Origin of the sequence: Autumnicola patrickiae (assembly GCF_031846525.1) — a bacterium.
GTDB classification, from domain to species: domain Bacteria; phylum Bacteroidota; class Bacteroidia; order Flavobacteriales; family Flavobacteriaceae; genus Autumnicola; species Autumnicola patrickiae.
The window spans coordinates 1-57,671 of record NZ_JAVRHM010000018.1 but is presented as its reverse complement, the minus strand read 5'-3'; the positions used below and the strand labels follow the sequence as shown (position 1 = coordinate 57,671).

Here is a 57,671-nt window from a genome sequence, read left to right as displayed (position 1 = left end):
TATCGGCCTTTAATATTTATGTAGTGCAAAGAATTTCGATTTTAGCTATATGTAGGTTAAAACTTACATTTATTTCATAAAACCTATAATATCGGATATAAAAAGTATTTTTAACCTTAGATTTACACCTTTTGTCGTATTTTGTATAAATTTGCCGCTCAAGTGTTTAGCAAATTGTGTATGGGCAAAATTACTCCTGTGGTAAAAGCTGTAGGAATATTTATTTTTCTTGCTGTTTTTGCAGTTTTCCTTTTACCGGCATCCAATTCCACTCCGCGTAAAGTTTCTGATTATAATTTAAATCAGACAGGAACATTCTTGCCTGAAAACAAGATTGCCGATCCCGTAATTACCACTTCAAATTTGCAAAATCCATCCTGCAGCGATGCTTCCGATGGAAGCATAAGCATTAGCATTGCAAATGGCGTTGAACCATACTCTTATTCCTGGACCGGGCCGGGAAGTTTTTCCCGCATAACACAAAATATCGATGATCTTTCCCCCGGAAGCTATTCTGTAACGGTAACCGATGCTGAAAATGCTTCTTCTACCAAAAATTTTACCTTAGAAGTTGAAGACAACATCGCACCCACTGTTCTGACTCAGAATATTACTGTGGAACTCGATCAAAACGGTAACGCAACAATTTCAGCTGAAGATATCGACAATAATTCTACCGATAATTGCCAAATTCAGAGTCGGTCTTTACCTATTACAAGTTTTGACTGTAGTGATGTTGGCAGCAATTCCGTAGAACTAACCGTGACAGACGTTAATGGGAATTCAGCGAAAAAAACTGCAACGGTTACTGTTGAAGACAACATCGCTCCCACTGTTCTAACTCAAAATATTATTGTTGAACTTGATCAAAACGGCAACGCAACAATTTCAGCTGAAGATATCGACAATAATTCTACCGATAATTGCCAAATTCAGAGCCGCTCTTTAAATATTACAAATTTCGACTGTAATGATGTTGGAAGTAATTCCGTAGAACTAACCGTGACAGATGTTAACGGAAATTCAGCTAAAAAAACTGCTACGGTTACGGTTGAAGACAATATCGCTCCCACTATTCTGACTCAGAATATCACTGTAGAACTCGATCAAAACGGCAACGCAGCAATTTCAGCCGAAGATATTGACAATAATTCTGCCGATAATTGCCAAATTCAGAGCCGCTCTTTAAATATTACAAATTTCGACTGTAGTGATGTTGGCAGCAATTCCGTAGAACTAACCGTGACAGATGTTAATGGAAATTCAGCGAAAAAATCTGCTACGGTTACGGTTGAAGACAATATCGCTCCCACTATTCTGACTCAGAATATCACTGTTGAACTCGATCAAAACGGCAACGCAACAATTTCAGCCGAAGATATTGACAATAATTCTACCGATAATTGCCAAATTCAGAGCCGCTCTTTAAGTATTACAGATTTCGACTGTAATGATGTTGGAAGTAATTCCGTAGAACTAACCGTAACAGATGTTAATGGGAATTCAGCTAAAAAAACTGCAACGGTTACTGTTGAAGACAATATTGATCCAGAAATACCAGAATTGCCGGACCTTACCTGGAGCTGTTCAGAAGAAATTGTGGATTTTCCTACCACCACCGATAATTGCGACGCTGAAATTACCGGAACTACAACAGATCCTTTGCAGTTTGATACCTACGGCGAATATAATATAACCTGGACGTTCACAGATGCTTCGGAAAATAAAGTCACCGCAGTTCAAAAAATCCTCATTCCCGAACCTACTGTAAATCCGGTAGACGATATTGTGGTTTGTAATGGTGAAACCATTTCAGCTATAGGTTTTAACGGGAGTACGGTGGACGGAACCACTTACCAATGGACGAGCAACAACAGCAGTATTGGCACTTCAGCCAGCGGAAGCAATCAGATTCCCGCTTTTGAAGGGATAAATAATACCAGCGAAATTGCTACTGCGACTATTAATGTTACTCCGGTGGCAAATAATTGCGAAGGCGAAAGTACCAGCTTCACAATCACTGTTAATCCCACGCCTACTATTGCAACCCCTGCAGATATTGTGGTTTGCGACGGCGAGCAAATTAGCGGAGTTACTTTCTCCGTAATCGCGGTGACCGGCACCACGATTAGCTGGAGTAATGACAATACAAATATTGGTCTTGGGACATCGGGCAACGGAAACATTCCTGCTTTTACAGCGACAAACACTACTGACGAAAGTATTTTTTCGACCATTAGCGTCACGCCCAGAGCAAACGGTTGCGACGGAATTGTAGAAACATTTACAATTGAAGTAAAACCCAATCCCACCGTGATTGCTCCCGAACCACAGATCTATTGCACCGGAACTACCGCCGATGCCATTTCCCTCACCGGCTCTCCTGAAGGTGTTACCTATGCAATCACCGGCGGCGCGCAAATCGGACTATCAAACAGAAGTGCAGCTTTAGAAATTCCTTCTTTTACCCCTGTAAATAATACAAACAGCCCTGTAACTGCAGAAATTACGATCACGCCAAAAGCCAACGGCTGTACCGGAGATTCTGTAAGTTATTCGATTACCGTTAACCCTACCCCGAATGTGAGCATCTCCCCTTCTACCCAGGCAATTTGTTCTGAAGGAACAACTAACATTTCTTTATCCGGAAATGTTTCAGGAACGGATTATAACTGGACAGTCTCCGAAATTTCCCCGGCAGGAAGCGTTACAGGAGCTGAAGACGGGAGTGGCGACAGCATCTCACAGACGTTAATAAACAATACCACAAGTCCGGCAACAGTAAAATACAGAGTAGTTCCTACCGCCAACGATTGCTCCGGAACGCCAATTACCGTAACAGTAACAGTAAACCCAAAGCCAATACTGGAAATCACAAATCCGGAGGCCGTATGTTCCCCTGCTGAAGTGGATTTAACAGCTCCGGAAGTTACTGCAGGTTCTACCTCAGGATTAAATTTCTCCTATTGGACAAATGAAACTGCAACCACCTCTTTAAGCAATCCTGAAACAGCGGGGCCGGGAACTTACTACATAAAAGCTACTACAGGCAGCGGATGTTCTGTAATCGAGCCGGTAACAGTTACTGAAAATCCTACACCAACTCTAACCAGCCCCACACAGGTTCCTGGTTTCTGTTCAGAAACTGCCTTTATTTATGAATTCACAAGTGATGTTCCCGGAACGGAATTTTACTGGAGCAGGGACGAAATAAATGGAATTTCCACCCCTGCAAATAATTCGAATGGAAATATAGGTGAGGTACTCGTAAACACAACCACAAATCCTATTGAGGTGGTTTACGAAGTCACCTTGGTGAGTCCGGAAGGTTGTGTAAGCACTACAGAAATCACTACCACAGTAACCCCAACTCCGCTTCTTACCAGTAGTCTTTCTCCACCTTCGGTTTGTAGTGGTATTGAATTTCAGTACACCCCCACAAGTGAAACCGGCGGAACTGTTTTTAGCTGGTCCCGTGAAGAAGTTTCAGGAATTAGTAATTCCGCTGCCACAGGAACAGGAGCTATAAACGAAGTTCTGGAGAATACCACCAACCAGACTTTGGGTGTAACCTATAAATATACCCTTAGTTCCAATAACTGTGAAAATCCTAAAGTCTTTAATGTGACTGTTCCGGTAACTCCTTCCCCCGACACTGAAGTTTTTGTTTCTAAGGATGGAGGTAACCAGTTTCCTGATCAAATAGAAATTTGCCCGGGTGAGAATGTGGATTTGTTTTCCTCCACTTCCTTTCCCACTACTTCCTCGTTGCCTTTAGAACTTCTAAACGGAAATTTTAACAATGGCCGCCAGGGCTGGACTACCCAACCTGGTAGTGAAAGCAGGAGATGGAATTTAGCACCTAATGGTACGACCGCTTATAGGTACGAATGTCAACCCTGGGAAGTATGGTGGTATAACTGCAACGATCAAAACATAAACTTCCACTCTAATGACAACAGCCAGTTTTTTCTGGTTAATAGTAATGCAAACTCCGGAGATTTCAATGATGTTCAATTGATAAGTCCCGGTTTTAGTACAGAAGGTTACAGCTCACTGGAATTAACATTCTGGCACCACTACAGGGACGGATCAAACAGCCGATACAGCTACAGGGACGTTGGATATCTAGAATATTCTATTAATAATGGTCGTTGGAGGGAATTGGACAATTACACTTCAAATGAAGGAACTGCAGGTAATTTTGCCCAAAGAACTTATTCTGTAAATCAATTAACAGGTTACAGCAACGTTAGAATCAGATTCCGATATGATAATGCCGACAGCGACTGGTACTGGGCCATAGACAATGTAAGTATTACCGGGGATGGAAGTGTTGCCCCTACTGTTGCATGGACTGCAGACACGAGCGACTGGACCTCTACTGACCAAAATCCGGAGAACCTCACTCCTTCCGAAACTACAGTATATACTGCCACTTATACAGATCCCGGGACAGGTTGCCCTGGCAGTGCTTCAGTCAAAGTAATTGTAAGAGATCAACTGCAGCCACGTATAGAAGCGAATTATTGTGCGTTTGATGGCATAGAAGGTAAAGAAAATACCATTCTTCTTTCTGTGGAAGGAGTTGACAATGTCGTGGATTATGATTGGTCCGGACAGGGGATTCAGTTTAATGATAATGATGCAGATAATGATCCTTCAACTGTTGAAATAAATTTGGCCACGACTTATACCGTTATGGTGACAGACAGCTTTGGTTGTTCTGCCTCGGCTTCGATAACCCCTTCGGAAAATTTGATTGAAAATGGTGATTTCGAGCAGGGAAGGACAAATGATTACAACACGATCTATAGTTATGTAAACGACCAGCCGAACACCAGAGGCGAAATGTATCCTGAAGGTACCTATGCTATCGGGCCTGATGCCCATAATTATCACAACGATTTTTACGGGTTGGGCCATGGCGGCAGCGGTAATTTTATGATTGTTAACGGGGACAGATCTATAGGAAATGTTGTTTGGCAGTCTAATGAGATTCAAATCACTCCAGATACCGAATATTATTTTAGTGCCTGGACCACTAATGTGAATCCTGCCAGTCCGGCGAGGTTAAGACTGCAGGTGCTAATTCCCGGAAGTTCCAATCCTGCTGAAGAAAGCACCCTGGGAGATTTAACTAATGTACCTGTGGGAACCTGGATCAATTTCTATAATCCGGAACTATGGAATTCAGGTTCAAATACCGATGTTATTTTGAGGATTATTAATGAAAATCCCACTGCGGGAGGTAACGATTTTGGAATTGACGATATCTCATTTTCAGCATTTAAATCCATTGACTTTGAATTCTCTCCGGAAAATAACGGCCCTTTATGTGAAGGTGACGAATTACAGTTATTTGCCAACCTCGAAGGCGGACGGGAACCCATAACCTATAACTGGACCGGTCCCAACAATTTCTCTTCGGAAGAAGAAAATCCGGTAATTCCTGATGTCACCCCTGAAAATGCCGGAATTTACGAACTAACGGTGACAGATTTTTACGGCTGTGCTCCGCGAACTTTGAGCACAGAAGTTCTAATCTCCCCGCAAACAATTGTAAATGCAGGTGAGGATAAAATAGTTTGTGCAGAAAGTCCGGAAATACAGCTAAACGGATTAATTGAAGGTTCTGTAAGTACAGGTACATGGACCGGTGGAAATGGTAGTTTTCATCCTGATGCCACCGCTTTAGATGCTATTTACACCCCTTCTACTGAAGAAATTGCAAACGGAAATCTGTCTCTGATTTTGACTTCAGACGATCCGGAGATTTGTGCACCTACTCAGGATACCATTGCTATTACGATAAACCCAACACCGGTTATTGAGGAGATTATAGTAACAAATCCTTTGTGTTTCGAAGGATCTGATGCCTCTGTTAAAGTAAGTATCAGTAACGGGACTGCACCGTATACGATCGAATGGAGTGATGGACAAACAGGAGAAATAGCTTCAAGATTAACAGCACTGCAGGAAGAAGATAACTTTTTTGTGACTGTGACAGATGCCAACGGCTGCTCTGTAACTTCAGAAAATATTATTATAGCAGAACCTGGCCCGCTGGAAATTGTATCCTTTTCGGCCACAGACGTCACCTGCTATGGCGGGAACGACGCCACTGCTTCAATCGAAATTCAAGGTGGTATTCTTGAAGGAACAACACCTAATTACAGCTATCAGTTGCTAAACAGCGAGGGAGATGTGGTTTCTTCCGAAGAAACTTCAGAAAACACGCTCACGGTAACAGAACTTTTCGCCGGAAGCTATACGTTCCTGGTAAATTCCAATGCGAGTTGTGCTGCGCTTACTCAAAACATAACAATCATTCAACCTCCGGAAATTATTGTAGATGCAGGAGAAGTAAATATGCCAGAACAATGCGGAATTACCAATATAGCGCTAAATGCTGCACCTGTAGATGCTGAACTTGGTTCAGGAATGTGGAGTATTGTCTCGGGCGAAGGTGGAAGTTTTGAAGATGCTTCCCTTCCCAATACGGTTTTTAGCGGAGAATCAAATACTTCTTACGAACTGCAATGGACGGTTACGCCCGCCACCGGTTGTGAGGATCTTGAGCAAACGATAATTGTACAATTCCCGGAGACCTGTAGTCAACTCGATTTTGATGGAGTAGACGATTATGTAGATTTTAGGAACAGCAATAATTTTAATCAGTCGGCTTTTACCCTGGAGGCCTGGGTTAAACCTTCTTCTTTAAACAGAACCCGCACAATAATTTCGAAACGCGATCCGGAAAATTTAAATATCGGTTACGATTTAATCCTTAAAAACGGCTCTCCTTCCTTTGGCGTTGGTAATAAAAGTGCGGTGTCTGCTTTCAGACTGAACACCAACAGGTGGTTTCATATTGCCGGTGTTTATACTCCCGGTTCAGAATTAAAATTATATGTAGATGGCGTGCAAATACAAACCAACAATAACGCAATCCCTTCTGAAAGTGGTGACCTGCAAACTTCCTTTTTAATTGGAGCGGCACCTGCTTCCAGCACTGGTACGGCTACTACAGATCATTTCCACGGCTGGATTGAAGAAGTACGGGTCTGGAACAAAGTAATTTCTGAAGAGCAAATCCGGTTTATGATGAATCAGCGTCTGGAGAAAGTCGGCAACGACGGCCTTCAGGGTTCAGTTTTAAAAGATAAAGTAGCCATTCCCGGAAATCTTAACTGGAGTGATCTTTCAGGATATTATCAATTACTGGCAGACCCCGACCTTTTTATAAACGGAAGAACAGAAGACCTCTCGAATAATTCCATTCACGGAGATCTGAAAAACATTCAAAGCCTCCAGCAAAACACAGCGCCATTACCATATATATCGAACAAAAACGGAGAATGGTTTAACAACACAACCTGGTTACATTCTGACGTTTGGGAACCGCCAAACAGCACCGGAATTGATCCGACGAGCAAAATCGACTGGAATATTGTACAACTTAAGCACAATTTGGAAAATCCGTCCACCACAAACAATGCGAATAGCATCACCGTCCTTGCTCTTCTTTCTGATAGCGGAACCTTAGATATGCAGGGCGATCATGGTGCAGGAAATAATGGAAACGGAATCGGCACCGGAAATGCCCTCACCGTTACACATTATTTAAAACTTGATGGGAATATCCACCTTAACGGGGAATCCCAACTTATCCAAACCGAAGGTAGTATGCTGGACGCCTCAAGCAGTGGATATATTCAAAAAGACCAGCAAGGAACGAAGAACAGCTATAATTATAATTACTGGAGTTCTCCTGTAAGTACAACCGGAGCTTCCAACAACTCCGGGTTTACCATTGCTTCTGTGCTTAGAGATGGGAGCGATGCAGGCAATCCCAAAGAAATTACCTTTGGAAGTAGCCATACTTTTGCTGAGGGAAATTATTCCGGAAATCTGAGAATTAGCTCTTATTGGTTAAATATATTTCATGGTACAGCCGATGTTTATGGCGCGTGGAATTCGATAAATGCTGATACACCTCTTGAGGCGGCGACCGGTTATACAATGAAGGGACCTTCAGGATCGGCCAGTATTTCTGAACTTCAGAATTATGTTTTCCAGGGAAAACCCAATAATGGAACTATAAGAACAACAATTTCAGACTATGAAAACCGGCTGGTAGGAAATCCTTATCCCTCTGCCATAAGCGCAAGGGAGTTAATTCTGGATAACCTTCGGGATGTAAATGGCGGCCGGAACAATAGAAATGTATTTAACGGAACGCTATACTTCTGGGATCATTTTGGGGAGGAAAACACTCACGTACTGGCAGAATATGTTGGTGGATATGCTGCATATAATCTTACCGGCGGAGTTCCCGGAGTCTCCAATGACCGGCGGATAAATAATAGTGGTAACCGTGGTGGTTCAAAAAGACCAAAAACTGCAATTCCTGCCGGCCAGGGCTTCTTCTTAAATACTATTCTGGATCAAACTGTAGCGCAGGATATCACGGTGCATGGCGGGGATGTTTTGTTTAAGAATAGTCAGCGTTTGTACGGAAGAAAACATCCTTCTAACGGCAATTCCCAGTTTTTAAGACCATTATATCCACAGAAGGAATTAAAATCCAGTGATCCTGAAGATGACAGGCCAAAAATCAGATTAAACTTTCAATCTCCAAAAGGCTACTATCGTCAGATTTTGGTAGCTGCAGATCCATTGGCTACAAACGGATTCGATCTTGGCTACGACGCACCAATGATGGATTATAATGCCGAAGATATGTTCTGGATGATCCATGGTGGAGAATTTGTAATACAGGCTGTGGCAGATTTTGGTCTTGAACAGATTCTTCCGTTAGGCCTTGTAACTGCTGAAGAAGGTGAATTTAAAATTGAAATTGCAGAACTTGAAAATATTCCTGAAGAAATGGAAATTTACCTCTTAAATACTGAAGATAGCACCTATCACGATATAAGGGAAAGTGAATACAAAGCCAGTATAGAAGCAGGATATTATCCTGAAAAATATCAACTTGTATTTCAGAAAAAAGAACAGGTTGAAGAAGAAATTCCCGAAGAGGATGAAAATCCCGGGGAGGAACTTCCTGAAGAAGGTAATGATAATCCCAGCGATGAAGATCCCGAGGAACATCCAAAAGATGACAATAATAAAGATCTGCCTGGAATTTCAGTAGAATATATCCTGGACAGCAAGCAACTGGTAATTTACAATCCGCGGGCAGAAGAAATCCAGGAAGTAAGGATATTTACACTTAACGGCAGGCAAATTGAAACTTTTACTGAAGCTTCAAGAGAAAGAGAAATCTATCTATCCATCATAAGGCCTGTAAGTACCGCGGTTTATATTGTAAAAATCCATACCAGCGACAAGGTTTACAACAAAAAAATCATTGTAAAAAATTAGACATCCGTCGGAATGGAGGTCGAAAGTTGCCATTTTGGAGGCACCTCTAAAATGGCAATTTTCAGTATAATATATTGCACTGCATCAGGTAAGTTTTTTCTTTAGGAATGAGCTAAAATTTTCAATATCAGCCTATAAAAAGCGCTTTTAATCGTAAATATTAACATTTAATCGGTTTTATGCGTACCTTTGCCGATCGGCATCTAATCAATTTGCGCATGGGTAAAATTACTTCGAGGCTTAATGCCTTTATTTTACTGGTCTTTCTATTTCTTTCTGCAGGAATGTTTTCTTCTGCAGAGGGGGAAACTTATGTCGCAATATCAATAAATACCACTTTACAAGATGTTAGTTGCGTTGGCGGTTCTGATGGCACCATTGACATTACAGTTTCCGGAGGGTCTGGTGGATTTAATTTCAGTTGGACTGGCCCTAATGGATATACGAGTAACAGTGAAGATATTTCAGGATTAAGTGCGGGAACATATAATTTAACCGTAACCGATAATACCAATCCTACACCACAGGAAAGCAGCACTTCTGTAGCTATTTCTGAAAGCGACAACACAAATCCCACTATTACTGCTCCTGAAGATGTTAGTACAAGTACAGATACAGGTGATTGTATTGCGACCGGTGTAAACCTTGGCACCCCTACCACAGCCGACAATTGTGAAGTTGTAGATCTTCAGAACGACGCCCCTTCCTATTTTGAAGTTGGAACCACAATAATTACATGGACAGTAGAAGATTCTGCCGGTAATACGGCCAAAGCCACTCAAAAAGTGACAGTATCAGATACTGAAAAACCTACAATATCAGCAAAACCAGATATTATCGTTACTAACATAAGCGGGACCTGTGAAGCAAATGTTTCGATTGTTTCGGCTTCAGCAACAGATAATTGTGCTGTTCTGGACCCTACAGGAACAAGATCTGACGGAAGAAGCCTTACAGAAAGTTACCCGGTTGGAACAACAATTATCACCTGGGCAGTAACCGATGATTATAATAATACTGCAGATCCTGTAGAGCAGATCGTTACTGTTATTGACAATGAAGCACCGCAACTTCCCGAAGTAGCCAATGTGCATTGGGGTTGCGAATACACTCTTACCGTACCCGTAGCAACCGATAATTGCTCCGGAGAAATTACCGGAACAACTACCAGCCAAACTACCTTTTCTACAGCCGGCACTTATACCGTCGAATGGCAATTTGAAGATGAAGACGGTAATACCTCAAATCTTAATCAGCAGGTTGTTATCGATCCTTTAGAAGTAGAAATTAGCAGCATTGAAGTGGACTGTTACGGATCAAGCTCGGGTTCTGCGGAAGCTGAAGCCTCGGGAGGCACAGCACCTTATTCCTACACCTGGACCAGCCTTGGATCGGGAGCATCAAAGTCGGGGTTGGCGGCCGGCACTTACACCGTAAGCGTGGAAGATGCAAACGGTTGTGTCACCACAGAATCAGTAACGATTTCTCAACCCGACGACCTCGTTATGCAAGCTGCGGCCGTTAATCCTGTAAGCTGTAATGGCGGTAACGACGGAAATATTACGGCAGGAAATGTTTCAGGAGGAAATTCTGGTTACCAATATTCGATTGACGGAACTAACTTTGGAACTTCAAATACCTTCAGCAACCTTTCCGCAGGAACTTATACTATAACCGTAAGAGATTCAAAAGGATGCGAGGATCAAAAAACGGCAATTATCGAACAGCCTGATGTGCTCACAATGACTGCCCCCGAAATTACTCCCGTAAGTTGCAACGGAGGGAATGACGGAAGCATTTCTGCAGGCAATGTTTCAGGAGGAAATTCCGGTTACCAATATTCGATTGACGGAACTAATTTTGGAACCTCAAATACTTTTAGCAACCTTTCCGCAGGAACATATACGATTACCGTAAGAGATGCCAAAGGATGCGAGGTGCAAAAAACGGCAATTATCGATCAACCGGACGTGCTCACCATGGCTGATCCCGAAATTGTGCCGGTAAGCTGTAACGGCGAAGCGGATGGAAGTATAACTGCAGGTGCTGTTTCAGGTGGAAATTCAGGTTATCAATACGCTATTGACGGAACTGATTTTGGAACTGCAAATACGTTTAGCAACCTTTCCGCAGGAACTTATACAGTTACTGTGAGAGATGCCAAAGGGTGCGAGGTGCAAAAAACGGCAATTATCATCCAGCCGGATGTGCTTACAATGGCTGATCCCAATATTAACCACGTGAGTTGTAATGGAGGGGACGACGGAAGTATTTCTGCAGGAAATGTTTCAGGAGGAAATTCAGGTTATACCTATTCCCTCGACGGAATTAATTTTGGAACTGCAAATACGTTCAGCAATCTTTCCGCAGGAACATATACAGTTACTGTAAGAGATGCTAAAGGATGTGAAGCAATAGCAAGTGCAACTATTACTGAGCCGGAACCATTACTAATGAATCCGCCCCAAGTACAGCCCGTTACCTGCTCCGGCGCCTCTGATGGTATCGTTACCGCCGGAGAAGTTTCAGGTGGAACCGGAACTTATCAGTACATGATAACCGGTACCAGTTATCAGGATATAAATTCTTTTTCTAATCTTGAACCTGGCTCCTATACGATTTCTGTAAGAGATGAAAACGCTTGTGTAACCGAAGCAGAATTTACAGTTACAGAACCTTCAGAACTTGATATGACTACCCCTACTTCTACTGAAGCTACCTGTTTTGGCGGAAGTGATGGAACTGTAACTGCCGGAACAGTCACGGGAGGTACAGGTCAATATTATTACTCCATAGACAATATTAATTTCAGCACAGACAAAACTTTTAGCGGGCTATCTGCCGGCACGCACACCATTTTTGTAAAAGATGATGAAAACTGCGCGCTCCAAACCATTGTAAATGTTTCTGAACCAGCAGAATTAAATGCCGCTTTATCTAAAACAGACGTAAATTGCTTTAATGGTGCTGACGGTACGATTACTTTTTCAACTCCTACAGGTGGGCACGGAAGTTATGAATACAGTGTAGATGGTGTAACCTGGCAGGCAGCGAATACATTTACAGGTCTGGCAGCAGGCACATATGCAGTTTCCATTAGAGATCAGGATTATCCTTCCTGCCAGGTGATCCTGAACGAAAGCTTTTCAATTCTTCAACCAGAAGCTCCATTAACGGTAGAAACCACTTCCACCCGTACCACGACTTACGGAACTTCCACAGGAACAGTTAGTGCAAGCCCGGCGGGAGGTGCTACAGGATATACTTATGAATGGCGCCGGACTGGTGCAAATGAAGTACTGCAGATCACACAAACTGCCACAAATTTACCCGCAGGAGTTTATGAAGTTACCGTGACAGACAGGAACGGATGTCAGGTAACAGCGGAAGCTACAATTATCGACATTATTCGTGCTCCAATTATACCAACATCGATTTGCGAAACTGATGAAGACCTTATCAGGACTTCTTATTTTGAAGTTGAAGATCGACAAGCCAGAGGAGGCGTGGGTCCTTATACTTACGAATGGAATTTTGGGGCAGATGCCACTCCGCAAACTGCCACGGGACCGGGTTCCCACCGGGTAACTTATCCTGAAAAAGGGAATAAAACAATTACAGTGACTGTTACAGACAGTACCGGAGAGAGTATAACAAACACATACGTACAATACGTAGGAGAATGTTATGTAGACGATTGTGGGTCTAACGACTTTAGCGGTGGCGATTTCTTTGTTGGTGACGAAAATGGAAACAGGATAACTTCCAGCAATTGTGGAAGCACCACCTCAAAATATATCTATGTCGACTTATCATCAGCTCCTACAAGGTACAGCCTATACATAGAATATATCTACACCCTTGAAAAAACAGACGGCACTATTACAACCATCCAGGAAGGAGGTGAATTTTACTGCAAAGAGGCCATCCCCGATGTTGCCAGGACCATTGCAATAAATGACTGGGAATGTGGTGATCTTATTACCATAGACAACGTTTATCTTACCTTTAGTAATAACAAGAAGTGGAAATGCGGACAGGGACCTGATCCAAAATGTTTTTCTACCAATGACGGTGAAATGGTTAGCACTCCGCTATACGCCACAGCAACACCAAATGAAATTCCTTGTTTTGAAGGCATGCAGGGAATTATAAAAGTAAGGGCTTCAGGTGGAACCCCGGCCTATGATTACAGTCTGGAGGGAGAAAACGGACCTTTCCAATCTTCCAGAGAATTTACAGGACTGGCCGCAGGAACATATTCTGTATGGGTTAGGGACAGTAAAGGGGAAATATTCAAAACCACTCCAATTACCATTACCCAGCCGGACACGCCTCTAACTGCGGAAGTAACGACCAATGAACCTGTTTGTTTTGGGGAAAGTGCAATTGCCTATGTTCATCCAGAGGGAGGCACACCTTTTACAGATGCTGAAGGAAATCTTTACTATGAATTTCTTTGGAATGATAGTGAACAACAAACAGATTCTTCAGCTACCAATCTCGCCCCTGGAGAATATACTGTTACTGTTATTGATGCCAATGGTTGCCAGGTTCTTGAAAATGTAACTATTTCTCAACCTTCCGAATTATCAGAACCAATGGCAGGGGAAGATCAGGTGATGGGCTGCGGATTCGACACTACCACACTTGAAGCAAATACTCCGGAAGTTGGAGTTGGAACCTGGAGTATAGCATCTGGTGATGCGGGCGTGATCGAAGATCCTTCAAATCCTGCCTCAGGTTTTTCAGGTACTGCCGGAACATATATCCTTAGATGGACAATTACCCACGAAGATGGTTCCTGCGCAAGATATGATGAAGTTGAAATTAAACTTGAAAATGACTGCAGTACATTGGATTTTGATGGAGTTGATGATTATATTGATTTTGGTAAAAATTACAGTTTAAGCTCGGGCGCATTCACTATTGAAGCATGGATATTGCCAAAATCTATTCAGGGCACGCGAACTATAATGTCCAAAAGGAACGCCAACAATTTGCCTTCAGGAGGGTTTGATTTAATTATAAACAACGGCGCACCCACCTTTAGATGGGCAGGGAATGCTGTTTCCACTTCGCACAAAATTAATACAGACCGCTGGTACCATTTAGCAGTTATTTATCAAAATTCAAAAGTCACTCTTTATGTTGATGGGATTCCGGTAGGAAATCGTACAGCCACAAATCCTATAGACCTGGATGTTCCTTTCCTCATTGGGGCGATGCACAATCCTGATGATCCTGATATTCCGAAGAATTATTACAAAGGTTCTATAGAAGAAGTACGCCTATGGAAAAGCGCCCTTACAGAAGAACAGCTAAGGTTTATGATGAATCAGCGGCTGGAATTAAACGGAACAAACACCAGAGGACAGGTTCTGCCAATTGATGTTCCGGGAGAACTTGCCTGGAGCGAACTTTCAGGCTACTATCATTTAGTGGTGGAGGAAATCGAAAATGGTTTTACAACAGACCGGGCAACGAACCGCGTAGATGGGCGACTAAGAAACATTACCACCGAACAGGAGAATTCTGCACCGCTTCCATATTATTCAGTACAAGACGGTGCCTGGAGATCTGATATAACTTGGGCACGACCAGATGTTTGGGATCCGCCTAACAGTAAAGGAATAAACGGAAACTTTATTAACTGGAACATTGCAGAAATTTCACACCAAATAAATTCCGATTTACAGGATATACATTTGCTTGGATTAATTTCTAAAGAAGGAACACCACAACGGGAAAACAGTACGCTGGACATGCAGGGTTCTGTAAACAATACTACAGGAAACGGATTAACAATTAGTCACTATCTGGAACTAAACGGGATAATAGACCTTAACGGGGAATCTCAACTTATCCAGAGTGAAGGCAGTATTCTTGCACCAACGAGCAGCGGTTATATTGAACGGGAGCAACAAGGGACTGCCAGCAGTTACAACTATAACTACTGGAGTTCTCCTGTTGTACCACAGGGTGACGCAAATAATTCGGGTTATACCGTTGCCGAAATCATGCTGGATGGTTCTCCAACCGGATCTTTTGGACAAACAATAAATTTTGGCAATCCACATACTCATGCCGATGGAGCTTACGCCAGTCCGCGTAAAGTCAGTAATTACTGGATCAATGCTTTCCGTGCCCGTACAGCAGATGCCTATAGTGCGTGGGAGCAAATAGGTAGTAATGCATTTCTGAAAGTTGGTGAGGGTTATACCATGAAGGGAACTTCAGGTGAAGCCAATCTTACCACTTTACAGAATTATGTATTTAAAGGCAAACCCAATAATGGCACAATTTCCCTGTCTATAGGAAGTAATCAAAATTATCTGATAGGAAACCCCTACCCTTCTGCTTTGAGCGTGAGTGAATTCTTTCTAGACAACCTGAAAGATATCAATGGTGGGAGAAATGATAAAAACGCCTTTAACGGCGCCTTATATTTCTGGGATCATTTCTCCGGAAAAACCCATGTTTTATCTGAATATGTAGGAGGTTATGCCGTACTTAACCTGGTGGGTGCCGTGGCAGCAATAGCTACAGATGAGCGTATTGATGCCACAGGAGACAGAAGTACCCGAAGACCGGGAGATTTTATTCCTGTAGGGCAGGGCTTTTTTATTAATACCGAAATAAATTCCTCCGTAGGTGGTGAACTTTCGGGAAGTGGTGGGGTTGTAAGATTCAAAAATAATCAAAGACGATTTAGAAAAGAAGGTTCCAATTCACAGTTCCTTAAGCCGGAAATAAGAGAGAAATCAGCAGAAACTGAAGAAAATAAGTCCCGAATCAGATTAAATTTCCAATCTCCCTTGGGATACCATAGGCAAATACTTCTTGGAGTCGACAAAAATACCTCTAACGGATTTGATTTAGGTTACGATGCACTGCTTAACGATTATAATCTTGAAGACATGTTCTGGCTTATTGATGGCTGGGAATATGTAATCCAGGGAGTAGGCCATGTTAATCCCGAGCAGGTACTGCCAATAGGGTTGCGGATCGAAAAGCAGGGAGAATTCAAAATCTTAATTGATGAACTGGAGAATATTTCTGAAAGTGTGGAAATTTACATCAGGGATAAATCTACAGAAACTTATCACGATCTTAGAAATTCTGAATTTGTTTTACAAATTGAACCGGGGGATTATTACGAACGTTTTGAAGTAGTGTTTCAAAAACCTGAAATTCCAGAAGAAGAAAATCCTGAAGAAGAGCTTCCTGAGGAAGGACAAAATCCAGGTGAATCTCCCGAAGAGCCAATTCCCGGTAATGGTGAGACTCCTGAAGAAGCAGAAAATCCAGACTCTGAAAATCCAAAAGAAAATCCGGAGGATGAAAATGGTGAAAATTCATCTACAATTTCTGTAGAGTATCTAATGGACGAGAAGCAACTGGTAATTCATAATCCCGGTGCCCAACAAATCCTTGAGGTACGGATTTTCACCCTCAATGGACAACAACTTGAGACTTTTACTGAAGCTACCACAGAAAAAGAGGTCTATCTCACTTTAATGCGGCCTGTTAGCACTTCTGTTTATGTGGTGAAGGTCCATACTGCTGAAAATATATACAACAAAAAAATCATTGTAGATAAATAAGTTGTTCCCGAGATAAAAAAGATCGAAAATTGTCTTTTTGGAGGTGCCTCTAAAATGGCAATTATCAGCCTTTATATTTTATCGGAAGGTGTACCACTTTTTTCGTTTCATAGAAATCTTCTTCGAAATAATTTGTGAGATTGTAAATCTTTGCGGTTTGATAATCTTTAAGTTCTTCAGAAAGATCGCCGCCTTTAAGATAAAGAATTCCGTTTTTAAGTTCGTGATTACTTTTTTTAGCAATTTTACCTTTTGTCCAGTGAACAAAAGTAGGCATGGCAGCCACTGCCCTACTCACGATAAAGTCGAATTGGCCTTTTATCTCTTCTACCCTCGCATTGGTGGTTTTTACGTTTTGAAGCTGCAGACCTTCAGAAACCTCTTCTACCACTTTTATTTTTTTTCCGATAGAATCCACGAGATGAAACTGGGCTTCAGGAAAAAGTATTGCCAGCGGTATGCCGGGAAATCCTCCTCCCGTCCCAACATCCAGGATTTTAGTATCTGCATTAAATTGTTGCACCTTAGCTATACCTAAAGAATGTAGTACATGTCTTAGATAAAGCTCATCTATATCTTTGCGACTTACTACATTAATTTTAAGGTTCCAGTCCTTATAAAGTTCTTCAAGTTTTCTGAATTTTGTTTGTTGATCTTCAGATAAATCGGGAAAATATTTAAGTATTAGTTCCAATTTTTTTACTTTTTGGCAAAAGTAGCAATTTGCGGCCTAAAAGTTGCACTTTTAATTCATTCACACTATTTAATATTTTACCTTTGAACATTAAAGCACAAGCAATGGAAACTACCCAAAATACTAATATTCGATTTTCAAGGGTCGATTCGGCAAAATTCTTCAGGACTCTTAATAAGCGGGTAAATTCCTACTTCAAAGAAAATGATCTTAAAAAAACAGGTAACTGGAAGCTTCACATTAAGGCTATAGTAATGTTTTCATTATTCCTGACACCATACTTCCTCATCCTCACCCTCGATATCTCCCAATGGTGGATGTTGCTTTTAACAGTCGTAATGGGGGCCGGAATGGCCGGTGTTGGGATGAATATCATGCACGATGGTAACCACGGGTCTTATTCTTCAAAAAATTGGGTAAATAAATTTATGGGAGGCACCATATATGTTCTTGCAGGGAATGTGTACAACTGGCAGGTTCAGCACAACGTCCTGCACCACACCTATACAAATATCCACGGCCATGATGAAGACCTGGATGCCGGAAGAATTATTCGATTTTCAGCACATGCCCCCTGGCTTAAAATACACAGATTTCAGCATTATTATTCTGTTTTTCTCTATGGATTACTGACTTTTAACTGGGCACTAACCACAGATTTTAAACAGACTAAAAGATATTTAAAGAAAAAATTATCCTACGGAAAATTGCCAAATCCGGTAACACAATGGAGCATAATTGCTATTACAAAACTAATTTATGTAGCGATATGGATCGTTATTCCCATGCTCTTCTTATCTGTAGCCTGGTGGAAGATTCTTATTGGCTTTTTTGTGATGCATTATACCGCAGGACTTATTTTGAGCGTAGTGTTCCAACTTGCCCATGTAGTAAAGCAAACAGATATGCCACTACCAGACGATACAGGATCTATGAAAAATACCTGGGCAATACACCAGTTATTCACTACTGTAAACTTTTCTACTAAAAACAGAATTGTAAACTGGTTTACCGGCGGACTGAACCATCAGGTAGAACACCATATTTTCCCCAACATCAGTCATATTCACTATTCTAATATTTCCAAGATTGTAAAGCAAACCGCACAGGAGTGCAACCTGCCTTACAACGAATACAAAACCACACGCGCAGCTATAAAAGCCCATTTTCAATTTTTAAAAGAGATGGGTTCAAAACCTGCAATTTCAAGTTAAACAACCTTTTTTAATCAACTAAAATGCAAGAAAAATTATCAAACAGGATTAACAATTTAGCAACGTCCCAAACTTTGGCAATGGCGGCAAAAGCGCGTGAACTAAAAGCTGAAGGAAAGGACATTATAGGATTAAGTTTAGGGGAACCCGATTTTAATACTCCCGATTTCATTAAAGATGCTGCCATTCAGGCAATTAATGATAATTACAATTCCTATTCTCCCGTAGATGGTTATGCTGAACTAAAAGATGCCATTATTACCAAGTTTAAGAGAGACAATGATTTAACTTATAACCACTCTCAAATTGTCGTTTCTACAGGAGCCAAGCAATCGCTTGCTAATGTTGCAATGGTGCTTTTAAACGAAGGAGACGAAGTGATCTTACCCTGCCCTTATTGGGTTAGCTATGCTGAAATAGTGAAGCTGGCAGATGGTGTTCCGGTTGAGGTTCCCACATCTGTAGAAACCAATTTTAAAATGACTCCGGAGCAACTTGAAAAAGCAATTACACCAAAAACTAAGATGATTTGGTACAGCTCTCCCTGTAATCCAAGTGGAATGGTTTACAGCAAAGAAGAGCTTAGAGCTTTAGCAGATGTATTGGCTAAACACCCTGATATTCTAATTTTAAGTGATGAAATTTACGAACATATTAATTTTGTAGGTGGACATGCATCTATGGCTCAGTTTGAGGATATGTATGAGCGCGTTATCACCGTTAACGGTGTTTCTAAAGCCTTTGCCATGACTGGCTGGCGTATTGGATACATTGGTGCTCCTGCATGGATTGCCCGTGCGTGCAACAAAATCCAGGGACAGATCACCAGCGGAGCAAACTGTATAGCACAAAGAGCCGTAATTACTGCTCTTGAAGCTCCTGTGAGCAAGATAAGCCACATGGTGGACACCTTTAAAAAGAGGCGAAAACTTATAATAGATTTACTAAATGATATAGAAGGTTTTGTTACAACAGAACCGGAAGGTGCTTTCTATGTTTTTCCTAATGTTTCTGAATTCTTCGGAAAAACCCTTAAAGGACATAAAATAGAGAACGCAACAGACTTCTCTATGTTTCTGCTAGAAGAAGCCCTTGTAGCTACAGTTACCGGAGATGCATTTGGTAATCCAGATTGTATAAGAATTTCTTATGCTGCAAGCGAGTCCCAGATTGAAGAAGCTTTAAAAAGAATAAAAGTTGCTGTTTCTGAAGCATAGAAATCAAGATTTTGATGTTTCAAAATTTAAACCTCACAGTAGTCCTCCGGGATCTGTGAGGTTTTTTTATTCATTTTTCTGATTAGACGCTATTGAACAGACATTCAGTTCACCTCCTCCTGCACGGTTCATAAACCTTGCAGATAATTTTAAGGCAATGCCCGAAAAATGGCCAATATCGGCTTCTAATAAAACATCCGAATGAAGGACAGGAGCGGCTAAAGTGTGGCGCAGATAGTCCCCCTAGTCAAAAAAACCTTATTAAAAAACGTTTTGGGATTAGGATGATGATTATTAGAAGGAGTTTTTTACCCTTCAGACTTTATCAGCTGTGGCTGACAAAGGCATTTCGGTAGTGTCCGGTTAGTCCCTGTTAGTCCTGCAAAATCTTTTTTAGATCTTTTCACTCTTTAACTCTTTAACTTTTTAACTCAACATTTACCTGTTTCTCCAGAAAAAAGGAGTGAGAATTATAAGAACTGTAAAAAGTTCAAGCCTACCTATCAGCATTAAGAAAGCACACCACCACTTTCCAAAGTCAGGCAGCATATCAAAATTGTTTACAGGACTTAGGCCACCAAAGGCGGGGCCAATATTTCCCAAGGAAGAAGCTGCACCTCCAATTGCAGTTTCAAAGTCCAGATCCAGGGAAGCCAGAACAACTGCGCCTATTATAAAAGAAAGCATGTAGAGGATAAAAAATCCTAGAATGTTGAATACAATTTCCTTACTAATAGATTTCTTATTGAAGCGGACCGGAAGAATAGCATTTGGATGTAAGGTTCTTTTAAATTCAATGACGCCGTTCTTTATCATAATAATATGCCGCATTACCTTAACACCACCCGCGGTAGAACCGGCAGAGCCCCCCAGAAAGAATAAACCAAAAAATAGAATGGTGAGAAATGGCGTCCACATAGTATAATCGGCAGAGACGAAACCTGTTGTGGTAATAATAGCCAAAACCTGAAAAAGAGAATGTCTGAAAGCGCTCTCGGCCTCTCCCCAAACCATAGGATGATCTATAGAAGATAGCCCCACATCGGCCTGAAAATAGATAATCACTGAAGCAATTAAGGTAAAAGATGCAATAAAATAAAAATACCACTTGAACTCATCGTCATGCAGCACTTTCTGAATTTTTCCTTTAAAACTAAAATAGCTCAAAACAAAGTTACTCCCGGCAAGAAACATGAAAATTATAACGATATACTGAATTATTGGATCATTATTCCAATAAGCCAGACTCGCATTTTTCGTAGAAAAACCTCCTGTAGACAAGGTACTGAGAGCATGGTTAGCCGCATCAAACAGGCTCATTCCCGCCACTTTAAGCAAGATAGTTTCAGCTATTGTATAACTAACGTATATTAACCAAAGTCGTTTGGCTGTATCAGTAATTCGTGGTTTCAGTTTATCTGCACTCGGGCCGGGTGCTTCCGCAGCAAAGAGCTGCATTCCTCCAATTCCTAACAGAGGCAAAATAGCAATAGCCAAAACAATGATTCCCATACCGCCTATCCAATGCGTGAGACTACGCCAAAACAGTATTCCTTTAGGCACTACTTCTATATCATTTAAAATTGAAGCACCAGTAGTGGTATATCCCGACATGGTTTCAAAAAAGGCATTGGTAAACCTGGGAATTGACTCGCTTATTACGTAAGGGAGTGTTCCGCTTAAAGCCATAAAAATCCAGCCGAAGGTAACGATAATGTATCCCTCACGTTTTTTCATATTCTTATCATGCCCACGGGTAGAAAACATTAAAAGGGTTCCTATAAAGAGGGTAATTAATGCAGCCATAGAAATTTCCATGGTTACACCATCTTCATAGAACCAGCTCACAAGAACCGCGGTTAACATAAAGCCTCCATTGCAGATTAGCAAAAGGCCCATGATGTGCATTATAATCTGAAAATTTAACCTTGGCATTACAAGAACAATTTTTCGACCTTACCTATGGAACGGGGAAGGCAGCAAACTACTATGCGATCTCCCGATTTAATAAGAAACTCACCCAAAGCAATAATTCCTTCTCCGTTTCTTATTATTCCACCAATGATTGCTGAACGTGGAAATTCAATATCTTTTATCTTTTTATCAGATACTTCTGAATTTGGTTTCACGATGAACTCAAGCAATTCGGCATTCATATTATTGAGTTTTGTCATAGCGACTACTTCTCCTTTTCTAATATACCTGAAAATGTTGTTTGCAGCCAAAAGCTTCTTATTAATAAGTGTATCTATTCCAATAGAATGGCTTAGCTGAAAATAGTCCATGTTTTCAACAAGGGAAATTGTTTTCTTAACACTCTTGGACTTAGCCACCAGACAAGACATAATATTCGTTTCCGAATTTCCTGTGACGGCAATAAAAGCATCCATATCGTGAATGTTCTCTTCTTCCAGTAACTCTACATTCCTGCCGTCTCCATGAATAATGAGGGTATTTGGAAGTTCATCGGCAAGGTCATAAGCTTTTTCCTTATTGTGCTCTACGAGTTTCACATGAAAATTGTTACGACAAAGATCCATAGCTGTTTTACGGCCAATCTTACTTCCTCCCAGGATCATAACATTTTTTATTTCCTGTTTTACTTTTCCGGTAAGTTTATAAAGTTCCTCCACGCCATTTTTGACGGTGATAAAATAAACCTGATCCCCGTCTTTAAACTGAGTATCGCCTCTGGGAATCAATGTATATTGTGTACCTATTCTCTGAATTGCAATAGGCACAAAATTAAGTTGAGGAAAAATTTCGGCAGCTTCTTTTACAGTTTTTCCTACAAAAAGTGCATTTCTTGAAAGGTTTAAGCCAATCATTGTCAGAGCCCCTTCTTCAAATTCATAGCTATCATTAAACGCCGACTGGTTTAGCAAAAGCTCTATTTCCCTTGCGGCAAGAGCCTCTGGTGAGATTAACTCGTCAATACCAAACTTCACAAAACCAATTTCTTCTTTATTATCTAGAAATTCGGTATTGGATATTCGGGCAATGGTTCTTTTTGCGCCTAACTGCTTCGCAAGAACACATACGGTAATGTTTGTCGCTTCACTTGAAGTAACTGCAATCACCATATCGGAATATTTAACCTGTGAGTCCTTTAAAATGCTAATTGAAGTGGCATCACCTTTAATAGTCCTGATATCCAGATGCGTATCAGCATACTGTAAATGGTCCCGGCTAGTGTCGATAAGCGTAATGTCCTGAGATTCAAATGAGAGTAATTTTGCCAAATGGAATCCTACTTCACCCGCTCCAGCGATAACTATTTTCATATAACAGCTTGAAATTGTAAGAAACAACAAAGGTAACTTATTATCATGAAATTCAATATTTTGAATGTTAAGAACAAATTCTCTCTTAAAATGATACAATTATACCATAACATGTATCTTTGAAAAAAAATTAAAGATGAGTAAGAAAATTACTCCATATAAAGGTTCTGAATTAAGAAAGAAACAGGTAGAGAAGATGTTTGATAAGATATCAGGCAACTATGACGGACTTAACCGGGTTATTTCCCTTGGAACCGATGAAAAATGGCGGCGCAAAGTGGTGGCTCTTGTCAAATCCCGGAAGCCGAAAAGCATTCTGGATATTGCTACTGGCACAGGCGATCTTGCTATAAAAATGGTGGATTCCGAAGCTGATAAAATTGTAGGTTTAGATCTTTCGGAAGGTATGCTGGATGTAGGACGAAAGAAAATACGAAAGCAAAACCTGGAAGGAAGAATAGAAATGATACAAGGAGACTCTGAAGCCCTTCCTTTTGAAGACAATTCCTTTGACGCAATAACAGTTGCTTTTGGAGTAAGAAATTTTGAAAACCTGGAAAAAGGTTTAAGAGAAATTTTTAGAGTTTTGAGGCCCGGCGGAATTTTTGTAATTCTGGAAACTTCAGTTCCAACAAAATTCCCATTTAAACAGGGTTATACACTATATTCTAATCTGGTTCTACCCCTGGTTGGAAAAATCTTTTCTAAAGATCAGGAAGCCTATTCCTATCTCAGCAAAAGCGCTGCCAGTTTTCCCTATGGAGCGGCATTCAACAATATTTTAAAGAAAACGGGGTTTACTAACATAGAAGATAAACCACAAACTTTTGGTGTTGCCACTATCTATGTGGCTTCAAAATAATATTATGAAAAGAATTCTTGTCATCTCCTTTTTCCTACTCTGCTCCCAGTTTTCTAATGCTCAAATTTTTGGAGACCAGATCCTGAACAACGAAAATTTTGATGCCCAACGCTTATCCTGGGGATATTTTCTCGGGTTTAACAGCTATGATTTTCATTTTGATTATCAGGAATATGACCCCAATCCCGTAACAGGACAGGATTTTAGGGTAGAGTCCAGAATTGGCTTTAATGTTGGATTAATAGGGAATTTAAAATTGGGAAGCAACCTGGATTTACGACTTGAACCGGGAGTAAGCTTTAATACCAGGGGATTCCAGGCTCTTAAAGCCGATGCGAGTACATTTCGGGAAGTTAATTCGACCTATGTACATATTCCTTTACTGCTAAAGTTTTCTACAGACAGGCTGAATAACTTCAAACCTTTTGTGGTGGGGGGATTATCTACCTCCATTAACCTTTCCAGTAACGAAAATAATCCTGATGGATACAATGAAGGACAATTCCGCATGAAGACTAACACTTATTATTATGAAATTGGTTTTGGAATAGATCTTTATCTACAATATTTTAAGCTTAGTCCCAGCATTAGAGGTGTGTTTGCAATTAATGATGAGTTGGTGCAAGATGAAATTCCCGGAGAATTATTTACAGGAAATGTAGATAAAATGACCTCCAGAGCAATATTCTTGAATTTTACTTTCCAGTAATATCACCCTCTTTTAAATTCGCTTAAAATAATTGCTGTAGCAGTTGCGACATTAAGGCTTTCTGTTGAAGACGACTTGCCAAACTGTGGTATACCTATCCGCTGGGTAACATATTTCTCTACTTCTGTAGAAATACCATTTGCTTCATTGCCCATCACCAGAATTCCTTTACCAGGTAAACTGGTTCTATAAATATTTTCCGCCTCCATAAAAGTTCCCAGGATAGGAAGAGATTCGGGACGACCCAAAAAATATTCGGTTAAATCCATATACGCCATTGAAACTCTTGCTATGGACCCCATTGTAGCCTGTACCACTTTGAGATTATAACAGTCCACTGTATCTTTTGAACATACAATTTTGTCAATCCCAAACCAATCACACAATCTGATAATCGTCCCAAGATTACCGGGATCCCGCACTCCATCTAAGACAAGAATTAATTTATCATAATCAGGAACGAAAACTTCCGGGATTTTAAAAATACCAAGTGCAGTTTGAGGTGTTTTTAAAAAGCTCATCTTTTTCAGATCTGCAGATCCTACTTCTACAAACTTTTCTTCAGGAGCATTAAAAATATGCTCTTCAGAAAAAAGTAGATGAAGTTCTGTTTCAGAAGACAGCAGTTCTGAAATTGTTTTTTTTCCTTCGGCTACAAAAAGGCCGCTGGTCCTACGATTCTTTTTTTGCGCCAGGCTTTTAATTAACTTTAATTGGTTTTTACTAACCATACAAAAGATGTATTTTTGAAGCATTAATTAGCGCTATTTGAAACGCATCCTCGCAAAAATATCATTATTTATTCTAACCATAGCTCTATTTGCCTCCTGTAACGCTGTAAAACGTCTGGAGTCTGAGGAATCCTTACTTACAAAGAATGATATTTTCTTAAATGGAGAAAGGATTAACGAAAGTAGGATTTACAATCAGCTTTATCAAACACCCAATTCCAAACTTCTAGGGTTTCCTTTACAACTGCACTTCTACAACCTTGCCCGCCCCAACATTGACAGTATTTTAAGCGACAAATTTCTTCAGAATGATCAAAGAAGGGAAAGATTGGAAGGACTGCTTTCCCGAAAACAACTTGATAGTTATATTAAATCCAGAATAGATTTTAATCAATGGATCAAAAGAACAGGGGAAGCACCAGTAATAGTGAATCAGGAAGATACTGAAAGATCTGTAAACCGGCTGGAATCCTGGTATTGGAATAATGGCTGGTTTAACGTGGAAACAGAATATGAAATTATACCTTCAGAAAAAAAAGAGAAAAGAGCCAAAGTTGAATATTATGTAGAAACCAGCACTCCTTATACAATAGATTCTATTAAAACAGATATTGATTCTGAAGTATTAGATTCGATTTACGAAAGGTATAAGGATGAATCATTAATAATTCCCGGCACACAGTATCGAACATTAGACTTTAATGCGGAAAGGGACAGGCTCACAAACCTTTTCCGAAATAATGGAGTTTACAATTTTGATCAGGAATATATAACATTTGATGCAGATACTATCAATACAGACTACAAGGTTAATACTACTATAATTATCCCCAACCGACTGGGGCCTAATGAGGATTCTACTTACCGCGTCCCTTTTAAAGTGCACGAAATAAGCAAAGTGAATGTATTTACAGATTATAAATACGCTAATCGTAATGAATCTGTAACAGATAGCGCCCAGGTGGAAAATTTCACCATCTACAGTTTTGATGAAATGGAATATAAGCCTGAAGCAATTATTGATGCTATCTTTATAAGACCCGGAAGAACCTTTAGTGATATTGCAAGAACCCGTACTTACAATCGTCTAAATTCCCTCCGGAACTTCAAGTATCCTAATATCCAGTACACGCAAGATCCGGAAGATACGACAAACACAGATTTAATTGCCAATATCTTTCTAACCCCTCAGCCAAAGTACTCCCTCGGGTTCGATTTTGATGTGTCTCAAAGTAATATTCAAAAATTTGGGATAGGCTTTGGAGGCTCTTTGTTAATCAGAAATATTTTTGGCGGTGCTGAAAACCTTGAAATTTCAGGAAGGGGAAGTGTAGGATCTTCTACAGATGCAGCCGCCAGCAAAGATGATGACCGGTTTTTTGACATTTCAGAAATTGGAGCAGACCTTAAGCTTACTTTTCCAAGGATCTCCCTTCCTTTTGAAACAGAAAGATTTATTCCCAGGTATATGTCGCCATTTACCTCTCTCAGCCTGGGTGTAAGTACTCAAAACAATATTGGACTGGACAAACAAAATCTTTCCTCTATTCTTAACTATAGATGGACTCCCTCGCGCCAGCTTACAAACCGGGTGGACTTGGTGAACCTGCAATACGTAAGAAACCTGAACACTGATAATTACTTCAATGTCTATCAGAATTCTTATAGCGAGTTAAATAATATTGTACAATCTGCAAACGTAGTTACCAGCCCCGATTATCTAAATAACAACGGACGCCTGATAATTCCGCAAGGCGCCGAGAGTTTTATTGAATCTGTTAATGATGATGACAATACCACGAGCGGCCTTACCCCTGGCCAACGGCAAAATGTAATCAATATAAGGGAACGAAAAAATAGGTTGACAGAGAATAATTTAATCCTGGCATCAAATTACACTTACCTATGGAACACCAAGGAAAACCTCTATGATGAAGAATTTACAAGGTTCCGCTTCAAGATAGAAGTTGCAGGAAATTTGTTATCTGCTGTTTCAGAAGTTGCAGGATTTGAAGAAAATCAGAACGGAAATAAAGAAATTCTGGGAGTTGCTTTCTCTCAATATGTAAAACCGGAAATAGATTTTATTAAACACTGGGACCTGGGAAGCAAAAACATCTTTGCACTTCGTGCTTTTGGTGGTATTGCTATTCCCTATGGTAATGCCAACAGTATTCCCTTTACCAGAAGTTTCTTTGCAGGAGGACCTAATGATAACCGTGCGTGGCAGGCATACGATTTAGGTCCTGGTAGCAGTGGTGGACGTAACGAATTTAATGAAGCGAATATGAAGCTCGCATTAAATCTTGAATATCGCTACAATCTCTTTGGTGCGCTCAATAGTGCCTTTTTTATCGATATTGGTAATATTTGGAACGTGCTTGATATTGTTGAAGACGAAGCTTCTACATTCACCTCTTTTTCAGACTTTAAAAATACTGCCGTGGGAAGTGGAATAGGATTAAGGTACGACTTTAATTTTTTTGTATTACGTTTTGATGTTGGTTTCAAAACCTACGATCCTGCCAAGCCTATCGGGCATAAATGGTTTCAGGAATACAATTTTAACCACGCCGTTTACAATGTGGGGATCAATTATCCTTTCTAAGCCAACAAATTTTCTTATTTTTGTTATCCTAATTAACTAAAATTATGAGTCATAACATTAAACCCGGCGTAGCCACAGGAAAAGAAGTACAGGAAATATTTAAATATGCAAAGGAAAAGGGCTTCGCTCTACCTGCAGTAAACGTAATTGGCTCCAGTAGCGCAAATGCTGTAATGGAAACAGCTGCAGAATTAAATTCTCCTGTTATCATTCAATTCTCTAATGGTGGTGCGCAATTTAACGCAGGTAAAGGTCTTTCTAATGAAAATGAAAAAGCTGCAATTGCCGGTGGCGTTGCAGGTGCTCAACATATACATGCATTAGCAGAAGCTTATGGTGCTACAGTGATCCTTCATACAGACCACTGTGCCAAAAAACTTCTTCCGTGGATCGACGGATTATTAGATGCCAGTGAAAAACATTTTGAACAGTTTGGAAAACCACTCTACAGTTCTCATATGATCGATCTTTCTGAAGAACCGATCGAAGAAAATATCGAGCTTTGTAAGAAGTATCTTGAGAGAATGAGCAAGATGGGGATGACATTGGAAATTGAACTTGGAGTAACAGGAGGTGAAGAAGATGGTGTAGATAATACAGATATCGATTCCTCAAAATTATATACGCAACCTGAAGAAGTAGCATACGCCTACGAAGAGTTAAGCAAAGTAAGCGAACAATTCACTATCGCTGCTGCCTTTGGTAATGTCCACGGAGTATACAAACCAGGAAACGTAAAACTAACGCCTATCATCCTTAAAAATTCCCAGGAATTCGTTTCCAAGAAATACGGACTAAAAGAAAATCATATTGATTTTGTTTTTCATGGTGGAAGTGGTTCTACTGTTGAAGAAATTCGTGAAGGAATTGGATACGGAGTTATTAAAATGAATATTGATACAGATCTTCAGTATGCTTATCTTGAAGGAATCCGTGATTATATGAGCAGCAAAAAAGATTATCTTTCTGCACAAATTGGAAACCCTGAAGGTTCTGATGTTCCAAATAAGAAACATTATGATCCAAGAAAATGGGTACGTGAAGGAGAAGTTACCTTTAAGGCCCGTCTAAAAAAAGCCTTTGAAGACCTAAATAACGTAAATACTTTATAACTGAATTTTCATAGAATAGCTGAAGTAAACAGAAATGCTTCAGCTATTTTTTTGATTAATTTTTTCCGGTGGATCGATGTAGTTCCGGAGAAATAAAAATTAATTGCTATGGCCTGGTTTAAGAGAACACAAAAAGGGATTCAAACTCCTACAGAAGAGAAGAAAGATGTACCCAAAGGTTTATGGTATAAGTCGCCAACGGGAAAAATTGTAGATGCAGAACAACTGGAAAGCAATTTTTATGTGAGTCCGGAAGATGGTTATCACGTAAGAATTGGAAGCAACGAATATTTCAAGATTCTCTTTGATGATAATGAATTTGAAGAACTTGATAAGAATATGACTTCCAAAGACCCTCTGGAATTTACAGACACCAAGAAATATACTGAAAGATTAAAAGCTGCCCAGGATAAAACAGGGCTTAAGGACGCTGTTCGAACTGCTGTTGGAAAATCAAAAGGTAAAGACCTGGTGATTGCCTGTATGGATTTTCAATTTATTGGGGGTTCTATGGGATCTGTGGTTGGGGAAAAAATTGCCCGTGCTGCAGAATATTCGTTAAATAACAGGGTTCCTTTTATGATGATTTCAAAATCTGGAGGTGCCAGAATGATGGAAGCTGCACTATCCTTAATGCAAATGGCCAAGACTTCAGTAAGGCTGGCTCAACTTGCAGATGCCGGAATCCCGTATATTTCACTGGCCACAGATCCTACCACAGGTGGTACCACAGCATCTTTTGCCATGTTGGGAGATATAAATATTTCTGAGCCTGGAGCATTAATTGGCTTTGCAGGACCAAGAGTGGTAAAAGATACTACAGGAAAAGACCTACCAAAAGATTTTCAGACTGCAGAATTCTTAAAGGAACATGGTTTTCTTGATTTTATTGTAAAACGTTCCGAACTTAAAAACCAGGTAAACCTTTATCTGGATTTAATTGGTAACCAACCAGTGCGAGTATAAAAATAAATTATCACCCTCAGTAGGTTTTATTTCATAAAGTAGTATATTTGCCGCCTGGTAGAAAAACTGCCAATACATAAAAATCATTAAAATTAATATTGGAATGTATTTAAGCAAAGAGAGTAAAGAAGAAATCTTCGAAAAACACGGTCAGAATAAAAATGACACGGGTTCTGCAGAAGGTCAGATTGCATTGTTCACTTACAGAATTGCTCACCTTTCTGAGCATTTGAAGAAAAATCGTAAAGATTATAATTCAGAGCGCTCACTGGTTATGCTGGTTGGTAAAAGAAGAAGTTTACTTGATTACTTAATGAAGAAGGATATCATGAGATACCGAGCCATCATTAAAGAATTAGGATTAAGAAAATAAATTTCAAGGGGGCTTTATGCCCCCTTTTTTATATCTTTAAAAGTAGTTTTTGCTTTTAGATTTAAAAATTGTCACCTCGAGCATCGTCGAGAGGTAGTTTTTCATTGGTCTATCATACTTCACACACAACAACACACACCGGCCGTCCGGAAAAGGCGGAGACCATTGTTTAACAAAATATCCGGAACTGTTCCGGTTTAGAATTCAAAAAATTATGATTCCACAAACATTTAAAGAGGTTATCGATTTAGGAGATGGCAGAACCATCTCTCTCGAAACCGGAAAATTAGCAAAACAGGCCCACGGGTCGGTTGAGCTAAGAATGGGAAACGCAGTACTTCTTTGTACCGTAGTATCTTCCCACACACCAACAACTATGGATTTTTTCCCGTTAACATTAGATTATCGTGAAAAATTCGCAGCCGCAGGACGTTATCCTGGTGGCTTTTTTAAAAGAGAAGCTCGACCAAGTACAGAAGAGATTCTGGTAATGAGATTGGTGGATAGGGTTCTGAGACCACTATTCCCTTCAGATTATAAATTTGAGACTCAGGTGATGATTCAGCTAATGTCTCATGATGAAGAGGTGATGCCAGATGCTTTGGCCGGTTTGGCTGCATCTGCCGCTATTCAGTTATCTGATATTCCTTTTGAAACCCCTATTTCTGAAGCAAGAGTTGCCCGTATTAACGGTGAATTTGTTATCAACCCAAGCCGATCACAATTGGCAGAATCAGACATCGACATGATAGTTGGTGCTTCTGCAGATTCTGTGATGATGGTAGAAGGTGAAATGAAGGAGTGCAGCGAAGAAGAAATGGCAGAAGCTATTAAATTTGCTCACGAAGCTATCAAAACACAGATTGAAGCACAGGTGAGACTGGCTGAAGCTTTCGGAAAAAAAGAACCACGTGAGTACGAAACTGCAAGAGAAGACGAAAGTATTCAGCAGAAAGTTCACGATGCTGCATATCAGAAAATATATGATACTGCCAAAGCAGCTAAAGCTAAACATGACCGTAGCGCTGCATTTTCAGAAATAAAAGAAGAAGTAAAAGCACTCTTTTCTGAAGAAGAGCAGGAAGAAAACGGAGCTCTTATTTCTAAATATTACAAAGCCACTCATAAAGCCGCTATCCGAGATTTAACTTTAAAAGAAGGAATTCGTTTAGATGGAAGAAAGACTGATGAAATTCGTCCTATCTGGACTGAAGTTGATTATCTCCCTTCTACACATGGTTCGGCTATTTTCACAAGGGGAGAAACTCAGGCGCTGGCAACGGTAACTTTGGGGACTTCAAGAGAAGCAAACCAGGTAGACCTTCCAACCCACCAGGGCGAAGAAACTTTCTACCTACACTATAACTTCCCTCCTTTTTCCACAGGAGAAGCATATCCTTTAAGAGGAACTTCAAGAAGGGAAATAGGACACGGAAATTTAGCACAGCGTGCGCTTAAAAACATGATTCCTGCAGATTGCCCTTACACAGTAAGAGTAGTTTCTGAAGTTTTAGAATCTAACGGTTCTTCTTCTATGGCAACGGTATGTGCCGGAACAATGGCACTTATGGATGCCGGAATTAATCTTAAAAAGCCGGTTTCAGGAATCGCAATGGGATTAATTTCCCAGGGAGATGACTACGCCGTACTTTCTGACATCTTAGGAGATGAGGATGCTTTAGGTGATATGGACTTTAAAGTAACCGGTACAGCAGACGGAATTACTGCCTGCCAGATGGATATTAAAGTTAAAGGTCTTTCTTATGAAATTTTGGTAAAAGCTTTAAAACAAGCAAGAGCCGGAAGATTACATATTCTTGATAAACTTGCTGAAAGTATTTCTGAACCAAGCCAGAGTGTTAAAGCTCACGCCCCAAAAATTATTACCAGAACGATACCTGGTGAATTCATTGGTGCATTAATTGGACCTGGAGGAAAAGTTATTCAGGAACTTCAGAAATCTACCGGAACCGAGATCGTCATTAACGAAGTAGACGAGCAGGGAGTTGTTGAAATTCTTGGAACCAACCAGGAAGGAATAGATAAAGTACTTGCAAAAATAGACTCTATCCTATTTAAGCCTGAAAAAGGTAGTGTTTACGAAGTAAAAGTGATCAAAATCCTTGATTTTGGTGCAGTTGTAGAATATGTTGATGCTCCGGGTAACGAAGTTTTATTACATATTTCTGAACTAGCATGGGATCGTACGGACAACGTTACTGATGTTGTAAACCTTGGCGACGTGATAGACGTTAAGTATTTTGGAGTTGATCCTAAGACCAGAAAGGAAAAAGTATCGCGTAAAGCTTTACTGGACAAACCTGAAGGATACCAGGCAAGACCACCAAGAGATAACGACCGTAACGACAGAGGTCGTGACAACAGAGGATCTCGTGACAATCGTGGACGTGATGACCGCAGCAGAGGAAGAGATCGCAAGAATGATGATTAATTCCTTCTGAATTATATATTGCAAATGCCTCTGGAGAAATTCAGGGGCATTTTTTTTGATCTCACGCAAAAATATTGGAATTCTAGATTTTGAATGACCTACCAAAAATGGCAAATATCGATCTGCTTTTAAGAGCTAGTTTTAATGACACTCCGAAAATGACAGTTATCGTCTTTAAAGCCCAGAGCCAAAGGCTATTTTTTTTGACTCCTTATAATCCAGGGATCTAAGTGTTGTTCTGACAAATTGTAATTGGCAGATTACTTTCAATAAGGAAAACAACTTTTTTTGTTTCTTCAGAAAATGGATTCCGCTAACCAAAATATGATCTCTATCATTTTTTAAGGCACAAGATCTTATTATTTTAATTGATGCTAACTGCTAAACCTTTTTAATATGAAACGTCTTTTAGTCCTATGCCTGCTTTTGCCAATTATATCCTGTGTAGATAAGAATAAAAATGAAACCGCCAAAGGCAATTTTGATGAGGAGGAGTATCAACTTTTGACAGATGCAAAAACTTTTTTTGATCCCCTGTCTACTGTAGAAATGCAAGAACCTGATCCCAATGCAGTACAATTGGGTAAACATTTATATTATGACAAGCGCTTGTCGGGAGAGGGAAATATCAGCTGTAATTCTTGCCACAACCTCAAGACCTATGGGGTGGATAATGAACGGTTTTCTCCCGGAGATGTCGAAGGAACATTCGGAAACCGAAATTCACCAACGGTGCTTTATGCTGCTTTGCACAAAATGCAGTTCTGGGATGGTCGTGCCGAAACTGTAGAAGAACAGGCCGCGGGTCCCATTTTAAATCCTATAGAACATAACATTAAAGAGGAACAACAACTTGTAAAACGTTTGGAAGAAGTTGAATTATACCAGGAGCTGTTTTCTAAAGCTTACGGGGAGGAAGGAATTACTTTTGAAAATATACTTAACGCAATTGGAGCTTTTGAAAGGACGCTAATGCCGGAAAGTCGTTTTGACAAATATTTAGAAGGGGATGAATCTGCACTTGAAGAAAAGGAAAAACGAGGACTCCGCGGTTTTATTGATGCCGGTTGCGTTACCTGCCATAGCGGGGTCGCTATGGGCGGACAGATGTTTCAAAAATTTGGATTATATGAAGACTATTGGAAACATACAAAATCGGAAACAATTGATTTGGGACTATATGAAATTAGCGAAAATGAAATGGATAAGTATTTCTTTAAGGTCCCGGGATTAAGGAATATCGAGCACACTCACCCCTACTTTCATGATGGCTCTGTAGAAGATCTAAATAAAGCTGTGGAAATAATGGCAGAGCTCCAAACAGCCAATGATCTGTCTGAAAAGGAAATCGATGAAATTATAGCTTTTATGAAGAGCCTTTCTGCCGATGTTCCCGAAGAGGTGAAACAATCTCCTTTTGAATAAATGTAAGACGGAATTTAAATGTACTCGTAAAATGGCAATTATTAACCCGCAAGATCTTATTGTTCGGAAAAAGAACTAAGATCCCTGCGTTAAAAAAGAGTCAGAATCAAGCTAGAAATTAAGAAATATTCTGATTTTTAAATTATAAAATTTAAATGCCAATTATCGACCTCTAAAATTTAATTTAAATTTTAAATGACGCTCCAAATTTGGCAATTATCATCATTACATCTGAAAGGCAGAGCCTCCTTTAATCCTCTGATAATTTAAACTTTTAGTAACTGAGAAATTCATAACTAAGAACAGCAACAAAATTCAAACAATAAACAAAAACAAATTTTGAACGATGTCTTAAAATGTCAATTATCGACATGCAGTGCGTAACTTACAACTCCATGATTGATATCCATTATTTTATTTTTTGCGTTAGGGATTGGAGTGGAAAGCCCGCAGCGACTGGAAGGAGTGAGGACTTGAAGCGGAAAGCCCGGCCCGAAGGGCAACGTCCATAAAAAAGTTTTAAGGTTTTTTGTAACATTTCGACTACTCCTTACGTATAAACTAATACAAGAGCTATTCACATTATAAATCCAAGGAGAAGATAGATGAGACAACTTAAGATTACGAAGCAGGTAACTAACCGGGAAACTGCTTCGCTGGATAAGTATTTGCAAGAAATTGGTAAGGTTGATTTAATTACTGCCGACGAAGAGGTAGAATTGGCTCAGCGAATTAAAGCGGGTGATGACCGTGCTTTGGAAAAATTGACTAAAGCGAATTTACGTTTTGTGGTTTCGGTTGCAAAACAGTATCAAAATCAGGGATTAACACTTCCCGATTTAATTAACGAAGGAAATTTGGGACTTATTAAAGCTGCGAAACGTTTTGATGAAACACGTGGTTTTAAATTTATTTCGTACGCCGTATGGTGGATTCGCCAGTCCATTTTACAGGCTTTGGCAGAGCAGTCGCGTATTGTGCGTTTGCCGCTAAACAAGATTGGTTCTATTAACAAGATCAACAAAACTTTTGCTTTTCTTGAGCAGTCTCACGAGCGTCCACCTAGTGCTGAAGAGATCGCAAAGGAACTGGACATGACGATTAATGACGTTAAGGAATCTATGAAGAATTCCGGACGTCACGTATCTATGGACGCGCCTTTAGTTGAAGGGGAGGATTCTAACCTGTACGATGTACTTCGTAGTGGTGAGTCGCCAAACCCAGACAGAGAGTTGCTACATGAGTCGCTTAGAACTGAAATTGAGCGTGCTTTGGAAACTTTGACTCCGCGTGAGGCTGATGTGATTCGTCTTTACTTTGGATTGGGAGACCAACATCCAATGACGCTTGAAGAAATTGGCGAGACTTTTGATCTAACACGTGAAAGGGTTAGACAGATTAAGGAAAAAGCTATTAGAAGATTGAAACATACTTCCAGAAGTAAGATTTTAAAAACTTACTTAGGATAAAATATTTAAGATGACAACAGTTTAGCTGCGGAGTGATGACCGTGGCAGAAATAACTGTTCGTTTTTTGATTGATGAATGACCCCGGAGTGATGACCGGGGTTTTTTTATGCCCGCAGCTCATTAGGCCACAACGTTACAGAAACTAAATTTTTGTTAATCATTCCTGCACCGCTTCATTAATTCTATAATTCTGCGTAATTTATCTTTAAAAAATTAATGGGAAAACAGCAAAAAGTTTTGGTCGCAGGAGCGTCTGGCTCATTGGGACTGGAAATAGTGAAGATTCTTAATGCACAGGGCCGGCCTGTGCGCGCCCTTACAAGTTCTGATGAAGGAGAAGAAAAATTAATTCCGTATACGAATGACATTTGGAAAGCCGATGCCAGCAACAGCGAGGAAGTTGCTAATATTACTGAAGGTGTGGGTACTGTAATTTCGGCTTTGGGAAATAGCGTTAGCCTCTTTACACCTAATGAGAAATCTTTTTATAAAATTGATTTTGAATCTAATCAAAATATCCTGCGTGATGCCGAAAAGAATGGCGTAAAAAGGTTTGTCTATACCTCTATAAAAGGAGCCGATGTAGAAAAAGATTTTGCTGTAGCCCGCTCCCATAAATTATTTGAGCAGGCGCTGCAGGGCTCAGATCTTGACCATACTATTATACGTCCTGTTGGATTCTTTTCTGGCCTTAATGACCTTATTATTATGGCAAAAAGAAAGGTTATTCCCATAATTGGGGATGGTAGTGCAAAAACTAATAGTATACATCATGCAGATCTCGCTAAAGTTATTTGCAGCTATGTAGATGAAGGGCCTGACGTAATTGAGGTAGGTGGTCCAAAAATCCATACCCGCCTGGAAATGGCAGAGATGATCCAGGATACCATAGGCGGCCAGATCGTAAAAGTACCAGAAGTGATAGCAGACATAGGTTTAAAGCTGCCCAATTTTTTCGAAGATATCCACGAGAAACTGGACTATTTTAAATATGTTACTACCACAGATATGCTTGGTGAAAAAAACGGTGATATAAACTTTAAAGAATATTTAGCTAATCTAGATAAAAATCAATTGCCTTAATGTCTCAACAATATGATGCAATTATAGTAGGAAGTGGATCTAACGGATTGGCTGCGGCCATTCATCTTCAGCAGAAAGGTTTAAAAACTGCCATTTTTGAACAGGCCTCTTCCCCAGGGGGTTCCACCAGAACCGAGGAAGTAACATTGCCAGGGTTTAAACACGATATTGGCTCTGCAATTTTGCCTATGGGCGTGGCCTCTCCATTTTTCAGAGAATTACCTCTTGAAGAGCACGGTCTGGAATGGATCTATCCTGATATTCCATATTCCCACCCTTTTGCCGATGGCACGGCGCTGGCCTGTTATAAAGATATAGACCAAACAGCAGCACAATTGTACAAAGATGAAAATGCTTATAAAAAGCTCTTTAAACCCATTGTAGAGAAATGGCCTCAACTGGAGAATAATCTACTTGGGCCCTTGTCCTTTCCAGATCACCCTGTTGAATTGGTGAAATTTGGACTAAAAGCTCTACCATCGGCAAAAATGCTGGTGAACCATTATTTTAAAGAGGACAAAAGCAAAGTCTTTTTTTACGGATCTGCCGCACATTCCACCTTACCGCTGCATACAATAGCTTCAGCTTCATTTGGACTGGTATTAAGCACCATGGCTCATAAATTCGGTTGGCCATTTCCAAAAGGTGGCGCAGGAAAATTTGTTGAAGCCCTTCTCTCCTACTATAAATCTTTGGGAGGGGAACTTTTTCTAAATAAAAAGGTGGAGGACGTAAACGAGCTTCCCAAAGCAAAGGCATATCTTTTTGATGTCACCCCTGAACAACTTTTAAAAATAAAAGGAACCAATTTCCCTTCGCTATACCGCAAAAGAATGAAAAATTACAACTACGGTGCCGGTGTTTTTAAAATTGACTGGGCCTTAAGTGAACCGATTCCCTTTACAAACGAAAAATGCCGAAAATCGGGTACTGTGCATCTTGGTTTCACTAAAGAAGAGATGGAAGAATCTGAAGATTCCATCCATAATAACCGGCTAAGCGATACTCCCTACGTTCTCGTTGCGCAACACTCTATTTTCGACGACACCCGCGCTCCGCAAGGCAAACATACGGCCTGGGCATATTGCCATGTTCAGAACGGAAGTACACAAGACTTTACGAAACAAATAGAAGACCAGATTGAAAGGGCTGCCCCGGGATTTAAAAATTGTATTCTCTCTAAAACCACGATGAATACACACCAACTGGAAGTGTTTAATCCAAATATTGTTGGTGGTGACATTAATGGTGGAAAACAGGATATTACCCAACTTTTCACAAGGCCAATAGCTAAAATCTCACCATATTCCACACCCAATCCCAATGTATATATCTGCTCCTCTTCTACACCTCCGGGAGGTGGCGTACATGGAATGTGTGGCTACAATGCAGCAAAAAAAGTAATTAAAGATCATTTTAAGGATTTAAGCTAAAAATAATCTGGATAATGTTTAAGCCTGAGCTTTGAACATTTCTTAAAATTTCTATTTTTGGAGAAATTCTAAAATCTCTTTATGCGCTTTGCCATTAGTTACGTAAGTACCGTTAACCCAAAACTTTCGAAAATTGAAATCCAGGAAGCTTTAGACTTTAGTAAGAACTGGAACAACGACCATAATATTACTGGTATTCTTCTATATTCCCAGGGCAACTTTTTCCAGGTATTGGAGGGCGAGGAACAATTACTAAAATCCCTTTTTAGCAGAATAAAGGCTGACGAACGTCATAAAGATGTTATAACCCTTTTTAAAAGAGAAATTCCTAATGTTAAGTTTGATGGTTACGAAGCCGATTTTATTTCGGTAGATGAACGGCATAATTTTTCACAAATGGAATCTTACCTGAGCCATGTGGACAATTTAAATCCTGCCATACAAAGTTCTGTAAAGTACATCTTAAAAAACTTTACAGAAGGCATCAAATAAGTATTATCTTGTTATTTTTGCTTTTATTCTTATAAGCATATTTATGACAACGAAACTTATTGCCCCTTCCCTACTTGCTGCAGATTTTGGTAATCTCCAGCGGGATATAGAAATGGTGAATTCGAGTGAGGCAGATTGGTTTCATATCGATATTATGGACGGGGTTTTTGTTCCGAATATTTCCTACGGAATGCCAGTCCTGGAAGCAATTAAAAAGCATGCAAAGAAGACCCTGGATGTACACCTTATGATCGTTGATCCCGACAGGTACATTAAAGACTTTGCAAAGTTGGGCGCTGATAATCTTACTGTGCACCTGGAAGCCTGTACACACCTGCACAGAACGCTACAGGTAATAAAAGCTGAAGGAATGAAAGCCGGCGTTGCGATAAATCCCCACACTAATATAGATTTACTGAAAGATGTTATAAATGATATCGACTTAGTACTTATTATGAGTGTAAATCCCGGATTTGGAGGCCAAAGCTTTATAGAAAACACCTATAAAAAAATCAGGCAACTGAAGGAGCTGATTGTCACTCATAATGCTGATACGCTTATCGAAATTGATGGCGGTGTTTCAGATAAAAATGCTGCCGAACTTTGTAAAGCCGGCGCCGATGTTCTAGTGGCAGGAAGTTTTGTCTTTAAAGCAGAAAATCAGTTGGAAACTATTCAAAATCTAAGACAACTTGCAAATTCCTGATAAACCTTACGACATTGTTATAATTGGAGCCGGCCCTATAGGCATAGCCTGTGCGCTGGAAGCAGAGAAAAAGAACCTCTCTTACGTGATCCTGGAAAAGGGATGTCTCGTTAACTCCCTTTATTACTATCCCACCAATATGACCTTCTTTTCTACTTCAGAAAAGCTGGAACTTGATAATATTCCATTTATAAGTACAAATCCAAAACCGAGAAAAGCAGAAGCATTAGAATACTATCGCAGGATTGCTACTTCCAATCAGTTAAACATCAATCTCTTTGAAAAGGTAACTTCCGTAGAGAAAAAGGAAAAGAAAAATATAATTGTGGAGACGGAAAAAGCTGCTTATAACACTCGAAATGTTATTGTGGCTACGGGTTTCTACGATATTCCGAATTATATAAATATTCCGGGAGAGGATTTGCCTAAAGTTTTTCACTACTATGGCGACCCACACTACTATGCAACAAGAAAAACCGTGGTGGTTGGAGCCAGTAACTCTGCTGTAGATGCTGCTTTGGAAATCTATAGAAAAGGAGGAGAAGTGACAATGATCGTAAGGAAACCCGAAATTGGAAGGCGGGTTAAATACTGGGTAAGGCCAGATATTGATAATCGTATAAATGAAGGTAGTATTAAAGCCCACTTTAATGCCACTCTAACAGAAATTAGAGAAGATGAAGTGGTTATTGAAACACCTCAGGGAACCGAAGTTCTTGAAAACGACTTTGTGCTGTTAATGACCGGTTATCGACCTAATTTCGATTTTCTTCAGGATATGGGAATTGAATTATCTGATGATGGTAAGCGAATCCCGAAGTATAATCCACAGACAATGGAAACAAATATTCCTGATATTTACCTTGCCGGCGTGGTTTGCGGTGGTATAGAAACCCACAAATGGTTTATAGAAAATTCCAGGGTTCATGCAAAAATGATATTGGAAAATATTGCTACAAAAAGTTAGGCATCACCTTAAAAAGATGATGCCTTAAATTTGGCAATTATCGGCAATAATTATGTAAAAGGAGTAAAATCCCTTGGCTCATGCTGTACGGTTACCCATTGCAGCCGTGTAAATTCTTCCAGGACAAAATCTCCGTTAAAACGTCCTAGTCCGGAGCCTCTTTCGCCTCCAAAAGGAGCGTTTGGTTCGTCATTTACGGTTTGGTCGTTCACGTGGATCATTCCGGTTTCCACTTTTCGTGCAAAAGCTACTCCGCGGGCGATATTTCTGGTAAATACTGCTCCACTTAAACCGTGCGGTTTGGAATTTGCAATTTTAAGCGCTTCTTCTTCCGAAGAAACTCTTATAACAGGTGCCACTGGTCCAAAAATCTCATTATCGGCTATTGGCATATCATCCTTTACATTATCTAAAATTGTTGGTTCAAGAACATTACCTTTGGCTTTACCGCCAATTCTAAGAATCGCCCCGTCACTGGTACTGTCATTCACATCTTTTAAAATTCGTTCTACCTGGTCGTGATCTATTAATGGTCCAACAGTAGTCTCTTTATCTGAAGGATCTCCAAACTTTAACTGTTTGGTCTTTTCAACAAACTTCTCTACAAATTCATCTGCAATTTTGAAGTCGACAACAATTCGGTTTATTGACATACAAATCTGACCCTGATGCATAAATTTTCCGAAGACAGCGGCATCTACAGCATCGTCTATATTAGCATCGTCCAGCACTACAAATACATTATTACCACCAAGTTCCAGAGATGTCTTTTTAATGGCTTCCCCGGCAAGTTTTCCAATATTCTTCCCGACAGGAGTAGAACCGGTAAAGGAAATAAGCTTGGAGTCGGGATGAGAGACAAAGTGATCGCCTATAGAAGATCCTTTTCCAATCACGACATTAAAAACACCTTTGGGAAGACCTGCTTCTTCGAAAATTTTAGCTGCAAGGATTGCACCCGTTACAGGAGTATCTGAAGATGGTTTTAAAACAATAGCATTTCCAGTGGCCAGAGCCGGTGCAATGGAACGCATAGAGAGGTTCAAAGGAAAATTCCACGGACTAATAATTCCTATTACACCCAATGGTTTTCTATAAGCACGACTTTCTTTTCCCGGAGTAATTGAATCGAATATGAAACCGTGCATTCTGGTGGGGAAAGATGCAGCTTCCTTCATGATGCCCAGAGTAATTTTTATTTCCGTTTCTGCTTTTACACGGGTGCTCCCGGCTTCTTTTATAAGCCATTCTACAATTTCCTCTTTTCGCTGGGTAAGTATTTGTATTGCTTTTTGAATAACTTCTGCTCTTTCCTGCGGAAGGGCTTTGCCCCACTCTTCCCCTGCTTTCTTTGCCGCAACATGAGCAGCATCTACATCATCTGCATTTGCTCCCTTGATCGTATTGATCTCGGAATTGTCATACGGATTGATGTTTTTAATAGTAGCGTCATCATTACCATTCTGCCAATTTCCACCGATGAACTGTTGATTAAGATTCGTGTACTTTTCCATAAATTTTTATTTATAAAGTATGGAAAAGCAGAAGAAATAGCAGTTAAGAAACTGGTAATTTAATGTTTTTTAGCAATAGTTGAAAGCCCTCCTTCATAGAAACACCTGAAAGGAGATCAGCAGCTTAACTGTTACATTAGCACTACATCGGAATCATTAGTGGGTTTACTTGCGCTTAAAAGTTTGCCGTAAAATTCAAGATCGCATTGCATACCTTTATAAGAATCCTCCAGCCATTCCACTACCTGGGTATCGGGAATAGTATGTACATAAATATCTGGGTATATGGATGTTGGGGAAGAGCGGTTGATTCCCACTTCCAACACTCCTTTTTCCTTATTATAATGAACAAATTTCGCCAGAAAATTATGTTTAATCAGTTCCACGATATCCTGAGAAAGTTCCTTTCCGGAAGCGCAATCGTTAATTCGCTGCTTTACCAATTCCTGTAATGAGGATTTAATCTCCCCGGTTTTAATGTATGAAACCATAATATTGAAGTTGTTAAAATAATGAACAAAAAAAGGTATACCGTTTAAATAATTAAAAACCAATAGATATTTCCTCTAATGTAGACAAAAAAATGAGGTAAGAAATCTATCTACACAATTTTAAAATGTTAATTATCAAATACTTAATTTCAATAATGATCAAACAACAGGAAATAGGACATTCGCTTTTTACAAATAGCCTTATTATTAAATCTTTAATGTTACCTTATTTATAAATATCACTGAAATAAAAAAGCGGCCCTTTTTAAAAAGCCGCTTTTGAAAAGTGTACAAAATAGGTGTTAATGCATTAATACAACTTCAGAATTTCTTTCAAAATCATTCCTGTTCAAAAGTCTTCCGTAGAATTCAAAATCTGAATCCTGAACTCCGCAGGAGCTTATAATTTTTTCTTCGGCATCGTCAAGCTTGTACTTGTAAACCTTAATCTTAGGATAAGCTGTCTCAGAATTTTCATTTCTATCTTCTATACCAATCTCGATATTTCTTTCAGATTTATTATAGATCACATATTTCGCCAGGAAATTGTGTTCTAAAAGTTTTATAAAATCCTGAGATAATTTACTACTGTTCCTGCATTCTTGCAGATACTGCTTTATAAGAACCCGCAGCGAAGTTTTAATTTCATTTTTATTTAAGTATGAAGCCATGATAATAGATTTATTGGTTAATATGATAAATATATTCTTTAAGCTCTTATCTTAAATATTTTTTAGTCAGGTTTAACTTGAAACCTTAAAAGAAAGGTAACAAAAAGCAGCATGAATTCCTTTACAATATTGATATACAATAAATTGCAAATACTGATTTTAAATATCGAAAACTTTTTTTTAACGAAGATTAAAATTAAAAGGATTAATAATTGTTTTAAATGAACTAACATCTAAGACAAATTATGTTGTGTATGGCGTGCTATACCAAGATATTTTAGGTAAATTATAAAAGATGTTATTTTATTCTAAAGGAAATTTCCCCGAACTATCTTTAAAGGAAAAATTATGCAAAGCCTGACTAAGAAGAATTATAAAAACGAATTTGTAGCAAATTTTAAAGGAGACCAAAGCGGTGATCTCTCTCCCCGGCAAACTCCTGGTGTTCTTTATAGCAAAGCTATCCCTACCCCTGTACCTGAGCCTAAACTATTGGCCTGGACAGAAGATCTTGCTCAGGATTTAGGAATTTTAAAACCAGATAAAGAAGACGTTGAAATCCTTGCCGGAAATAAAATAACAGAATCAATGCTTCCCTATGCAGCTTGTTATGCCGGACACCAGTTTGGGAACTGGGCCGGACAATTGGGAGATGGAAGGGCAATTACATTGGGAGAATGGGAGAATAAAGGAAAAACCTGGGAACTTCAGCTTAAAGGAGCCGGACCTACACCTTATTCAAGAAGAGCAGATGGCAGGGCGGTCTTACGATCTTCGGTTAGGGAATATCTTATGAGCGAAGCAATGCATCACCTGGGGGTGCCCACGACCAGAGCTTTAAGCCTTGTTTCTTCCGGAGAAGAAATCCTGAGGGATATGTTCTATAACGGCAATCCGGAATATGAACCCGGAGCGATAGTTATGCGTACATCTTCAACTTTCCTGCGGTTTGGAAATTACGAGATTTTAGCTGCCAGGCATGAAATTAATAACCTTCAAAAGCTGGTGAATTGGACCATTGATAAGTTTTACCCTCACATCTCGGGAGAAAACAAAATTATTCGCTGGTACAAAGAAGTTATAGAAAGAACAGCCAGTCTTATGGTAGAATGGCAAAGAGTAGGATTTGTGCACGGGGTAATGAACACTGATAATATGTCTATTCTGGGGCAGACCATAGATTATGGACCTTTTTCCTTTATGGATGATTACAACCCCGGCTTTACGCCCAATACTACAGATCTACCCGGCCGCCGCTATGCCTTTGGCAATCAGCCTTCGGTTGGATACTGGAACATTGGCAAATTAGGAAACGCGCTCCTTCCTCTTTTCGACAAATCTGATGAGCTTGAAGATGCCATGCATGTCTATGAAGAGACCTTCTGGGGGAAATATTATGAGATGATGGCAAATAAACTGGGACTTGATAAGGTGGAAAAAGAAGATCAGGCGTTAGTTGCTCAATTTGAAAAAATTCTTTCCACTATTAATCCAGATATGACTATTTTTTACCAGCTACTCACTAACCTTCCTAAAGATCTTTCTAATGAAGAATCTATTCTGAATTATTTTGAAGAGAGTTTTTATGAAATTCCGAAGGGAAAAGAAAAGGCATCTTTTCTTGAATTAATTAAGAAATATCAGGACAGGTTGGAACAGAATTCTATATCAGAGAAAGAGTCACTGGGGAAAATGGAAAAAGCAAATCCGCGTTTTGTGCTTCGGAATTACCTGTTACACCAGGCTATCGAAGAACTGGAAGATGGAAAATCTGGTCTTTTTGAAAAATTAAGAACAGCACTGAAGGATCCATACTCTAAAAATCACGATGAATTCTTCAGGAAAAGACCAGACTGGGCTTCTGAAAAAGCGGGTTGTTCCATGTTGTCATGTAGCTCATAATTTTATTTTCTGAAGAACTCTTCAGGTAGAAATTTTTCCTAAAAGTTTATTTGGAAAACCGGAAGCTTTATTTTTTATGCTTCCGCAGAAGAAATATCGATATTTGCCAAAATAGGGAACGCTTCGGAGTTAAAAAAATGCCTTAATTCCTCATCTCACATAGACAAGAATTCCTCCAATGCAGTTTGAAAAATTATTTGTAATTGTATAAAGTGAACTTCTGGATAGACACATCTTCCACAAAAGAGCGTATATGCCTGCCCTGATGCGTTTGGTCGCCATTTAAATGTTGGAAAACCTTCCACTCGCCGTCTTTAAAAGAGCCTAACTCGGTTTTTAAGATACCTACGTTACCCTCACCTTCATTTAAATTCCTCATTTTTAGTGAAACACCAAAACCTGCAAAGTAAAATTCATTTTCCCCTGTCTGAATAATTAAAGCTCCGGCTGGCTCCCATTCTTCGGAAGCTGCATCGGGTTCCCAACCTAAATTAAAGGTATGTTCGGCTGTAAATTCATAGTCTCCCAGTACAAATTTTGCTTCATTTACTTCTTTATCTAATAATACCCCTTCTATTTTATTCTGCCCTCTATATTTATTTAACAGCGGTTTAATTTGATGTACAATATTATAAACTTCAGCTAACTTCTCTTCCTTTGGAGTAAAAGATGTACCGGGAATTTGCTCAATTGCAAAAGGAGAAAAACCCAGTGCCTCATAATTACCAATCGCGTATAATGCTTTGGCTGCAACGCTGTTATCAAATGTATGCTCCGGCACGAACAGGGGATTATCCTGCCTTACATACAAATCGCTCCAATGTTTAAACCGCGGATTATAAAAGTCTGGCGAATAGAAATCAATATCCGGAGAAGCTGCTCTCCACACGTCAAGAATGTGCGGCAAAGGACCCGCACTAGGATAGTCTCCAGGTTTAACATCGGGTCGATTAAGTGCCGCGTTTACAAATGTTGGCAATCCATATTCATCTTTCCCTGCAGCAGAAATTTTGTTAGTGTACTGCGCAAAATAATAAGCCATAAAAATTTCATCTGTGTGTAAGCCTTCACCAAAAACTTCTGCCCAGGTTCCCGACGTTTTAAATCCATTATTCTGCCATATTTCACGAAATTCAGGATTTAAATTATTTCTATTTTCTTTAAGGTATTGAATAAAATCTTCAGGTACTTCTTCATTAAATTTCTGGTTTGCCAGTCGACTATGATCTCTTGCAGAAGGTAGCATTCCTATTTCATTTTCCGGCTGCATTAAAACTACGGTCTGATGATTGGCATCGAATTTTTTGATATGCCGAAGCAGATGCTTATATGCATTAATTTCTACTTCTAAAGTCTCTTCAGCAAATGGCGTGAGGATTTCCTGGCTTTCCCCAACATCACTTTTTGCACGCGGAAACCGCTCCTGATTCAATTTCACCCAAGCCGGTGCATGACTGGACATACTATTTTTCCAGGCCCCAAACCAAAGAAATACTAATTTAAAATCGTGTTTTCTTGCTTCACTTATCAAATCCTGCACTAACTGATAATTAAATTTATCCTCTTCTGGTTCGAATAATTCCCAATAAACCGGTAGCAAAACAGTATTAAGATTTAATGCTTTCAGCCTTGGCCAAACAGCTTCCATAGATTCCATAGTGGTAGCAGTAGAATTACCCAATTCCCCTCCCAACATTAAGAATGGTTCTCCATTTACAACCAGCTGATGTCTATTTCCCACCTTCTGTAAATGCGGAATTTGTTCCTGTGCAAATAAATTTTGAAATGGAAGTAATAAAGCGATTATCAGCAGGGAAATAATTCTTTTCATATTGATTTTAAAATGTTTATTCTCTGAATTAATGCTTCTAATATAAGTATAATTCTCCTAAGAAATTTTGAAGCTGAAAATTTAAAGTAAAGGTCCAAAAATGAAATATCTATCATTCTTATGAGCTTTGGAAGCTTCCCCTTCTTTTAATCTCCTTCTCGTGATGGAAAAAGAAGATAACCTTATAATCAGAAGGTGAAGTTCAGACACAAAAATCCCTCCTTAATTAAAATTAAAAATTTCTCTTTTTCCTCCTGTTTTTTTAACCAAATCCCATTTTTAGTGCTAATTGTTTGTCAATTATGGTTAAATACTTTGTGGGTCATGTATCTAAAACGTAACTTGATAATAGAAGTAAGCCAAAGATAATGAGCATATTACATGCTATTCAAGAAGGAGCCTAAAAGTTTTGGAAGAAACCTACTATAAATATGAAAGAGAAAAATTTAAAAAACGTGAATAAAAAGGAGAATCCTGAAAAGGACAAAATTTCTGTGGTAGAGGAGAAACTTTCTGTAGATAAAATGAAAGTAAAAACCGGAGAAGTAAAGCTCACCAAAAAAATAGTAGAAGAAGATATTCCTCAAAATTTGACAGGTTTTGAAGAAGAAGTCGAAGTAGATGTAAAGAAGATTGGACAGATTGTGGATAAGCCTGGTGAAGCTGTAAGAACAAAAGGAGACACGACAATTTATTCAGTATACCGCGAGCAATATGTAAAACAAACGATCCTTGAAGAGGAGGTTTGGGTAACAAAAAAACGTAAAGAAAAAACTTTTAGAAGTTCAGAGAAGCTTAGACGAGAAGTGATTAACATTGAACGCAGCGGAAAAGAACCAAAAAAAGATGAATAATCAATTAACACGAATGCTTTAAATATTAACTAATCAAAATCAAAAATTATGGCAGACTTAGATGTAGAAAAAAAGAAGAATAATGACTGGTGGAAATGGCTTTTAGGAATTCTAGCCGCCATTGTAATAATTTGGATAATTGTCGAAAGCACAGATAGTGATGAGGTAGACGACATGGATGATATGGAAAACCGAATAGACACTACCACAACAACCTCATTAGAGGATGCTTCGGTAGCAAAATACGGCGACTACAGTGCTAAAGCTTAAACACACTGGTTTTTATAAACCAAGAATTGAATTATTAATTTTAAAACTAAAAAGTCATGAATAAGAGAAGAATAAACCATTTAAAGGAACTCAATAAAAGTGATTACAAAATAGCAGATGACCAACCGAATATTAATAACTGGACAATTTATGATTCCGCAGGAAAGAAAGTTGGAAAAGTAAAAGACATGCTTTTTGACGAACAAGCTCATAAAGTAAGATACATCATCACCAACCTTAAAAACGGAGAAGTTTATAGTGATGATCGAAATGTGCTAATTCCAATTGGTCGGGCACAGCTTAATACTTCCAAGGAAAGAATAATGGTTCCAAACGTTAACCAGAATCATCTGTCTACAGTTCCACAATACAGAAATACAGACACTATGACCCAGGAAGACGAGGTTGCTATCCGCAACGCCTATAGTACAGGAGGAACAACAGCAACCGCCGATACGTACGACAGAGAAACTTTCTACAGCGACGATGCTTTTGATGAAGAAAAATTCTATAATCCTGAAGCTGGACATACACGTGATAATTTAAACCACCGGGACGAAAAAGTAGATGTTATTGAAGAGGATGTTGAAGTTGGCAAGAAAGAGGTTCAAACCGGAGGCGCAAAAGTATCCAGCCGTATAGTAGAACGTCCCGTAGAGGAACGTATCAAGCTTAAGGAAGAGGATGTTAAGGTTAAACGAAATCCTGTAGACAGACCAGCAGACAGCGCAGATCTTAAAGGTAAACAGGGAAAAACCATAACAGAAACAGAAACTAAAGAGGTTCCGGTTGTAAATAAGGAAGCTCGTGTAGTTGAAGAGGTATCCCTTGAAAAAGATGTAAATAAAAAGGAAGAGGTTATTGAAGATACTGTCAAAGAAACCAAAGTTGATGTCGATAAAAACATCCACAGAAATGATAAAGACAGAACAGCCAATACCACAGAGAGGGACAGACTTGATAAAGACAAGAATAAAAATAGAAATATCTAATGTCAGATATTGTCTTGAAAAAGTAAAAACCGGTCGATTTAAATTCGACCGGTTTTTTATTTAAAACTTTATGAAATTTAGAGGAATACTCCGAATTATAACAACGACGCACGCAATTGATGCTTAGACGGAAGTTAGATAATAGATTAATTAGGGTTTAAAATTATTACCCAATATTGCTAAAGAAAATTTGTCTACAAGTAAAGGGATACACTTCTAGAAAAAACTTTATTTCAAATGATAGATAATTCGATGCACATAAACTCCCGGTTTATATAATTTAGAAATAGGATAAAAAAAATCCGCAGCTTCCACTGCGGATTTGCAATTTAAAAGTGACCCCGGCAGGATTCACCGATGTCTCAAATAGCCTATAAATACTGATAATTTTTTTCTATGTTGACGATTTGTGAACCAGAATTTTGATAACATTTGTATCGTCTTGTATAAAGGTAAGAATATTCAAGTAATTATCTACTTGTAAAAGAAACAATTGCAGATTTTTGGTTTATAATCTCCAGTTATAAAAGGTCGCCTCGCTAATGCCCATTTTTTAAGGCATACTTCCGATATATGTGTACCTGTATCTACCTATTTGAAGCTGCCTAGACTTTTGATTGTTCACGCTGTTGCGCCTCTAAAGACTCAGTAAGTAACGATATTTTATTTTCAATTATAGCTATTGACTTTTCTGGCTTTGGCTCTCTGTCATCGAAGCCGTAAATATTAAGTGAACAGCGGGTACAATAAGTTATATCCATGTCGTTAACTTTTCCGCATTCACATTCCCAAGCTTCCTTATCTTTAGAGGATAAAAGCTGCTTCTTAGTTGTTAGAGAACCTCTTTTAGGAAAAGCACTCTGTATCAGCTGAATCAATTCCTTGTAGTTTCTAGCATCCTCATTTGAGTAGTATGGGCGATCGTAAGTGCCGACATTCATTCCTCTTTTCTTTACTTCGAGATCATCGTCCTGAAGCATGATTTTCACTCGGTCAAAATTTAAAAGAAGCTCCTCTTTTATTATACTCCGTAGGTAGAAATCGACCTTAGGAGTGATTTCTTTATTTCTTAAGGCACTGTAGATAAGATCTATTTGATCATCAATATCTAAAGCTTTTATGTAGATAGTCGTATTTTCTCTAAAGTACTCTAATGATTCTGTCGTGTGGTGACTAGGATTATCTAGAATTTCCCCTAGCTTCCTCAATATGAACGGAAAAAAGTCTTTTATTCTATATTGAATAAGAAACTCCCATACTTCAGAATCATATTTTAGTTGGCCATGGTCTGCCTTCTCTTTTAAAATTTTGAATCGACTTAAGCGTTGAATGTTTTCGTTGTCGACTCGGTTTAATTCCTTTGAAGATCCATTTGATGACTGAAAAGGTTCTATTTTATCTTTTGTTTCCTTTATTACAACAGCAGTACCAATAGCTGTTATCATAAACATGGATTTACCTTGCCCCGATATTTCATCAATATCAATCTTCAGGCCTACGACTCCGTTAGCACCCATGCGCTTAGCTTCTTGCTTCACTCTTTCAATGGCTTCATCATAAATCGAGGAAAGCTGCTTCTTATAGCTCCCAGAACGACCACCAAAAATGTCGGACATACCCGCAAAGAAATCACTAAATAGGTTTGTTCCTGCCACAACGTGAGCTGTAACAGGCCGAAGATGTTTAACAATTTTCCCCTCTGATGGATTATCTGTTGTGATTACCAGGACTTCTTTTTTCAAAATCATAAATTATTATTGTTATTGGTTAATAAATATTTCAGAGGGGTAGGGCTGCCTTTTGCCTTTAAAACTACAAAAAAAGAACAATGTAGACAGCTACGGAAAAAAATAGAGCTGGTAACATGATTTTATTCCTGTTGAATCTTTGTATTCACTGAGGGAAAATTTTCCCTTAGCAACTTTTAATCTGATTAACAATGAAATTTCTTCCAACGGATATCTATAATTGAAAAAAAAAGTCTCTTTTAGAGCATTTTACGGAACTGCAGGAAAAACTAAAGGAGCTAAAACGATCGGAATAACTATATAATAGTTAGTTTGACTAATAAGAATATAGGTTTTGAAACAGCTTAAGATTCAAATTATAATACGTTAGTCAGAATTCAAAAAGATGAATGAAAACTGAAAAATAATTGATAATCGAATTGTTCTTGATCTCGATATAATGGGTTTTAAAGAACTTGTTCAAAAATCTAAACCGAAAATCTTACGTTCCTATTTAAAGGATGCTATTTTATTTGCATCACAAATGAAACATTTGGGATATGCTGATTTAGAAAGAGCAGGAATTAAGGAACGCCCTGAAATGATCCCCTATGTTATCAAAAATTCACGAAAGAAGTTATGAGGATACTTATGCACAATTAAAATTAATGCCTTCCATAACCTACACATACTAAATACCCGTTCAGCACATTCCCGCTACATTACGCAAAAGCTTCATTCCGGGAAAAGCGCTTCTCTACAAAGGTCTTGGACACCATCGAGAAAATTCCGACTTCATTACGCTAACCCGATGAAAAATCGGAACGCTTCATTCCAGTCGAATTTTTCGATGAAGTCCGCCAGATTGAACTTCAAACCATAACTTTTCTTTCGGGAGAAAAATAGTAGTATTTCCCAAAACCTACGGATTCTTCCGTCTCAGAGCCATCCCTTTTTTAAACCGCAAAAAAACAACATCCTTTCTTGGACAGCGGCATAAAGCCGTTCCGGCTCCGCCTACCCTTTTTATACGCTTTACCAATCCAGGATGTTGTAAAACAAAAGCATCAAAAAAAGGTAATGTGACGGCTCTATAGGAAGTAAATCCGGAAGGAAAAGGTAGAATCAATTCCAAATCCTAAAATATTGATCTATTCTGATATTAAAAAAAACAAAAAAGGGAAAATGCTCTGGATATAATAAGTAAATCATTTAATAAAAGTTCAGTGAGTGGGTTAAGTTGCGCAAAAATTGAATAGGATTTTTTCAAGTCCACGGTGGAAATTATAGACGGGTTCTTAGCATCTAAAATGAAAAATCTGCCGTTCAAAATTTTCCATTTTTAAAATAATGGATGTTTTGATAGCAAATGAAGCTAATTGGCATCAGATTAAATGAATAATTCACTTTAATTGAATTGCTATAAATAGTAACTTAAAGTGGTGATTTTCTGATTGATAAAATAATAGGATTTCTACTGATTTGACTTTTGCTGAATAATTTACAGATTGAGAATATCAAGGGGATTTTTTGATTCTCTTAAATAAATGCAGTTGGTGCAAACCAACTTGTATGAAAATTTGTCCCGCCTGCGGGACGAAATCGAATAGCAAGAGGGTGACACGCAGAGCGATGTCATTCGATTTCTTTAATGCATAAAACGCTGATTTCATGTATTTTATGAATTACTGAGACTAGAAAAATATACACCCTGGTGGATATGCCCCTCTGGAAATGCCTGTAAAATCAAAGGGGTTGTAGCCAGTATTATTTAAAACAGTAGCCATGAAGACAAAATCAAGACTTCAAGTAAAAGCAAGTACGGCAAACAGGTTTCGGGAGTTTTCTAAAAAAAACAATAGTAATCAGTCCGAAACTTTAGACCTGATCCTGGACTTCTTTGAGAAAAATAACCTCTCTCCTTTTGAAACTTTAGTGCCTTCAAAAGTGAGCCTGGAACAGCTAATCAAAAAAAGAATCGATGCCGTGATAGCCATCCTTAAAAACATTGAGAAGACCCAGACCAAACCAGGTTTACTCATGTTGGAATTACTTATGGAAGGACGTTCAGTTCCTAAATTGGAAGCTATCAAAAAGGAAAAGGTTATTACTCCTAATGAAAAAAGTCGAGAGCAACTGGAACTAGAAATCACCCGACTTGAGGACCTATTAAAAGCGACAAAAAAGGACCTGGAGTACTTGCTACGAAATGTGGAAATAAAAGGCAACACCTTTGGCGCGGATTATCTAAAGTTAAACATCCCCCGAACAGAATTTGAACAATTTAAAATAGCCTTAAAACGCACCTCTTAAATGTATATCACCATCTCTCCTCAGAAATTAGGCGGTGCTTTTTCACAGAGTGCAGGGGATTTTGTGAGCTACCTGGAAAAGGAAAACCAGGGAAAAAGTCTGATGGAAAAGGAATATTTTTTTAATCAGTATGAGGATAAAATACGCCCGTATGAGGTGATTAAAGAAATAGATGGGAACACAGCCAAATTAAAACTTAAAGAACCTAAATATTATTCTATTACCATTAGCCCGAGCCAATATGAATTAAAACATATTCATAATAATCCTGAAAAACTGCGGGCTTTTGTACGTGAAGCTATGAAGGAATATGCAGGCTCTTTTAACCGGGAGATTAACGGCAGGCCCATCAATGTAGATGACATTAAATATTTCGCCAAAATTGAACATGAGCGAACCTATAAAAGCAATGATGTTGTTATCCGAGAAAATAAACCCTACATCAAGGAGATTGCCCACTTGAAAAATGAACTTCGGAAGGTGGAACGTGGGGAGATCCCCGGAAATATCCGGCAAATTGAAAATGATATTCAAAAACTGGTCAGGGATGCTCCTTATAAAATTCGTGGAAATGTGGTGGAACCGGGAATGAGAAAAGAAGGACTGCAAAGCCATATCCATATCATTGTAAGCAGGAAAGATGCTTCTAATACCTACAGTCTTTCACCTGGTAGTAAATACAAATCTTCGGAAGTGGAAATGCATGGGAAAATGGTGAAGCGAGGGTTTGAGCGGGACCGATTTTTTCAAAACTCCGAAAAAGCTTTTGACAAGATGTTCCAGTACAACCGGAATTATGTGGAAAGCTATACCGCCAGGAAAATGCTGAGCAAGGATCCTAAACAATATATTTTATCCTTAAGGAACCTTGGGATCAACGAAAAAAAGATCGCTTTTAAGATGATCCGACAAACGGGACTGCAATTGCCCGTATTACACCTGCCCCAAAGTAAAGTGGGGTTCGCTTACAAACAACTAAAAAAAATCATCGAAGCCGGAATAAAAGCTAGTTCTATCGGCTATTAAATTTATCTATCATGCTGTCAAATATCTATTTTATCATTTTTTTTAATGTAGCGGTTGGAGGATTGTTTTACTTTTCCTTGAAAAATACTTCATGGGGTTTTATCATCAACTTTGCTTTTCTATTCCTGCTGTTTGTTCTAAGTTTTCCTTCCCGGTTTAATTTTGACTTGTTCGTGCTGCTTTCCATTCGCCTATTTATCCCATTGATCCTGATCAATGTGCTACTTAATGAATGGTTACTTAAGATTGATAAAGAGAGGTTAACCCAACAATACGCTTTTAGAATGCCGCTATCTTCGGGATCGATTAAATTGAAGGATATCCGCCGTGGTGTTTCCATCATTGGTGCTGCGGGTAGTGGAAAGACCGAAAGTGTTGTTGCCCCATTTCTCAGGCATTTTAGTAAACAAACCTTCTGCGGAATTATCCATGACTATAAAAATTTTGAACTTTCCAAAATTGCCTACCCCTATTCAAAGAAAGTAAAATGCCTTTTTATATAATTTCCTTTGATACTATTTATAATAAGGTAAATCCCATTGCACCTCGCTATATGCAGGATGAAGAAAGCGTGAATGAGATTTCCAGGGTACTGCTGGAAAATTTATTAGAAAAAAAGGAAAGTGTCTCTTCCGGGAGTTCCAAGTTTTTTAATGATGCTGCGGAAGGGATCATCGGAGGACTCATCTGGAAACTTAAAACAGATCATTCCAGCTACTGTACCCTTCCCCATCTCATCGCATTATTCCAGCAATTAACGACCTATGAATTAGTGGACTTTTTAAATTCTAACCTCACCTCCCAGGCCATGGCCAACGCTTTTATTAATGGAGTGGATTCGGAACGGCAGACAGCTTCGGTAAAAAGTACCCTCTCCAATGCTTTTAAAAAAATAAGCACGCAACGGATCTTCATGGTACTTTCCGAAGATGAGATTCCGTTGGATATCAATAATTCAGAAAATCCGGGAGTGATTTCAGTAGTGAATAACCCAAAATTTGAGTCGGCTTACTCCCCCATCGTAGCTACTATAATTCATAGTATGACCAAGCAAATGAGTGTGCATGATCGACTTGGTTCGTTTATCCTTATGGAGGAGGCTTCCACAATTCGCTTACTGAACATGCATCGTATTCCGGCAACGCTGCGAAGCTATAATATTGCTACGGTCTATGTCATCCAGGATAAGATACAAAATGATATCCTTTATGGTAGAGAAGCGGGAAAAGCGATCCTTAGCAATCTGTCCTATCAGTTCTTCGGAAAGGTCAATGACCCTGAGACAGCAAAATATTATGAAAGTTTCTTCGAGATTGTAAAGAGGAAAAGCATTAGTGTAAGCAAAAGTGATAACCTGGATTTCGATACCCGCACCACCAAGAGTGAACGGGAAGTAGCTAAGATCAGGGCCGATGTTTTCTTCCGCTTAAAACCGGGCGAGTTTGTGACTTTTTCCGATGGTAAAGACTGAAAAGTTAAATTTTCTACACCCAACTGGTCGAAGGAATTGCCGATTCCGAAGCATGAATTTTCTATAGAAGACCTGGAATTGAATTTTCAGAAAATATACAGGGAAGCGAAAGCAATATGTCAATCTAAAAACTCACAAAAATGAGTGCCGTCAATTACATCAGCCACCTTAACGGAGTGTTGCGGAAATTTTCCGAAGACGACAAAATCTCGTCCTCACATCGCAGCTTATATTTGGCTTTTTTTGAACTATGGAATCAAAAACGTTTTCCCAAAACTATTATGGTTAACAGTAAACAGGTGATGTCACTGGCCAAGATACGTTCCAGGACTACCTACCACAAACTACTTCGGAATCTTAAAATGTGGGGATACCTTCAATACCACCCCTCGAATAACCCGCAAATTGGTTCCCTCATTGAAATGTTCAGATTTGACACCGTAACTGATCAAAAAACGAACAAGACTTATCCAGTTTCTGAACAGGCCCCTGTGCAAAAAATGGTCTCTTATAATAAAGAAAAGAGTAAACATATAATAAACTCTTTTAAACAAACAAGTCCAGAAAATGAACAAGTAGTTATTGACTATTTCAAAGAAGAAAGAAGAAGTTCTATGGAGGCTAAAAAATTCTATAATTTTTACGAATCCATTGGCTGGAAATTAAATGGTAAAAATCCGATCACGAACTGGCAGGCCTGTGCCCAAAACTGGATGATAAAAGCTGACGAAATAAAAAAGGATCAAAATTTTAAACCTGTGTCCCAAAATCGGGACAACTTGTATACTAGTAAGGATAAAAATTATGGGGAGCCGTTGTAGATTTGACAATAGTTCAAATTTTTGCACTTTCTACGGATTCTATTTGATTATAAACCCTATAAGCGACGATTGATAGGACTCTGTAGTTTAAAAATTAATGATATAAGGTGGAAAATTTCTCAAAGTATTAAAGATGTCTTTAGATTTACAAATAACTACTTTCCACATTTCTACTTCGCGATAAAAGTAAATTCATCAACGCCTTATTATCAAAAGCAAGGTTAAAACGACAAATTTTTTAATAGTATAACGTGAGTTCGATGTAAGAAAAGGTAAAAAAAGAGGGATTGAATAACAAAGAAAAAGCAGAAAATAAGTATATTTAAGTATCTAACATTCAAATATTTGACTAATCTTCTGCTTATAATTTCTACTGATAAAATTACTGAAATTTTCTGTTTTATTGATGAGTTTCATCAAGAATTTGAACAAGCCCGGCAAGGACATCTTCTTGAAGCCGATTGCAGCATCAAAAGAAGGAATAGAAAATCCAAGCTCTCCAATAGTGAAGTAATTGTAAGCTTCCCTTAAAACCGGACTGTTTAAAAGTAGAATAATTCTTAATTTTAAACAGTATGAAAAAAAGTAAATTTTCCCCTCAGCAGATCTCAAAGATCCTTAAAGAATTCGATAACGGTAAAACAGCTGCCGAGATCAGTCGTGAATACGGCATAAGCACCGCTGCTTTTTATAAATGGCGAGAGCGTTTTAGCGGAATGAACGGCAAAGAACTTAAACGCCTCAAAGAATTGGAAGAGGAAAATCGCCGACTTAAGCAAATGTATGCCACTTTATCCCTGGATCATCAGATGGCTAAAGAGATCATCGAAAAAAAGCTTTAAGGCCTTGCCGTAAGAGAACCATAGCTAAAGAACTTGCTCATTACGGTATCAGCAGGGCGTGCCGTGTCTTGGAAATGAGCAAGAGTGTGTTTTATTATACTCCTCTCCCTAAAGATGATAAACCCATAGAAGAGGCGTTGCAGGAAAAGGC

The 57,671-nt window shown here is 39.1% G+C and carries 37 protein-coding genes and 2 pseudogenes; 30 read left to right on the top strand and 9 right to left on the bottom strand.

Annotation, left to right across the window (positions count from 1 at the left end; all coding sequences use genetic code 11):
* Positions 1–180 precede the first annotated feature (180 nt).
* A complete protein-coding gene (locus RM549_RS14660) occupies positions 181–9,390 on the top strand; it encodes a DUF8693 domain-containing protein (RefSeq protein WP_311686138.1) in 9,210 nt (3,069 codons plus the stop codon).
* A gap of 218 nt (positions 9,391–9,608) precedes the next feature.
* Positions 9,609–16,997 (top strand): DUF8693 domain-containing protein, encoded by a 7,389-nt coding sequence (locus tag RM549_RS14655; RefSeq protein ID WP_311686136.1) that lies wholly within the window; start codon positions 9,609–9,611, stop codon positions 16,995–16,997.
* Positions 16,998–17,061: 64 nt separating this feature from the next.
* Here RM549_RS14655 and rsmG read toward each other — a convergent pair whose 3' ends face one another.
* Entirely contained in the window at positions 17,062–17,691 is a 630-nt protein-coding gene (gene rsmG, locus RM549_RS14650) for a 16S rRNA (guanine(527)-N(7))-methyltransferase RsmG (RefSeq protein WP_311686134.1), read from the bottom strand.
* A 104-nt stretch (positions 17,692–17,795) separates the two neighbouring features.
* Here rsmG and RM549_RS14645 point away from each other — a divergent pair, with 104 nt between their 5' ends.
* Both RM549_RS14645 and RM549_RS14640 read left to right on the top strand, forming a co-directional pair.
* On the top strand, positions 17,796–18,905 hold the full coding sequence (locus tag RM549_RS14645; RefSeq protein ID WP_311686132.1) for a fatty acid desaturase family protein: 1,110 nt from the start codon (positions 17,796–17,798) through the stop codon (positions 18,903–18,905).
* 23 nt (positions 18,906–18,928) lie between these two features.
* Positions 18,929–20,122 (top strand): pyridoxal phosphate-dependent aminotransferase, encoded by a 1,194-nt coding sequence (locus RM549_RS14640; protein ID WP_311686130.1) that lies wholly within the window; start codon positions 18,929–18,931, stop codon positions 20,120–20,122.
* 438 nt (positions 20,123–20,560) lie between these two features.
* On the opposite strand, the gene RM549_RS14635 is transcribed toward RM549_RS14640, so the two are convergent.
* Together RM549_RS14635 and trkA are read right to left on the bottom strand one after the other, a co-directional pair.
* On the bottom strand, positions 20,561–22,057 hold the full coding sequence (locus RM549_RS14635) for a TrkH family potassium uptake protein (RefSeq protein ID WP_311686128.1): 1,497 nt from the start codon (positions 22,055–22,057) through the stop codon (positions 20,561–20,563).
* Positions 22,057–23,406 (bottom strand): Trk system potassium transporter TrkA, encoded by a 1,350-nt coding sequence (trkA, locus tag RM549_RS14630; protein ID WP_311686126.1) that lies wholly within the window; start codon positions 23,404–23,406, stop codon positions 22,057–22,059. The genes RM549_RS14635 and trkA overlap by 1 nt, the downstream gene beginning before the upstream one ends.
* 136 nt (positions 23,407–23,542) lie before the next feature.
* Here trkA and ubiE point away from each other — a divergent pair, with 136 nt between their 5' ends.
* Together ubiE and porT are read left to right on the top strand one after the other, a co-directional pair.
* Positions 23,543–24,268, top strand: a complete 726-nt coding sequence (gene ubiE, locus RM549_RS14625; RefSeq protein WP_311686124.1) for a bifunctional demethylmenaquinone methyltransferase/2-methoxy-6-polyprenyl-1,4-benzoquinol methylase UbiE — start codon at positions 23,543–23,545, stop codon at positions 24,266–24,268.
* 4 nt (positions 24,269–24,272) lie between these two features.
* A complete protein-coding gene (gene porT, locus RM549_RS14620; RefSeq protein WP_311686123.1) occupies positions 24,273–24,977 on the top strand; it encodes a type IX secretion/gliding motility protein PorT/SprT in 705 nt (234 codons plus the stop codon).
* A 2-nt stretch (positions 24,978–24,979) separates the two neighbouring features.
* On the opposite strand, the gene RM549_RS14615 is transcribed toward porT, so the two are convergent.
* A complete protein-coding gene (locus RM549_RS14615) occupies positions 24,980–25,708 on the bottom strand; it encodes an RNA methyltransferase (protein WP_311686122.1) in 729 nt (242 codons plus the stop codon).
* 37 nt (positions 25,709–25,745) lie between these two features.
* Between RM549_RS14615 and tamL the strand changes: the two genes are divergently transcribed.
* From tamL to RM549_RS14555, 12 genes are all read left to right on the top strand, one after another.
* Entirely contained in the window at positions 25,746–28,316 is a 2,571-nt protein-coding gene (gene tamL / locus RM549_RS14610; RefSeq protein ID WP_311686120.1) for a translocation and assembly module lipoprotein TamL, read from the top strand.
* A gap of 44 nt (positions 28,317–28,360) precedes the next feature.
* Entirely contained in the window at positions 28,361–29,428 is a 1,068-nt protein-coding gene (fbaA, locus tag RM549_RS14605; protein ID WP_311498387.1) for a class II fructose-bisphosphate aldolase, read from the top strand.
* 108 nt (positions 29,429–29,536) lie between these two features.
* Entirely contained in the window at positions 29,537–30,394 is an 858-nt protein-coding gene (accD, locus tag RM549_RS14600; protein ID WP_311686118.1) for an acetyl-CoA carboxylase, carboxyltransferase subunit beta, read from the top strand.
* Between the two features lie 103 nt (positions 30,395–30,497).
* Positions 30,498–30,767, top strand: coding sequence for a 30S ribosomal protein S15 (gene rpsO, locus RM549_RS14595; RefSeq protein ID WP_311483847.1), 270 nt, complete (start codon positions 30,498–30,500; stop codon positions 30,765–30,767).
* A gap of 214 nt (positions 30,768–30,981) precedes the next feature.
* The gene (locus RM549_RS14590) at positions 30,982–33,219 is read left to right on the top strand and encodes a polyribonucleotide nucleotidyltransferase (protein ID WP_311686116.1); all 2,238 of its coding nucleotides are present in this window, start codon (positions 30,982–30,984) and stop codon (positions 33,217–33,219) included.
* 396 nt (positions 33,220–33,615) lie between these two features.
* Complete coding sequence (locus RM549_RS14585) at positions 33,616–34,644, top strand: cytochrome-c peroxidase (protein WP_311686114.1); 1,029 nt, start codon at positions 33,616–33,618, stop codon at positions 34,642–34,644.
* Between the two features lie 605 nt (positions 34,645–35,249).
* Positions 35,250–36,113, top strand: a complete 864-nt coding sequence (locus RM549_RS14580) for a sigma-70 family RNA polymerase sigma factor (RefSeq protein ID WP_029035204.1) — start codon at positions 35,250–35,252, stop codon at positions 36,111–36,113.
* A gap of 217 nt (positions 36,114–36,330) precedes the next feature.
* On the top strand, positions 36,331–37,197 hold the full coding sequence (locus RM549_RS14575; RefSeq protein WP_311686111.1) for an SDR family oxidoreductase: 867 nt from the start codon (positions 36,331–36,333) through the stop codon (positions 37,195–37,197).
* Positions 37,197–38,630 (top strand): phytoene desaturase family protein, encoded by a 1,434-nt coding sequence (locus tag RM549_RS14570; RefSeq protein WP_311686109.1) that lies wholly within the window; start codon positions 37,197–37,199, stop codon positions 38,628–38,630. Before RM549_RS14575 ends, RM549_RS14570 begins: the two co-directional genes overlap by 1 nt.
* Before the next feature lie 81 nt (positions 38,631–38,711).
* Positions 38,712–39,122 (top strand): BLUF domain-containing protein, encoded by a 411-nt coding sequence (locus tag RM549_RS14565; protein ID WP_311686107.1) that lies wholly within the window; start codon positions 38,712–38,714, stop codon positions 39,120–39,122.
* 43 nt (positions 39,123–39,165) lie between these two features.
* Positions 39,166–39,828 carry a ribulose-phosphate 3-epimerase gene (rpe, locus tag RM549_RS14560; RefSeq protein WP_311686105.1) on the top strand — a complete coding sequence of 221 codons (663 nt, stop codon included), beginning with the start codon at positions 39,166–39,168 and terminating at the stop codon, positions 39,826–39,828.
* The gene (locus RM549_RS14555; protein ID WP_311686103.1) at positions 39,815–40,795 is read left to right on the top strand and encodes a YpdA family putative bacillithiol disulfide reductase; all 981 of its coding nucleotides are present in this window, start codon (positions 39,815–39,817) and stop codon (positions 40,793–40,795) included. Before rpe ends, RM549_RS14555 begins: the two co-directional genes overlap by 14 nt.
* 50 nt (positions 40,796–40,845) lie before the next feature.
* Here RM549_RS14555 and RM549_RS14550 read toward each other — a convergent pair whose 3' ends face one another.
* The 3 genes from RM549_RS14550 to RM549_RS14540 all read right to left on the bottom strand — a co-directional run bounded on the left by RM549_RS14550 (position 40,846) and on the right by RM549_RS14540 (position 43,471).
* Positions 40,846–42,309, bottom strand: a complete 1,464-nt coding sequence (locus RM549_RS14550) for an aldehyde dehydrogenase family protein (protein ID WP_311686101.1) — start codon at positions 42,307–42,309, stop codon at positions 40,846–40,848.
* A gap of 131 nt (positions 42,310–42,440) precedes the next feature.
* The gene (locus tag RM549_RS14545; RefSeq protein ID WP_311686099.1) at positions 42,441–42,800 is read right to left on the bottom strand and encodes a hypothetical protein; all 360 of its coding nucleotides are present in this window, start codon (positions 42,798–42,800) and stop codon (positions 42,441–42,443) included.
* A 302-nt stretch (positions 42,801–43,102) separates the two neighbouring features.
* Positions 43,103–43,471, bottom strand: a complete 369-nt coding sequence (locus RM549_RS14540) for a hypothetical protein (protein WP_311686098.1) — start codon at positions 43,469–43,471, stop codon at positions 43,103–43,105.
* Positions 43,472–43,819: 348 nt separating this feature from the next.
* Between RM549_RS14540 and RM549_RS14535 the strand changes: the two genes are divergently transcribed.
* The gene (locus RM549_RS14535; RefSeq protein ID WP_311686096.1) at positions 43,820–45,373 is read left to right on the top strand and encodes a protein adenylyltransferase SelO; all 1,554 of its coding nucleotides are present in this window, start codon (positions 43,820–43,822) and stop codon (positions 45,371–45,373) included.
* A gap of 193 nt (positions 45,374–45,566) precedes the next feature.
* Here RM549_RS14535 and RM549_RS14530 read toward each other — a convergent pair whose 3' ends face one another.
* Positions 45,567–47,204, bottom strand: coding sequence for a GH35 family beta-galactosidase (locus RM549_RS14530; RefSeq protein WP_311686094.1), 1,638 nt, complete (start codon positions 47,202–47,204; stop codon positions 45,567–45,569).
* A 431-nt stretch (positions 47,205–47,635) separates the two neighbouring features.
* Between RM549_RS14530 and RM549_RS14525 the strand changes: the two genes are divergently transcribed.
* The 3 genes from RM549_RS14525 to RM549_RS14515 are packed head-to-tail and all read left to right on the top strand — an operon-like array spanning position 47,636 to position 49,320.
* Complete coding sequence (locus RM549_RS14525) at positions 47,636–48,058, top strand: DUF2382 domain-containing protein (RefSeq protein WP_311686092.1); 423 nt, start codon at positions 47,636–47,638, stop codon at positions 48,056–48,058.
* Between the two features lie 48 nt (positions 48,059–48,106).
* Positions 48,107–48,328 (top strand): hypothetical protein, encoded by a 222-nt coding sequence (locus RM549_RS14520; RefSeq protein WP_311686090.1) that lies wholly within the window; start codon positions 48,107–48,109, stop codon positions 48,326–48,328.
* Between the two features lie 56 nt (positions 48,329–48,384).
* The gene (locus RM549_RS14515) at positions 48,385–49,320 is read left to right on the top strand and encodes a DUF2382 domain-containing protein (RefSeq protein ID WP_311686088.1); all 936 of its coding nucleotides are present in this window, start codon (positions 48,385–48,387) and stop codon (positions 49,318–49,320) included.
* Between the two features lie 605 nt (positions 49,321–49,925).
* On the opposite strand, the gene RM549_RS14510 is transcribed toward RM549_RS14515, so the two are convergent.
* Positions 49,926–51,062, bottom strand: a complete 1,137-nt coding sequence (locus RM549_RS14510) for a YbjQ family protein (protein ID WP_311686086.1) — start codon at positions 51,060–51,062, stop codon at positions 49,926–49,928.
* 445 nt (positions 51,063–51,507) lie between these two features.
* On the opposite strand from RM549_RS14510, the gene RM549_RS14505 reads away from it, so the two are divergent.
* The 8 genes and pseudogenes from RM549_RS14505 to RM549_RS14480 all read left to right on the top strand — a co-directional run.
* Positions 51,508–51,690, top strand: a complete 183-nt coding sequence (locus RM549_RS14505) for a hypothetical protein (RefSeq protein WP_311686085.1) — start codon at positions 51,508–51,510, stop codon at positions 51,688–51,690.
* A gap of 1,142 nt (positions 51,691–52,832) precedes the next feature.
* Positions 52,833–53,360, top strand: a complete 528-nt coding sequence (locus RM549_RS14500) for a BfmA/BtgA family mobilization protein (protein WP_311686083.1) — start codon at positions 52,833–52,835, stop codon at positions 53,358–53,360.
* Positions 53,361–54,386 carry a MobB family relaxase gene (mobB, locus tag RM549_RS14495; protein WP_311686081.1) on the top strand — a complete coding sequence of 342 codons (1,026 nt, stop codon included), beginning with the start codon at positions 53,361–53,363 and terminating at the stop codon, positions 54,384–54,386.
* An 11-nt stretch (positions 54,387–54,397) separates the two neighbouring features.
* Entirely contained in the window at positions 54,398–54,889 is a 492-nt protein-coding gene (locus RM549_RS19585; protein WP_489752691.1) for a hypothetical protein, read from the top strand.
* Positions 54,874–55,857: a type IV secretory system conjugative DNA transfer family protein gene (locus RM549_RS19580; protein ID WP_489752690.1), complete on the top strand. Its 984-nt coding sequence runs from the start codon at positions 54,874–54,876 to the stop codon at positions 55,855–55,857. The genes RM549_RS19585 and RM549_RS19580 overlap by 16 nt, the downstream gene beginning before the upstream one ends.
* 140 nt (positions 55,858–55,997) lie before the next feature.
* The gene (locus RM549_RS14485) at positions 55,998–56,678 is read left to right on the top strand and encodes a hypothetical protein (protein ID WP_311686079.1); all 681 of its coding nucleotides are present in this window, start codon (positions 55,998–56,000) and stop codon (positions 56,676–56,678) included.
* Between the two features lie 363 nt (positions 56,679–57,041).
* Positions 57,042–57,194, top strand: a pseudogene (locus RM549_RS19540) (IS982 family transposase); the annotation flags it as partial.
* A gap of 59 nt (positions 57,195–57,253) precedes the next feature.
* A pseudogene (locus RM549_RS14480) lies at positions 57,254–57,671 on the top strand (transposase); the annotation flags it as partial.

Coding starts and splice junctions, on each gene's coding strand:
- RM549_RS14525 (WP_311686092.1), top strand. CDS start 47,636: ATGAAAGAGAAAAATTTAAAAAACGTGAATAAAAAGGAGAATCCTGAA.
- RM549_RS14580 (WP_029035204.1), top strand. CDS start 35,250: ATGAGACAACTTAAGATTACGAAGCAGGTAACTAACCGGGAAACTGCT.
- RM549_RS14515 (WP_311686088.1), top strand. CDS start 48,385: ATGAATAAGAGAAGAATAAACCATTTAAAGGAACTCAATAAAAGTGAT.
- porT (WP_311686123.1), top strand. CDS start 24,273: ATGAAAAGAATTCTTGTCATCTCCTTTTTCCTACTCTGCTCCCAGTTT.
- RM549_RS14540 (WP_311686098.1), bottom strand. CDS start 43,471: ATGGCTTCATACTTAAATAAAAATGAAATTAAAACTTCGCTGCGGGTT.
- fbaA (WP_311498387.1), top strand. CDS start 28,361: ATGAGTCATAACATTAAACCCGGCGTAGCCACAGGAAAAGAAGTACAG.
- RM549_RS14530 (WP_311686094.1), bottom strand. CDS start 47,204: ATGAAAAGAATTATTTCCCTGCTGATAATCGCTTTATTACTTCCATTT.
- rpe (WP_311686105.1), top strand. CDS start 39,166: ATGACAACGAAACTTATTGCCCCTTCCCTACTTGCTGCAGATTTTGGT.
- RM549_RS14500 (WP_311686083.1), top strand. CDS start 52,833: ATGAAGACAAAATCAAGACTTCAAGTAAAAGCAAGTACGGCAAACAGG.
- trkA (WP_311686126.1), bottom strand. CDS start 23,406: ATGAAAATAGTTATCGCTGGAGCGGGTGAAGTAGGATTCCATTTGGCA.
- RM549_RS14585 (WP_311686114.1), top strand. CDS start 33,616: ATGAAACGTCTTTTAGTCCTATGCCTGCTTTTGCCAATTATATCCTGT.
- RM549_RS14615 (WP_311686122.1), bottom strand. CDS start 25,708: ATGGTTAGTAAAAACCAATTAAAGTTAATTAAAAGCCTGGCGCAAAAA.
- accD (WP_311686118.1), top strand. CDS start 29,537: ATGGCCTGGTTTAAGAGAACACAAAAAGGGATTCAAACTCCTACAGAA.
- rpsO (WP_311483847.1), top strand. CDS start 30,498: ATGTATTTAAGCAAAGAGAGTAAAGAAGAAATCTTCGAAAAACACGGT.
- mobB (WP_311686081.1), top strand. CDS start 53,361: ATGTATATCACCATCTCTCCTCAGAAATTAGGCGGTGCTTTTTCACAG.
- RM549_RS14535 (WP_311686096.1), top strand. CDS start 43,820: ATGCAAAGCCTGACTAAGAAGAATTATAAAAACGAATTTGTAGCAAAT.
- RM549_RS14485 (WP_311686079.1), top strand. CDS start 55,998: ATGAGTGCCGTCAATTACATCAGCCACCTTAACGGAGTGTTGCGGAAA.
- RM549_RS14550 (WP_311686101.1), bottom strand. CDS start 42,309: ATGGAAAAGTACACGAATCTTAATCAACAGTTCATCGGTGGAAATTGG.
- RM549_RS14565 (WP_311686107.1), top strand. CDS start 38,712: ATGCGCTTTGCCATTAGTTACGTAAGTACCGTTAACCCAAAACTTTCG.
- RM549_RS14520 (WP_311686090.1), top strand. CDS start 48,107: ATGGCAGACTTAGATGTAGAAAAAAAGAAGAATAATGACTGGTGGAAA.
- RM549_RS14660 (WP_311686138.1), top strand. CDS start 181: ATGGGCAAAATTACTCCTGTGGTAAAAGCTGTAGGAATATTTATTTTT.
- ubiE (WP_311686124.1), top strand. CDS start 23,543: ATGAGTAAGAAAATTACTCCATATAAAGGTTCTGAATTAAGAAAGAAA.
- RM549_RS14590 (WP_311686116.1), top strand. CDS start 30,982: ATGATTCCACAAACATTTAAAGAGGTTATCGATTTAGGAGATGGCAGA.
- RM549_RS14545 (WP_311686099.1), bottom strand. CDS start 42,800: ATGGTTTCATACATTAAAACCGGGGAGATTAAATCCTCATTACAGGAA.
- RM549_RS14655 (WP_311686136.1), top strand. CDS start 9,609: ATGGGTAAAATTACTTCGAGGCTTAATGCCTTTATTTTACTGGTCTTT.
- RM549_RS14575 (WP_311686111.1), top strand. CDS start 36,331: ATGGGAAAACAGCAAAAAGTTTTGGTCGCAGGAGCGTCTGGCTCATTG.
- RM549_RS14505 (WP_311686085.1), top strand. CDS start 51,508: ATGGGTTTTAAAGAACTTGTTCAAAAATCTAAACCGAAAATCTTACGT.
- RM549_RS14635 (WP_311686128.1), bottom strand. CDS start 22,057: ATGCCAAGGTTAAATTTTCAGATTATAATGCACATCATGGGCCTTTTG.
- RM549_RS19580 (WP_489752690.1), top strand. CDS start 54,874: ATGCCTTTTTATATAATTTCCTTTGATACTATTTATAATAAGGTAAAT.
- RM549_RS19585 (WP_489752691.1), top strand. CDS start 54,398: ATGCTGTCAAATATCTATTTTATCATTTTTTTTAATGTAGCGGTTGGA.
- RM549_RS14645 (WP_311686132.1), top strand. CDS start 17,796: ATGGAAACTACCCAAAATACTAATATTCGATTTTCAAGGGTCGATTCG.
- RM549_RS14640 (WP_311686130.1), top strand. CDS start 18,929: ATGCAAGAAAAATTATCAAACAGGATTAACAATTTAGCAACGTCCCAA.
- RM549_RS14570 (WP_311686109.1), top strand. CDS start 37,197: ATGTCTCAACAATATGATGCAATTATAGTAGGAAGTGGATCTAACGGA.